The following is a 56,919-nucleotide window of genomic DNA, read 5'->3' as shown; positions in this document are numbered from 1 at the left end:
CCGGGGGGGGGGGGGGCAGGTGCGTGGTCCGGGAGGGGTTGGGGGCTTCGGTGGGGGTCGTATGAGTGTGGGGGTGCAGGACTTCGGGGGCTGGGGGGAGTTGGTCGGGGCGGCTGTCGTGGGGGGCGGGCGGCGGGGCGTCGACGAGGGGGCACTGCTCGATGCCGCCGCCGCGGCCACCGTGCGGAGGCGGGCCGGGGTCGTGCCCGGTCCCGCGCGGCGGCTGCCCGAGCCCGCCGCGCACGATCCGCGGCCCCGGCTGCCCGGCGCCGCCCGGCGGCGGCTCGCCGCGCTGCTCGCGGACCGCTCGGGGACCGGCGGCGGCAGCCGGCGCGGGCCCACGCCCGACCTCGCCGAGCTGATACCGGAGTGGCTGCGGCACGCCGTCGAGTGCGGCTACCAGGCGCCGCCCGAGTTGCTGCCCGCCCTGCTCGACGCCGCCCGGGCCCGCATCGACCTGCGGCCCCACGCGCTGGCCCTCGCCGGGCCGCGCGGGCTGTGGCTGGCCGAGCGGGCACCGCAGTGGGCGCCGCTGCTGCGAGACGGCGCGGCCGGGCCCGCGTTGCCCGACCCGCGCGACGCGCGTGCCGTCCGGGCGCTGTGGGAGGAGGGGCCGCGGACCGGCGGGCCCGGGACCAGCCAGGTGCGCGGTGCGCTCTTCGCCGAGGTGCGGCGGGCCGACCCCGCGGGTGCCGTCGCGTTGCTGACCACGACGTGGTCCGCCGAGAAGGCCGAGGACCGGCTCGCGTTCGTGGAGCTGCTGCGCACGGGGCTGTCCCTCGCCGACGAGCCGTTCCTGGAGGACGCCCTGGCCGATCGCAGTCGCGGCGTACGGGCCGCGGCGGCCGAACTCCTCGCCGGGCTCGCCGGCTCCGCGCTGGCCGGGCGGATGGCCGCGCGGGTGCGGTCGCTGGTGATGCTCGACCGCAGCGAGGAGCCGCCGGTCGTCGCGGTCGAGGCGCCGTACGAGTGCGACGCCGCCATGCAGCGCGACGGGATCGTCGCCACGCCGCCGGCGGGTATGGGCGAGCGGTCGTGGTGGTTCGGGCAGTTGGTCGCGGCGGCACCGCTGGCGGTGTGGACGGAGGTCTTCGACGACCGGACGCCGGAGGAGGTCATCGCGCTGCCCGTCGCCGACGGCTGGCGGCCCGACCTGCTCGCCGCCTGGAGCCGCGCCGCCGCCCGGCAGCACGACGCCGCCTGGGCCCGCGCCCTCCTCGGCACCGCCCCGACCTCGCCGCCGAACGAGCCGCCCCCCTTCACCGCGGGACCGCCCTCCCCCGCGCGCATCCCCGCACCCGGCAGCACGACCGGCGGCGGCGAGCACGTTCCCGGGCGGGATCCCGCGCGGCTGCTCACCGCGCTGCCCGAGGCGGAACGGGCCGCGTGGGTCGCGGAGTTCATCTCGGCGCACGGGCTGTCGGAGGCGTTCCGCCTCCTCGGCGCCTGCGCCGTGCCGTGGCCCGAAGAGCTGGGCCGGGCCGTGGTCGACGCCCTGGAGATCGCGCGGGACGGCGGCAGTTACCCGTGGAGCTTCAGCGGCGTGATGGGCCTCGCGGAGCGCTGCCTCGACCCCTCGTACGCCGTGCGCCTCGAACCCCTGGCCGCGATGCACGAGGAGGCGGAGGAGAGTTCGCCGGGCGCCGCCGGGTACTGGTCGGAGGCGTTCCAGCGGCTGGTCGCCACGTTGCGCATACGTGCCGCGATGCGCGACGAGCTGACCACCCCCGCCGCCCTGCGGCCCTGAGGGATCCGGGCGCGTACGCGCCACGCCCGGCGGCGCCCGCCTGAGTTCCGTCGCAGGCCGCCACCGGGCTCAGGCCGTGAGGGCGTACGCCCTCACGCGCCCGCCGGCTCGCGGACGTGCGTCCGCACCCACTCGACCACCTCGGTCGTGGCCGCGCCCGGCGTGAAGATCTCCGCGACGCCCAGGCCCTTCAACTGCGGGATGTCGTCCTCCGGGATGATCCCGCCGCCGAACAGCTTGATGTCCAGCGCGTCCCGCTCCCGCAGCAGTTCCACGACCTTCCCGAAGAGCGTCATGTGCGCCCCGGAGAGAATGGAGAGGCCGATCGCCTCGGCGTCCTCCTGGATCGCGGTGTCGACGATCTGCTCCGGGGTCTGGTGCAGGCCCGTGTAGATGACCTCCATGCCGGCGTCGCGCAGCGCCCGCGCGATGACCTTGGCCCCGCGGTCGTGGCCGTCGAGTCCCGGCTTTGCCACCACCACGCGGATCGGACCGGTGCCACTCATCGCTGCCTCCATCGCGCCGTCCCGCGCGTTCGTGAGTCCTTCGAGGGTGTGAACGAACGTTATCCCCAGGATCGCGCACCCCGGCCGACCGCAACATCCGGCGAGGGGGAAATCACACGGGCGGCCACCGGCAAATCGGACAGCCGTGGCCCCGGTCTTACCCTCGGGTACTCGAAAAATCGGGCAAGTGCCCCGAACGCGCCCCGGCGAAACCAAGGAAAGATTGTCGAGCCGAGGGACGCCCGGTACAGTCGCGGCAGTCTCCTGCTCCCGAGGCGAAAGAGAAGTGGTGAACGACCGTCCCCCGCCGGGCTTCCCCACCCCGGCCTCTCCCGCTGGCGACGCCTCCGCATTCGGAAGCCTTGACGGCTACGGGTACGGCTACGACACCTCCGGCCACGGCGGCGGTTCCGGTGAAGAGCCTCTCCATCACGGCTATCAGAGCTACGACCAGAGCTATGACGGCTACGACGCGAGCCCCACGGGTGCGTACGCGACCACCGGTTACGAGGCAGGCGGCTATCTGACGCCCGACGCCGCGCCGTCGTGGGACACGGGCCCGCAGTCCGCCGACTTCGGCGCGAACGGCCTGTACGCCACGGCCGATCCCTACGCCACCGACGCCCACGCCTCCGGCGGCTACGACGTCTCCGCGCTCTGGACGGAAGCCGCCACCGACACCCCGGCGGCCGGGGTTCCGACCGGCGCCATCCCGCGGCAGGCGGGCCCGGCCGACGACTACGACTACGGCTACCCCTCGGCGAGCGACCCGGCCGCGCAGTGGAACACCACCGGCGAGTGGTCCGGCTGGGACACCGGCGCGCAGTACGACGGCGCACAGCACGAGGCCGCGGCGTACGACGGCACGCAGTACGACGGCACGCACTACGACGCCGTCCCGCACCAAGTCCCGCAGCACCCGGGCACGCAGTACGACTCCGCCGCCGGCTGGGACACCGGCCACTACGACACCGCGGCGTACGCGGAGGCGGCCACGGACACGACCGGGTACCCGGACGCCACGGTGTACGCCGAAGCCACCGCGTACCCCGAGTCGTTCACCGACACCACCGCCGCCACCGGCGCGTACGACGAGCACGCGGCCTACGCCCAGGACCCCGCGAACGCCGGGCACGCGGACCCCGAGGCGACCTCCGCCTGGGACTTCGCCGCCCTCGCCCAGCACGACGGCATCGACGGTCCTGGCGGGTTCGACCACCCCGGCATGCCCGACGCGCCCGAGAGCCCCGCGGCGCTCGACGCCGACCCCGCCCCGGGCGCCGCACGCAAGCCGGTCGGCGTCCCCGTCGGCCGCGCCGTACGCGCCCGCCGCCGCTGTCCCAAGCGCTCCGCGCTCCTCACCGTGGCCGTGCCGTCCATCGCCGTCGTCGGCGTGGCCGGTGTCGCCGCCGCGAGCGTCACCGGCACCGGTGGCGCCGAGGACGACGGCAAGACGACCCAGGCGGCCCCGGACACGGCCTCGGCGAAGACCTCCAAGGCCAACGCCGCGCTGGACACGCAGCTTCGCGGCGTCACCGAGGACGCCGACGACTTCGCCGACCGAGCCAGCCGCACCCAGGAGCGCATCGACCTCAAGGAGAAGCAGGAGGCCGAGCGGAAGCGGGAGGCGGAGGAGGCGGCGCGCAAGGAGGCGTTGCGCCCGAAGTTCGCGGTCCCGGTCGACAGCCCCGGGCTCAGCGCGTACTACGGCCAGGCCGGCGTCAACTGGATGTCCGTGCACACCGGCATCGACTTCCCCGTCTCGTACGGCAGCGAGGTCAAGGCCGCCACCGACGGCACGGTCACCACCCGCTACGACTACTCGTACGGGAACATGCTCGTCCTCACCGCCGCCGACGGCACCGAGACGTGGTACGCCCACCTCGACAGCTACGCGATCACCACCGGCCCCGTACAAGCGGGCGACGTCGTCGCCTACTCGGGCAACTCCGGCAACTCCACCGGACCGCACCTGCACTTCGAGGTGCACCCCGGCGGCGGCTCCGCCATCGACCCGCTCGCCTGGCTGCAGGAGAAGGGTCTCGACCCGCAGTAGGCCGCGCCGCGCACGGCGGACCGGCTCAGCGCACCGACAACCGCGGCCCCGCCCGCTGCCGGGCCCGCCTCACAGCTTCTCCACCGGCGCGTACCGCAGCAGCAGCTTCTTCGTCCGTCCTCCGTCGCCGAAGTCGATCGTCGCCTGCGCGTTCGCCCCCGAGCCCGACACCTCGACCACCGTCCCCATCCCGAACTGGTCGTGGGTGACCCGGTCCCCCACCGACAGCGCGATCACCGGCCGTTCCGTCGCCCGCCCGGTGGCGAAGCCCGAAGGGCCCTGCCGCGTACGGGCCGAGGACGTGGACGACGCCAGCGCCGCCGCCGCGGACTCCATCGGCGACCGCCCCCCGCCGCCGCCCCGGGTGGCCGAGGAGCCCGTGCGCCGCCACTCCAGATAGGCCGGCGGGATCTCGTCCAGGAAGCGCGACGGCGGGTTGTACGACGGCTGGCCCCACGAACTGCGCATCACCGAGCGCGTCAGATACAGCCGCTCCCGCGCGCGCGTGATGCCGACGTACGCCAGCCGGCGCTCCTCCTCCAGTTCCTTGACGTCGCCGAGGGCCCGCATGTGCGGGAAGACGCCGTCCTCCATGCCGCTGAGGAACACCACCGGGAACTCCAGGCCCTTGGCGGTGTGCAGGGTCATCAGCGTGATGACACCGGAGCCGTCCGTCTCCTCCTCCGGGATCTCGTCGCTGTCGGCGACCAGCGCGACGCGCTCCAGGAAGTCGGCGAGCGTCCCCGGCCCCTCCTCGCCGCGCTCCTGCTCGAACTCCAGGGCCACGGCGGCCAGCTCCTGCAGGTTCTCGATACGGGTCTCGTCCTGCGGGTCGGTCGACGCCTGCAACTCGGCGAGATAGCCCGTCTGCTCCAGCACCGCTTCGAGCACCGTGGCGGGCCCGGCGCCGGACTCGACGACCGTGCGCAGCTCCTCCATCAGCGTGTTGAACCGCTTGACGGCGTTGACCGAGCGGGACGCCATCCCGTACGCCTCGTCCACGCGCACCAGCGCCTGCGGGAAGGAGATCCGCTCGCGCTGCGCCAGCGCCTCGATCATCGCCTCGGCGCGGTCGCCGATGCCGCGCTTGGGCACGTTCATGATGCGGCGCAGTGGTACGGAGTCCTCGGGGTTGGCGAGCACGCGCAGGTACGCGAGGACGTCGCGGACCTCCCGGCGCTCGTAGAAGCGGACGCCGCCGACGACCTTGTAGGGCAGGCCGACGCGGATGAAGACCTCCTCGAAGACACGGGACTGCGCGTTCGTCCGGTAGAAGACGGCGACGTCGCCCGCGCGGGCGTCGCCGGCGTCGGAGAGCCGGTCGATCTCGTCGGCGACGAACTGCGCCTCGTCGTGCTCGGTGTCGGCGACGTAGCCGACGATGGGGGAACCGGCGCCCGCGTCGGTCCACAGGTTCTTGGGGCGGCGGGAGGCGTTGCGCTCGATGACGGCGTTGGCGGCGTTGAGGATCGTCTGCGTGGAGCGGTAGTTCTGCTCCAGCAGGATCGTGCGCGCCTCGGGGTAGTCCTCTTCGAACTGCAGGATGTTGCGGATGGTGGCACCGCGGAAGGCGTAGATCGACTGGTCGGCGTCGCCGACGACGCACAGCTCCGCCGGTCCTTCCGGGCCCGGCGTACGGCCCGCGCCGCCGTCCTCCGCGCCGTCGCCCTCCGCCGGCTCCGCGGCCTCCGCCGCCTCGGCCGCGACGGGCGGGCCGACCAGCTCGCGCACCAGCATGTACTGCGCCCGGTTGGTGTCCTGGTACTCGTCGACCAGCACGTGCCGGAACCGGCGGCGGTAGTGCTCGGCGACGTCCGGGAACGCCTGCAGCAGGTTCACCGTCGTCATGATCAGATCGTCGAAGTCCAGCGCGTTGGCCTCGCGCAGCCGCGACTGGTACAGCGCGTACGCCTCGGCGAGCGTCTTCTCGTAGCCGTCGACGGCCTGGGCGGCCCAGCTCTCCTCGTCGATCAGCTCGTTCTTCAGGCTGGAGACCTTGGCGCTGAGCGCCTTCGGCGGATAGCGCTTCGGGTCGAGGTCCAGGTCCCGGCAGACCAGCGCCATCAGCCGGCGCGAGTCGGCGGCGTCATAGATCGAGAACGAGGACGTGAAGCCCAGCTTCTTCGACTCGCGGCGCAGGATGCGCACACAGGCGCTGTGGAAGGTGGAGACCCACATCGCGTTCGCGCGCGCGCCGACGAGCTCCTCGACGCGCTCCTTCATCTCCCCGGCCGCCTTGTTCGTGAACGTGATGGCGAGGATCTGGCCGGGGTGGGCCCGCCGCTCGGCGAGCAGGTACGCGATCCGGTGGGTCAGCACCCGGGTCTTGCCGGAGCCGGCGCCGGCGACGATCAGCAGGGGCGAGCCGGCGTGCTCCACGGCGGCACGCTGCTGCTCGTTCAGCCCGGTGAGCAGCGCTTCCGGGTCCGTGACGGGGCGGGGCGCGCCATCGCGGTAGTACGGCGCGGGGGTGCTCGCGGCGAAGGCGAGATGACTGTCGTCGAAGAGGCTGCTCATCGTCCACAGAGTCTAGGGCGCCCCACCGACAGCCCACTCCCGTAGCCCTCTTTTCCGCCCCCGCCGGGCCACCCGGCGGGCACTCGCACCGCCCGACCGGGATGTCCCCCTTGGACGGAACTGCTCCTCGGATCACGAAACGGTTTCGGGCATATCGAACATCAGACTTCACAGCAGTCCCACCGAGTGGCTACCGTGCACGGCACTGCCCGGACGGAAGGAGTGGCCTGCCTTGGCTTCCCACCGAAAGCCGCGGACCCGGATCCTTGAGTCGCCGGCGGGGCGCCGTACCGCCGTCGGCGTCGGTTCCGCGGCGCTGGCCTCAGCGACGCTTCTCACCCAGGAAGCCGGCGCGACCCCGGCCGAGCGGTCGATCGAGGACGTACAGAAGGAAGTCGACCACCTCTACCACGAGGCGGAGCGGGCCACCGAGCGCTACAACGGCGCCAAGGAGCGCACCGCGCAGCAGCGCACCCGGGTCGAGCAGCAGCTCGACGAGGTGGCCAAGGAGACCGCGCGGCTCAACGAGTCGCGGCGTGAGCTGGGCCAGCTCGCCGCCGCCCAGTACCGCACCGGCGGCATCACGCCCACCGCGACGTTCATGCTCGCGCCCGACCCGCAGACCTACTTCGACCAGGCGCACCTCATGGAGCGGCTGACGAACCGCGAGAAGGAGGCGGTCGACCAGTTCCAGGTGCGCCAGGCCAAGGCCGCCGAGAAGCGGACGGAGGCGCAGGAGAGCCTGCGCAACCTCACCGATTCGCAGGAGCAGCTCCAGGAGTCCAAGAAGGACGTCCAGACCAAGCTCTCCGACGCGCGCAAGGTGCTGGACCGGCTCACCGAGGAGGAGAAGGAGCGCCTCGCCGAGCTGGAGCGCAAGCGCGAGGAGGAGGCGCGGCGCAAGGCCGAGGAGGCCGCGCGCCAGGCGGAGTTGGAGCGGCAGCAGCAGGCCGAGCAGGAGCGCCGCGAGCAGGAGCAGCGCGAGCAGGAGCAGCAGGAGCAGCAGCAGGAAGAGGAGCAGCAGGAGGAGCCGCCGCCCGCCGATCCCGGCCCCTCGAAGTCGGAGCAGGTGCTGGCGTTCGCCGAGGCCCAGTTGGGCAAGCCGTACGTGTGGGGGGCCACGGGCCCCGACTCGTACGACTGCTCCGGCCTGACCCAGGCCGCCTGGCGGGAGGCGGGCATCTCACTGCCGCGTACGACCTACGACCAGGTCAACGCCGGCACGCAGGTCGCCAAGGCGGATCTGCAGCCCGGCGACCTGGTCTTCTTCTACGACGACATCAGCCACGTCGGGATCTACGTGGGCAACGGACAGATGATCCACGCTTCCAAGCCGGGCGACGACGTCAAGTACGAGTCGATCGACTACATGCCGTTCCACAGCGGGGTGCGCCCGGCCTGAAGGCGTGGGTTGCGGGGCGTCGGGGGGCGGACGTACGGGCCGGCCTCAGGTCCAGGTCGTGGCGATGACGACGTTGGCCATGGTCAGGAGTCCGATGGCGGCGAAGTAGGGCTTCGGGACGCGCTCTTCCTTCCGCTTGATGAAGACCATGACGAGGATCCCTATCAGGATGAGGCTCTTGACGCCGAGCTTCGTCTGATCGAGCTCCACGTCGTCTGCCTCGTTGAGAGAGACGAGGATGAATCCGGTCACCAGCATGACCAGCGCGCCGTGCACCATCCCGGGCAAGACGCGCACGTCGCCTGTGCGCAACGACTTCAACTGGGTGAGATAGCCGCCCAGCAGCGCGGCGATACCGATGATGTGCGAGGCGACGAAGAGGTTGATGAGTACATCCATGAGACGCGAGCGTAGCGGTCCGTAACAGCTCGCGCCCATGGGGGTGACCACTTCCGGAACATCGGTCACGGACGTCAACCCGCAGATCAGTTGACCGTGTTCACCTGATCGCAATGCGTCACGGCCAGACAGGTCCGGTAAGTCTCCTTCATCCCCTCCTCCCGCGCCGGGCCCTCGGCTTAGCGTCTCCGCTCAGGTGGTCGGCATCTCACCGCCGCCCGCGTCACCGGCGCGGCAGCCGGCCACCCCCGCCGAGAGCCGGCGGCGGCCCGAGCCCCCGTGCGGGCCGCCGCCGGACCGCAAGGAAGGGGTGAACGCCCTCGTGGCGTCCCACAGTAGGACCAGGGTCCGTACCGCCGGGGCGATCGCCCTCGTCGGCGCCGCCACCGCCACCGCACTCGGCGGCTTCGCGTACGCCGACCCGCAGCCGACGCCGGCGGAGGTCAGGGCCAGGGTCGACCGGCTGCACCACGAGGCCGAGCAGACCGTCGAGGAGTACAACGGCGTCAAGGAGAAGGCGGACCGTGCCGAACGAGCCCTGGACGACCTCCGCGACGAGGCCGCCCGCAAGACCGCGCGGCTCGACGACGCCCGCAACGCCCTCGGCTACTTCGCCACCGCCCAGTACCGCAACGGCACCGCCGATCCCACCGTGCAGCTCGTCCTCTCCGCCGAGCCGGAGGACTACCTGCGCCAGGCCGCGCTGCTCGAACGCGTCGGCAACCGGCAGGCCACCGCGCTCGAAGGCGTCGGGCGGCAGTTGCGGGAGGTGGAGCAGGTGCGCGCGGAGGCGGGCGACCGGCTGGCGGAGCTGAAGGACGCGCGGGCGGAGCTGAAGCGGCACAAGAGCGCGATCGAGGACAAGCTCACCGAGGCCCGCAGACTGCTCGACACCCTCACCGCCGAGCAGCGCGAGGCCGTCCTCGGCGCCGACGGGCACGGCGGCGCGGCGGGCGACCGCGCGGCGCGCGGCGCCCCGCGCGGGCCGGTGCGGGCGCCGAACGCCCGCGCCGCGCGCGCCGTCTCGTACGCCCAGGGCGCGGTCGGCAGTCCGTACGTCTGGGGCGCCGTCGGCCCGGCCGCCTTCGACTGCTCGGGACTCACCCAGGCCGCCTGGGGCGCCGCGGGCGTCTCCCTGCCCCGTACGACCTACACCCAGGCCGCGGCGGGCAGCACCGTCCCGCGCTCCGCGCTGGCGCCCGGGGACCTGGTCTTCTACTACTCCGGCCTCAGCCACGTGGGCATCTACGCCGGCGGCGGCCAGATCATCCACGCGCCGCGCCCGGGCGCGACCGTGCGCTATGCCCCGGTGGACTCGATGCCGTTCGTGACGGCGGTACGTCCCGCCTGAGGACGCGGGGGCGCGGGGGCGCGGGGGCGCGGGGGCGCGGGGGCGCGGGGGCGGTCCGTCAGACCAGGCGGCGGGCCGTCGCCCAGCGCGTCAGCTCGTGCCGGTTCGACAACTGGAGCTTGCGCAGCACCGCCGAGACATGCGATTCGACGGTCTTCACGGAGATGTAGAGCTGCTTCGCGACTTCCTTGTACGCGTACCCCCGCGCGATCAGCCGCAGCACCTCGCGCTCCCGCTGCGTCAGCCGGTCCAGGTCCTCGTCCACCGGCGGCGCGTCCGTCGACGCGAAGGCGTCGAGGACGAAGCCGGCGAGCCGCGGCGAGAAGACCGCGTCGCCCTCCGAGACCCGGAAGATCGCGTCGACGAGGTCCGTGCCGGTGATGGTCTTCGTCACGTACCCGCGCGCGCCGCCGCGGATGACGCCGATGACGTCCTCGGCCGCGTCCGACACCGACAGCGCGAGGAAGCGCACCGGCGCCTCGCCGCTCGGCGACTCCCCCATCAGCCCCGAGCAGCGGCGCAGCACCTCGACGCCGCCGCCGCCCGGCAGGTGCACGTCGAGCAGCACGACCTCGGGGCGGGTGGCGGTGATGACCGTCACGGCCTGCTCCACGTCCGCCGCCTCGCCGACGACCTCGACGCCGGTCTCGTCGGTCACCCCGATCTCCGCCTGCACCCCGGCCCGGAACATGCGGTGGTCGTCGACGAGCACGACCCGTACCCGACGGCCTTCCTCCGGGCCCGCGCCGCTCGCCTGGATCCCGCCCGCTGCGTCGTCCGTCATCGTCCGCTCCTCACTGCGCCCACCGCGTACGCACTCACTCGGCGCGCTCCATCTCCAGCTCCACCTCGGTGCCCCCGCCCGCCGGCGTGCGCAGCCGGGCGGTGCCGCCGTTGCGCTCCATCCTGCCGATGATGGACTCGCGTACGCCCATTCTGTCGGCCTGGACCGCGTCGGGGTCGAAGCCGGGACCGCGGTCCTTCACCGAGATGAAGACCTGCCGCCCCTCGACCTCCGCGAAGACCTGCACCGGCCCCGCCTCGCCACCGTACTTGGCCGCGTTGACCATCGCCTCACGCGCCGCCTGCAACTGCGCGCTCAGCCCGTCGTCCAGCGGGCAGTCGCCGACGCACACCACCTCCACCGGCACCCCGTGGTGGTCCTCCACCTCCGCCGCCGTCCTGCGCACCCCCTCGGCGAGGGTCCCGGGCCCCGCCCCGTCCTCCTCGTCCTTGCCGGTCCCCTCCGGCTTGTACAGCCAGGTGCGCAGCTCCCGCTCCTGCGCACGGGCCAGCTTGCGCACCTCGCCGGCGTTGTCGGCGTTGCGCTGGATGAGCGTGAGGGTGTGCAGCACGGAGTCGTGCACGTGGGCGGCGACCTCGGCGCGCTCCTGCGCCCGGATGCGCATCAGCCGCTCCTCGGACAGGTCCTGCACCATCCGTACGAGCCAGGGCCCCGCCAGCAGCGCCACGCCGACCAGCACCGCGAGCGACGCCTGCACCACCGCGCCGATGTGCCGCGTGGAGCCCTGCATGACGAAGATCGCGCTGACCCCCGCGCCGACGAGCAGCACCCCGGCGGCGCCGCGCGCCAGCGGCAGGAACTTCTTCCGCCGCGTGACCGCCGCCCACTTCGCCCGCCGCGCGTTGTCCGCCTGCCGCCACACCAGGGCCACGCCGGCGCCGATGAGCAGCAGGGGCCACACGAAGGCGTTGGAGCGGCCCAGGTCCAGGCTGCCGGCGAAGATGCCGGCGCCGATGAGCAGGGCGAGGAGGGCGAGGAGTTGTCCCTTGTCGGGTTTGCGGAGCCGCTTGCGCCCGTCGGCGTCGACGTCCGCGAGCGGCTTCTCGGCCCTGCCGCCCTGGCCGAGCGGGACGACGAACCAGAAGACCGCGTACAGCAGCACGCCCAGGCCGTTCGCCATGAGCAGCCCGAGGAAGACGATCCGCACCCACGACACCGGCAGCCCCAGGTGTCCGGCGAGCCCGCGCGCGACGCCGCCGAGCCAGCGCCCGTCGGCGCTGCGGTACAGCCGCCGGACGGGCCGCTCGTACGGGTCGTACGGGCCGCCGGGCGGGGCGGCGCCCTCGGTGGGGGGCGCGGCGGCGGGGGCGGTCATGCCATGCATCGTCACACGGCCGGGGCGGCTCTGGCATCAGGGTTGGCCCCCCATCGGTCCCCGGAGGATTTCAGGGTGGGCTCGGGGTAGTCCCGCCTCCCGCGCCGCGGCGGCGTCCGCCACCATGGACCCATGACGGACACGAGCCCCGGCGCGGGCCGCGGCGCGGACGCGGGCGCAGGCCCGGGCGCGGACGCGGATGCGCGCGACGCGGCGGACGGCCGCGCCGCGGCGGAGGCCCGTATGCGTACGGCACGCACGGGGGTACGGGACCGGGGCGGCGACACCGCCGGGGACCCGGCGCCCGGGCCGCCCGACGGGTCCCCGGCCCGGCCGCGGCTGCGGCGCAGCCGCCGGTACAAGGTCATGGGCGGCGTCTGCGGCGGCCTCGGCCAGTACTTCGGCATGGACCCCGTCATCTTCCGCGTCGTCCTCGGCGTGCTCACCGCCACCGGCGGCCTCGGCCTCGTCGCGTACGGCTTCGCCTGGCTGCTGATGCCGCTGGACGGCGAGGACGACAGCGAGGGCCGCCGGCTGCTGTCCGGCCGGGTCGAGGGCTCGGCGCTGACCGCCCTGCTGTTCGCCATCGTCGGCTGCGGCCTGTTCCTGTCCGTGCTGAACTCCACGGACACCCACTTCTTCGCCGCCCTGCTGCTCCTCTGCCTCGGCGGCGCCGCCTACTGGTCGCACCACCGCCGCGAGGCCGAGGAGCTGGCCGCCGACGGCGTCCCCGTGGACGACGCCACCGCCCACGCCGTGGCCGACGCCCCGCCGGAGACCGCGCCGCCGCCCGTGCCGTACTCCCCGTCCTGGTGGCGCGACCCGCTCACCAAGGACGGCGACTTCCCGCCCTACCTGTGGGGCCCCGACGACGGCGAGGACGAGGAGGACGCGGCCGCGGGCGGCCCGCCCGGCGCCGGCTTCCGCCCGCAGACGGCACCGTCGGGCAACGGCCGGGACGAGCACGAGGCGGCCGGCATCGGCGGCTGGACGTTCCTCGCCGCCGCCGGTACCTGCGCCGTCGTCATCGCCGCCACCTGGGGCGCGGAGCCGCTGGGCACCACCCTGGCGTACGGCCTCGGCGGCGCGCTCGCCGTCTTCGGCGCGGGCTTCACGCTCAGCGCCTGGATCGGCCGCACCGGCGGCGGCACCGCCTTCTGGGCGCTGCTGACGACCGGCCTGCTGGCCGGCGCGCTGTGGCTGCCGGACACCGTCACGGCGGACTGGGGCGAGCGGAACTGGCGCCCGGCGGCGGTCACGGACGTACGCGACCGGTACGAGCTGGGCAGCGGCGAGGCCCGGCTCGACCTCACCCGGCTCGATCTCGGCAGGGACCGGCGGGTCGAGACCGCGGCCCAGGTGGGCCTGGGCCGGCTCACGGTGCGGGTCCCCGGCGACGTACGGGTGGAGCTGCGCTCCCAGGTCGACATCGGCGACATGCAGCTCCCGCCCACGACGCGCAGCGAGGACCCGGGCGACGGCGACATCGACGTCTCCCCCGGGCAGAAGCGCAGCACGGTGCTGGAGCCCACGACGGGCGGGCCCGGAGGGCCAGGGGGGACGATGGTGCTGGACCTGACGGTCTCGATCGGTCAGCTGGAGGTCCAGCGTGCGGCGTCATAGGTTCGAGCCCGCGAAGCTCGTCGCCGGGCTCGTGCTGCTCTGCGGCGCGGCGTTCGCCCTGCTCGACGCGGCCGACGCGCTGCGGCAGCCGGACTGGATGCCGCTGGCCGTGGTGCCGCCGGGGCTCGCGCTGGCCGCCCTGGTCGCCGCCGTCGGCTACGCCGCGCGCCGTGCCCGCCGGCGGGCACGGGAGGCCCGCGCGGCGGCGGCGCGGGACGGAGACGCGGACGTGAGTGCGGACGTGGGCGCGGACCTGCGCGGACTGCCGATGGACGAGCTGCGTGAGACGTACGACGCACGCTTCGGCGCCCGGGACGCGGGTGGCCCGGGCGCGGACGGCCCCGGCACCGGCGGGGCTTCGGGGGACGCGGACAGGGACGGGGCCGGGGACGGCGGGCGGCGCGGGCCCGGGAACCGGGCGTAGCGGCGAGGACGGCGGGTGCCTGAACCGGCGAGGACGCCGAAGTGTCCGCGCTAGGCGAAGAGTTGCTGGCCCTTGCGGCGGCGGCGGACGGCGAGCACCGAGTCCAGCGACCAGTACGGCGCGCCCGCCAGGATCAGCGGGATCCACGCCACCATGTACGGCAGGTCCTGGCCGTAGTAGTACGGGTCCGCCGACCAGCTCATCGTGAACCACAGCGTCATCGAGAGCAGCGCCCCGCCGGCCGCCGCCGGCCGCGCCCACAGCCCGGCGAGCGTGCCGAGCCCCACCGCGATCTCGCCGAGCGAGATGGCGATCCCGAACTCCGTCGGCGCCTGCTGCGCCAGGTCCACCAGCGCCGGGATGGCGACATCGGGCAGGGTGTCCAGGATGTCGTGCAGCGAGCCGGGGCCGCTGGAGTCGAGGAACGCATCGTCGGTGAGCTTGTCGAAGCCGGCGTAGACGAACGTGATGCCGAGGAAGATCCGCAGCGGCAGCAGCGCGAACCGGGCGGCGGCGGCCCGGAGTCCGCCGGGCGGCTCTCCCTGGGGCAGCCTCCCGAGAACCGTGGTGCCGGACGCTTGGTCCTGTGCCATGTGTTGTCCGCCTCTCCTGCCGTGACCGTGCCGGTGATCGCCCCGGCGCCGATCCTTCATGTGTGGGAGGGGATACGTAAAGCGTTTCGTGAACGCTCAACCGGATCGGGTCGTTCGCGTCCGCTTCAGTCGACGATGTCGAGCAGGTACGGGGCGGACTCCGCGCCTCCGGCGGTGACGACCCGCAACTCCGTGCGGCCCGGCTCCACGTCCACCGGCACCGGGACGGTCAGCCGGGTGGCCGCGGGGTTGGCGAAGCCGCCGGGCACGGGGACCAGCGGTACGTGCACGTGGACCGCGCCGATCCGCACCACCACCCGCGCCAGCAGCTCCGGCGACTCGGCGCCCGGCGGCACGAAGCCGGTGCCGCGGACCTCGATGTCGTCGCCGGTACGGATCGCGGTGTGCAGGTCGCCGGGCTCGCGGACCCGGACGACGGAGAGCACGGCGGGGCGCCCGCCGTCGACGAGCCGGGCGGCCAGGTGCACCGCCGCGCTCACCGCGACCAGGGCGGCGACGCCCCAGGGCAGCCCCGGCAACTGCTCGGGCCGGCGGCCGAGCTGCACCAGGGCGAAGAGCAGGGCGGCGGCGGAGACGACGACGTACTGGACGTCCACGGCGGCGGCGCGGCCGGCGTCGTCGGTGAGCAGGTCGGCGGCGCGGGGGCGGACGGCACGGGTCTTGGTCAGGCCGCCGCTGCGCAGCCGGTACGCGACGACGGCGCGCGCGCCGAGGGCGGCGGCCCAGGCGGCGGCGAGGGCGACGACGAGCCCGGCGGCGCCGCCTGTGCCGGCGCCGGTGGCGGACCAGCCGAGGCCGTCGAGCAGCCGGTCGCGGGCGGCGGCGCCGTCGGCGAGGGCCAGCGCGAGGGCGAGGTGCAGCAGCGCGTACCCGGCGAGCAGCGTCCAGGCGCCGGCCACGGCGCGGCCGGTCGACAGCCGGCCGTCCTCGCCGACGACGGGGGCGAGGAGCCCGCCGCGGGCGCGGTTCAGCCACGCGGCACCGGCCAGCAGCCCGGCGGTCAGCACGGCGGCGAGCACGGCCGCGGTACGGGCCCGGGTCCAGCCGGGGCCGAGGGCGGTGAGCCCGACGACGAGGAGGAGGGCGAGCAGGCCGGCGCCGACGACGTACAGGCTGCGCCGCCACAGCGACGCCGGCCACGTCCCGCCCGCGGCGGCGCCGCGCTCGGCGAGGGTGTCGGCGGAGCGCGTCAGCTCGTCGGAGACCCACTGGCGGGAGGCGCCGGGCGAGTAGGCGACGCCGGCGGGTACGCCTTCGCCGGCGGCGAAGCCGTCGCGGCGCCGGGCGAACTCGACGGCGGGGTCGGGGGGGTCGGAGGGTTCGGGGGCGGAGCCGGGATCGGCGCCGGGGGCGGTGGCGCCGGAGGCGGCAGCCGCGGCCCCGGGCGCGGGCGTCGCAGCCGCAGCAGACGCGGGCGTCGCGGCACCGGACCCGGCAGAGGTGGCACCGGACCCGGCCGTTTCGCTGCCGGAGGGGTGCGGGGCGCGGGTGCCCACCGGTACCCGCGGGGCACCGCCGGACCGCGGGTCACCGGCCGTATCGCTCTCCCCGCCCGACCGCGTACCGCCGGATTCCCCCGATCCGCCACCGGACCCCGTACCGCCCGCGGCGCCCGCCGCGGGCGGCCCCGTGTCGTCGCCCCCCGCGTCCACCGCCACCTCGTGCCCCCTTGACCGCAAGCCGTCCATGTGATGAGAGCGAATTCTGCCCTACCGGCCGTCCGCCGGAGTCGCCGGGCCGCTCACTCCCACTCGATCGTCCCCGGCGGCTTCGACGTGACGTCGAGAACCACGCGGTTGACGTCCGGCACCTCGTTCGTGATCCGCGTCGAGATCCGCGCCAGCACGTCGTACGGGAGCCGCGACCAGTCCGCCGTCATCGCGTCCTCCGACGACACCGGCCGCAGCACCACCGGGTGCCCGTACGTGCGCCCGTCGCCCTGCACGCCCACCGACCGCACGTCGGCGAGAAGCACCACCGGGCACTGCCAGATGTCGCGGTCGAGCCCCGCGGCCGTCAGCTCCTCGCGGGCGATGGCGTCCGCCTCGCGCAGCAGGTCGAGCCGGTCCTTCGTGACCTCGCCGACGATCCGGATGCCGAGCCCCGGGCCGGGGAACGGCTGGCGCTGCACCATCGCCTCGGGCAGCCCCAGCTCCTTGCCGACCATCCGGACCTCGTCCTTGAACAGCCGCCGCAGCGGCTCGACCAGCTCGAAGTCCAGGTCCTCCGGCAGCCCGCCGACGTTGTGGTGGGACTTGATGTTCGCGGTGCCGGTGCCGCCGCCGGACTCCACGACGTCCGGGTAGAGCGTGCCCTGGACGAGGAACCGCACCGACGCCCCGGACCTCCCCGCCGCGGCCACGATCTCGGCCTGCGCCTGCTCGAAGACCCGGATGAACTCCCGGCCGATGATCTTCCGCTTCTGCTCGGGGTCGGACACCCCTGCCAGCGCGGTGAGGAACCGCTCCGCCGCGTCGACCACCTTGAGCTGCACGCCGGTCGCGGCCACGAAGTCCTTCTCGACCTGCTCCGACTCGCCCTTGCGCATCAGCCCGTGGTCGACGTACACGCAGGTGAGCCGGTCCCCGATGGCCCGCTGGACGAGCGCCGCGGCCACCGCCGAGTCCACCCCGCCGGACAGCGCGCAGATCGCCTGCGCGTCGCCGACCTGGGCGCGGACGGCGGCGACGGACTCCTCCACGACGTTCGCGGTCGTCCACGTGGGGGCGAGGCCGGCGCCCCGGTAGAGGAAGTGCTCCAGGACGAGCTGGCCGTGGGTGGAGTGCATGACCTCCGGGTGGTGCTGCACGCCGTACAGCTTCCGCTCGTCGTCCTCGAAGGCGGCGACGGGCACGCCCGCGGTCGACGCGGTGACCGTGAAGCCCGCGGGGGCGGCGGAGCAGGCGTCGCCGTGGGACATCCAGACGTCCTGGCGCTCGGGGGTGCCCGTGAAGAGCGTCGAGTCGGGCCGGGAGACGTTCAGCTCCGTACGCCCGTACTCGCGGCTTCCGGTGTTGTCGACCGTGCCGCCGAGGGCCTGGGCCATGAGCTGGAAGCCGTAGCACATGCCGAAGACGGGCACGCCTGCGGTGAAGATCGCCGCGTCGATGCCGGGGGCGTTCTCCGCGTACACCGAGGAGGGGCCGCCGGAGAGGATGATCGCCTTGGGGTTCTTCGCCAGGATCTCCGGCACCGGCATCGTGGACGGCACGATCTCGCTGTAGATCCGGGCCTCGCGCACGCGGCGCGCGATGAGCTGGGCGTACTGGGCACCGAAGTCCACGACGAGAACGGTGTCGGGGGTCGCTGAGGTCACTGCTGCGGCCTTCCGGCGGTGGGAGGGGGAGATACCGCCGAGTCTATCGGCTGCGGCGTCTCACCATGCGGGCCGCCTTTGGCCACCGGGGGCCCGGGGTGAATACTGGCGGCCATGCGCACGCAGAGCTTCCTCTTTACCTATGGCGACCGGCCCGTCCGGCTGCCATGGTCGTGCGCTTGAGCTGACAAGCGACTTCCCAGGCGCCCCGGGCCGGCAGGCCCGGGGCGCGCTGCGTTGTCGCCGCCGGGATGCGGGCTCGGGGGCCGTGACCCCAGGAGCGACGAGATGAACGCAACCCGGTCGAGCGACCGCGCCACGACCCCCGTGCAGGACGGCACCACCGACCGGACCGGCGCGCGCATGGACGAGGCGGCGACGGAGATCACGGATACCCGCGAACGGATCGACGACCTGGACGCCCGGATCATCGCGCTGGTCGAGGAACGGATGGCGGTCTCGGCCCGCATCCAGAAGGCCCGCATCGCCTCCGGTGGCCGCCGCGTGAACCTCTCCCGCGAAATGGAGATCCTCGCCCGCTACCGCGACCGCCTGGGCCGCCCGGGCACCACCCTGGCGATGACGCTGCTGGAACTGTGCCGCGGCCGGGTGTGACCACGGCCCGACACCGCGACCGCCCGGGTGCTCCGACGACGGGGTCGGAGCACCCGGTACGACCCGAACCGGGACCGCTCACGGCCGTCCGAAGGACCCCTTGCCCGCTCCCCCGGATTCGTCTCCCACCGGATCGACGACCACAGCCCACACCGCCTTGCCGACCCCCTCCCGCTCGACCACGCCCCACCGGGATGCGAGCGCCTCTACCAGGAGCAGCCCGTAGCCACCGGACTCGTCCGGCACCCGCCGCACCGGCCACGCACCGGAGGCGTCGTGCACCTCGATACGCACCCCGCGGTCCTGCCGTACGAAGCGGGTCTGGATTTCCCGCCCCGCCGGCACGCGGGCATGCACAACGGCGTTCGTCACCAACTCCGACACCACCGGCACAGCCGACTCCTCGATCCCGGCCATCCCCCACCCGGCCAGGGCCTTGCGCAACCGAGCTCGTGCCAGCCCCACGCACCTGGGATGCCGACGCCACTGCCACTTCATCACGTGTGTGCTCGAAGCCCCTGAATCGTCTGCCTGTGCGGCCATCTCTCGGCCTCTCGTGGAAGTTGAAGCGGACCGACACCCAGTGAACGGCTGCAGTGCGGCCGTAACCACGTCACTTCCGCGGCAGTTGTGCCGCACGTCTGCTGCATCCACTACCGTGACCAGGGAAGACGGCATGCCGGGAGGACGAGGTATGGCGGACAGACGTGATCGCTTGGCGCTGCGCATCAAGGCGTGCGGCTACAGTCAGGAACGCTTGGCGCATGCCCTGTCCGTCGACCGCACCACGGTCGGCCGCTGGGTACGCGGCGAGGCGGCCCCGCAGGGATTCCTGTGGCCGAAGCTCGCGCGGCTCCTCAAGGTGACCCCGGCGGAGTTGGAGAGCCTGTTGACACCGGGCGAGACTCCGATGGCGGCCACTAGGTCGCAGAGGGGCGGCTCGGACGACGTGATCCGGCGTGACTTCTTACAGCTCATGACCATGGCAAGCGCGATGGTCTCCATGCCCACGCCGGCCGCGGCGACGGGATCGACGGGCTACACGAACATGGGCCCGCACCTGTGGCAGGTATACGCTCTGGCGTCGTCGAAGCAGTCTGTGTACCCCTTTGTCCGTGATCACGCGGTCGAGTTATCCGGGGCGCTTCGCGCGAGTCACGGAGCGGCACACAAGCGTCTCTGCGCGGACGCGGGGGACCTCTTCCAACTTGCCGGAGAGATCATGTTCGACGGCAACCGCTACACGGATGCGGCTCACTGCTACACCCTCGCGGCCAGCGCGGCGCGGGAGGCCGGGGATCCGGACCTGTGGGCCTGTGCCCTGACACGGCACGCCTACATCGGGCTGTACGGAGGCCAGAGGTACGAGGAAACCGCTCCGCTGGTGGAGCTGGCGCGTGACGTGGCCCGGCGCGGAGATGCGCAGCTTTCCACTCGGCACTGGGTTGCCGCGGTGCAGGCCGAACTCTTCGCGGCCATAGGTGATCTCGACTCGTGCAAGCGGTCCCTGGATGAAGCCGAGGAAGTCCATTCGCTCTCCGGCCCCGTGCACAACGGCGGGTGGTTGAGGTTCGACGGCTCCCGCCTCGCCGAGGAACGTGGCACGTGCTTCACCAAACTCCAGCGACCTGATCTGGCCGAGGACGCACTCAACGCGGCGTTGAGGCAGTTGCCTCCCTCATCTCGCCGACGGGGTGGCATTCTGGCGGATCTGGCCCTGATCGGGGTGCAGCGACGTGACATCGACCACATCGTGTCGTACGCGAGCGAGGCGCTGCGGATCGCACGGCAACGCGGGTCCGGCTGGATCGGCCGCAAACTCCTCGCGCTCAGGACGGAACTCGAACCGCTGAAGCCTGACCACAGAGTGAGAGACCTGACAGAGCAGATTTCTGCGCTGAGTTTCTCAGCATGAAAGGAGATCCGTGGACACCGAGGAAGGCCGCATCTTTCGCGAGGCGTGGATCGAGGGTGTGAGGAAGCACTTTCCCGGAGAGCCGAAACCGGGGTACGTCACTCCGTGGGAGGAGACCCCGGGCTGGGAGCGGGAGTCCGCGGCGGCCGTGTGCCGTCAGGTACGGGAGTTCATCAGGCTGTCAGGCGGCAGCACGGTTCGGCTGAGCAGGGAACAGCGCGGGCGCTTCGTCGCCACCTGCTGGATTGCGCAGATCCATCACCGTATCGAGGACCCGAAGCCAGGTTATGTGGCGGACTGGTCCGAGCTTCCCGCATGGCAGCAGGAGACGGACGCGGACATCTTCGACGCGATCGAGAGGGCGACCACCCCGTAGCCGACCGCTCGACCGGGTCATGATGGCCGGGCTTCCGGATCGGGCGGTGGCTCGGCGCCGGGATACCGGGATGGGTTCAGCGGGGTGCGGCCAGTACTGCCGCCAGGCCATCTTGCAGATCCTTGACGAAAAGCTCGGGGACCTCCAGCGACGGGAAGTGTCCCCCGCTCTCGGGCAGGCTCCATCGGACGATCCGGCGGTACCGCTCCTGTGCCCAGGGGCGCGGGCACTTCTCGACGTCGCGGGGATACCCGGTGATGGCCGACGGGACGTCGACCCGGAGTCCGGGGTCGAGCGAGTTGTGGCTTTCGTAGTAGATGCGGGCCGCCGACGCGCCGGTCCGGGTCAGCCAGTACAGGGTGACGTCGTCGAGGATGCGGTCTCGGGACATCGTCTCGAACGGGCTGTCCTCGGTGTCCGACCACTCGGCGAACTTGTCGAGGATCCAGGCGAGAAGCCCGACCGGTGAGTCGACCAGCGAATAGCCGATGGTCTGCGGCCGGGTCGCCTGCTGCTTCGCGTATGCCGCGCGGTGGCGCCAGAAATCACGGGTCTCCTCGGCCCACGTGCGCTCTTCCGCCGTCAGCCCGTCCGTCGTCAGACCGGGCGGTCCCTCCGCGAAGGTCGTGTGGATGCCGAGGACGTGCGCCGGGAACCTGCCGCCGAGGACCGTGGTGATGTTGCCGCCCCAGTCGCCGCCGTGGGCCGCGAACTCGGGGTAGCCCAGCCTTCCCATCAGTTCCACCCAGGCGCCCGCGATCTTTTCTGTTCCCCACCCGGTGGTGGCCGGCCTGTCGCTGTAGCCGAAGCCCGGCAGCGACGGGACCACGACGTGGAAGGCCGGCGTGTCCGCGTCTTTCGGTTCCGCCAGCTCGTCCACCACATCGATGAACCGCACGATGCTGTCCGGCCAGCCGTGCGTCAGGATCAGGGGAACGGCATCCGCGCGCGCGGATCGCCGGTGCAGGAAGTGGATTCCCAGATCGTCGATGGTCGTACGGAACTGGCCGATCCGGTCGAGGCGTTCTTCGAACGACCGCCAGTCGTACCCGGTGCGCCAGTAGTTCACGACATCGACGAGGTCGGCGAGCGGAACGCCCTGTGCCCATCGGCCAGGGCCGGGCGCGGCCCGATGGACCGTCTCGGCCTCCGGCAGCCTCGCCGCGGTCAGTCGCGCGCGCAGATCGTCGAGGTCGGCGTCGGTCGCACGGGCTTGGAATGCCTGCACGTCGTGATGTGGACGAGGCATGAGACCTCCTGGCCATCGGAACCGGCTGTGGGGGAACCGTAACCCCGGACCTGGTGGATGGGGGAAGGGGAGAACCGACGCGGGCGTCAGCCGGGACGGCAGTCCTCCGGCTGGACCACGATGCCGCCGAAGCGGGCTTCGTTCGCCCAGTAGCGAACCCCGTCGACCAGTACCAGGCCGTCGGCCGTGACCTGCTCGCATTCTGTGTCGTCGTCCCGGTGGACCGCCATGAAGCCGCCGCTCAGGCCGGTGTTGAACATCTTGATCGGGCGGCCCGCCAGATCCGTTGCCCGGCGTGGGCATGCGTGGCACAGCGCCCTCGGGTACCGGGCGCTCCACGGCCTGGGGGTGCCGTCATGGGGGCACATGCTCATGGGGCGTCGGCCGGTGGACAGGTGCACCCCCTCCCGCAGGAGCTCGTGCGCTTGTCTACTCGTCCGAGCCGGACCTGTCCAGGCCCGCACTTCGCCACCTCCCCCCGTCGACCTGATCGACGGGGGGTCTGGCGGCTACCGCGTGCCGGCTACGCCGATCACGTGGCCCTCGGGGTCGGTGAACCGGCCGACCACCAGGGTTCCGGGGGTTCCCTCGGGGCCCATCAGGCGTCTGCCGCCGAGGCTTTCGGCCTTCTGGAGTGCGGCTTCCACGTCGGGCACGCCTACGTAGAACAGAACGCGTCCTTCGTAGCCCTCGCCGCCGCCGACGCCGCCGTTGATCCCGCCGTCCGTCGTGCTGCCGTCCACGAAGCCGTAGTCGCCCGGCTGGGAGACGGACTCGGTGGCCGCGTCGCCGACGCCGAACTCCCATCCGAACAGCTCGCCGTAGTAGCTCCGGAGCTTCGCGGGGTCACGTCCGATGACCTCGAAGTGCACCACGGGGTTTCCCATGGGACGTCCTTTCCATGCTGATTGCCGGGTCGTCGGTCATCGACTCGGGCGGGCGGCGAAAGTCATCGGTCAGGCGCGTTCCAGGAGCGCGGCGATCTCCGTGAAGCCGCGGTCGTTCGCGTGCCGGAGCGGGGTCACGCCGTCCCTGTCGGCGATGTCCGGGTCCGCGTCGGCGGCGAGGAGGAGCGCGACGATCTCCTGGTGGTCCTTGCCGCCGTCGCCGAGGATCACCGCTTCGAGGAGGGCCGTCCAGCCGAGGTCGTTGACGTGGTCGACGTCCATGTCGGTGTGCTCGGTGACCCAGCGGACGTACGCGACGTGGCCGCGTTCCGAGGCCGGGATCAGCGACGTGCCGCCGAAGCGGTTGGTGACCGTCAGGTCCGGGGTGCGGTCGCCTGACATCAGGAGGCGGGCCATCTCCGTGCCGCCGGTGACGCCGGTGACGAGCCAGGCGCTGTCGCTGCGGTCGTCCTGGGCGTCGGGGTCGGCACCGGCGGCGACGAGAGGGCGGGCGGCGGCGACGTGATCACCGAGGGCGGCGAGGAGGAGCGGGGTGCGGCGGTGGTCGTCGCGGGCCTCCGGGCGGGCGCCGGCGTCGAGGGCGGCGCGTACGGCGTCGGCGTCGCCGCGCTCGGCGGCGTCGAGCAGGTCGCGGTCCCGGGCGGGGTCGCGGGGCGGGGTGGTGTCGCGGGGGGTCGCGCTGTCGGACACGGGGCCTCCTGGGGTGGTGGACGTGGCGGCCGGTGTGCCGGAGGACGGCGGGCCCGGGTCCGGTTCGCCCGCGCCCGCGCAGCCGGCCACGGCGACGAGCGCCGCCACTACGGCGCCGGCCGCCGCCGCGCCGCCGCGCAGGCCGCGGCGGCGGGCGGACGGGTGCGGGCGGCCCGGCATCAGCGGCCCAGCGCGGCGACGCCGGCTTCCGCGTACGCCTCGTCCTGGGCGCCGCTCGGCGCGCCGGCCACGCCGATGCCCGCGATCGGGGTGTCGTTCGCCTGCACCGGGGCGCCCCCGGCCAGGAACAGGGTGCCCGGGATGTCCTTCAGGTTCGGGGCGTCGTCCAGCCGCTCGACGAGGTCGGAGGTGGGGGCGTTCCAGGAGACGGCGGTGTACGCCTTGCGCTCCGCGGACTCGTACGACTGCGGCCCCGCGCCGTCGCCGCGGACGGTGACGAGGGTGTTGCCGTTGCGGTCGACCACGGCGACCGTCACCCGCCGGCCGTCCTTCTCGGCCGCCTTCAGCGCCGCCTGGGCGGCCTCCAGCGCGGCGTCGTCGGTCAGGTGGCGGGTGGTGGTGAGGTCCTCGCCGGCGACACCGCCCGTGGCCGGCGCTGCCGCGGCCGGTGCCGCCGCCGGCTCCGCCGTCGCGGTCGCGGCGGCGCCCAGGACGCTGCCGCCGACGACGGCCGCCGCGGCGGCGCCGGTCAGGACACGGGCGCGGATCGAGAGCTTCTTCATGGTGGGCGTTCCCTCCGGTACGTACGGTACGTGGACTGCGGTCGAGCCCGGCGGCCCGCGCCTCCCGGCGCGTACCGCCTGCTCCGTACCTCCACCCTCGGCCCGCCCCGCGCCCCCGCGGGTCGGCGGTGCGGATGCCGTCGGGCGGCGGTCCGGGGGACACCGGGGTCAGCCGAACGGCTGATGCGGCGGGGTGCCCCCGCGCGGTACGAAGCGAGGATGAACGTGCCCACCGACCCCCTCGGCCCGCTCCGGGCCGATCCGGACGCGGGCCGGCTGCGCGCGGTGCTGCACGCCGCCTTCTTCCTGCTGCTCGCCGCCTCCCTCGCCCGCTATCTGCTGCGCCACCCGGGCAGCGGGCTCACCCCGTGGGTCGTGGGGCTGACGGCGGCGCTGGTCGCGGTGTACGTGAGCGGGCGCGGCGGGCTCGGCAGGCCGGCGGGGCGGGTGTGGCTGGCGGTGCTCGTGGGGGTGTGGGTGGTGCTCGTGGTGTGCGCGCCGAGCTTCGCCTGGAGCGGGGTGCCGCTCTTCTACGCCGCGCTGCGGATCCTGCCGGCCCGCGCCGCGCTGTGGCTGATCGGGGCGCTCACGGTCCTCGTGGTCGCCGCCCAGGTGCGTATCGCCAGGAACGACGGCGACCTGCCCATTCTCATCCTCGGCCCGCCCGCGGTCGCCGCCCTGGCGGCGGCGGTCTTCGTCTCCATGCAGCGGCAGTCCGCGCGGCAGCGCGCGCTGATCGAGGACCTGGTGCGTACCCGACGCGAACTCGCCGCCACCGAACGCCGCGAGGGCACCCTCGCCGAGCGGCAGCGGCTCGCCGCGGAGATCCACGACACCCTGGCGCAGGGGCTGTCCAGCCAGCGGATGCTGCTGCAGGCGGCGGAGCGCACATGGCGGACGGATCCCGACGCGGCGATGCGGCACGTCGGGATCGCCGCCGCCGTCACCGACCGCAACCTCGCCGAAGCCCGCCGCTTCGTGCACGACCTCGCCCCCGCGGACCTCGCCGGGGGCGGCGGTCTGGCGGAGGCGCTGGCGCGGCTGGCGGAGCGGGAGAGCGGGGCGGGCGGGGGTCCCGAGGTGGTGTTCCGGCAGGACGGTACGCCGCCGGAGCTGCCGGAGCGTACGCAGGCGGCGCTGCTGCGCGTCGCGCAGGGGGCGGTCGCCAACGCGCGCGAGCACGCGGGCGCCGCGCATGTGGCGCTCACCCTCAGCGACCTCGGCGACCAGGTGGTGCTGGACGTCGCCGACGACGGCCGCGGCTTCGACCCGGAGACGGTCCCGGGCCCGGGGGCGGCGCGGGGGCACGGGCTGCCCGCGATGCGGGCACGGCTGCGGCAGCTCGGCGGGGAGCTGACAGTGGAGTCGGCGCGGGGCGAGGGGACGGTGCTGTCGGCGGCTGTGCCGGCAGGGGGCGCGGTACGGGACGCGGGGCGGGACCCGGGCCCGGCGCAGGAGAGGGAAGGGACTTCGTCGTGACCGTCCGCGTCCTGCTCTGCGACGACCACGCCGTCGTCCGCGCCGGGCTGCTCGCGCTGCTGTCGAGCGCCCCGGACATCGACGTCGTCGGCGAGGCCGGCACCGGGGAGGAAGCACTCGCGACGGCGGCGAAGCTGCGCCCGGACATCGTGCTGATGGACCTGCAACTCGGCCCCGGCATGGACGGCGTGACGGCCACGCGCCGCATCGTCGCCGAACTCCCCGGCACCCGAGTGCTGGTGCTCACGACGTACGACACGGACGCGGACATCACCCGCGCGGTCGGCGCGGGCGCGACGGGCTATCTGCTGAAGGCGGAGCGGCCGGAGGAGCTGTTCTCGGCGATCCACGCGGCGGCGGAGGGCCGCACGGTGCTGTCACCGCCGGTGGCGGACCGGGTCATGGCCCAGCTCCGCACCCCGCGGCCGACGCTGACGGACCGCGAGCGCGACATCCTGGCGCAGCTCGCCCGGGGCAGCTCGAACCGCGAGATCGCGCGGGCGCTGTTCATCAGCGAGGCGACGGTGAAGACCCACCTGGGCCGGATCTACGACAAGTTGGGAGTGGACTCCCGCGCGGCCGCGGTGGCGGTCGCGAACGAGCGGCGGCTGCTGGGCTGAGCGGCGGGAAGAGGGCGTGCCACGACCGGGTGACGCCGAAGCACGGTCCGGGCGGACGGGCCGGGGCCCGGCCCGGCGAGGCGGGCGCATACGGTCCGGCTCTTGCGGCCGGAGATCCGCGGCGCGGCCGGGGCGGGAGGCGCGCGCGGCCGGTCCCGCAGGCGGCTGCACGCGCGCCGTCAGGCGTCAGTCGGTGCGCCGGCTCGCCGCGCGGGCAGACAGACCCGGCCCGGCGTGCGCCGTCGCGGACGCGCTGCCGCCGCGCGCCGCCCGGGTTGTCTGTACGCCGCGTAACCCCGCCCCGTCCTCAGGGCACCGGGTCCGGGCCCGCCCGGGGCGTGGTCGGCCGGCTGGGCGGGTCGGCGGGCGTGGGGGCGAAGAGGGGGGCCAGCTCCGACAGGTCCAGGGCCTGCAGTGCCTCCGCCAGCGTGCTGCGGGGGCGGCGGGTGCCCGCCGTGCGCAGGACGCCCGTGAGCGGTCTGGCGTCCGCGACCGCCAGTGCGGCGGCGATCGCCTCCCCGGCGTCCCGTACCTCCGCGAACTGCGCCACCCGCCCGGTGCCGCCCCGCGGTGCCCGCTCCGGCCCGGCCGGCGCCGCGCCGCCGCCTCCCGGCGACGCGCTCTGCGCCACGTCCCGTACGGTCGCCGCCACCGATGTCGCGCCCGACGCGCGCCAGGTGAACTCCGCGGTCCGCTCCCCGCCCCGGTACACCGCGATCCCCGCCGCGCCGTCCGCCGCGAACAGCGCCACCGCGGGCCAGCCCTCGCCCCGCGTCATCGCCGCCGCGGCGGCGAGCAGCAAGTCGGGCGACGGCGGTTCCCCCGCCGCCGTACGGCCCCGCGGCCACCGGCCGGGCGCCCGCCCGGGCGCACGCACCGGCGGCCGGCCGAGCTCCGGGCGCTGCCGGGTGCGCAGTTGGGCGCAGGTGCGGGCGCTGCCCGTGGCGGTCAGGCGCAGCCGCAGCCCCGCCGCGTGGGCCGCCTTGGCGACCGCGGCCGGCGGCGCCGTGCAGACGACGATCCCGGCGTACGGGACCGGTTCGGGCGCGGCGCCGGTCCCCGAGGGCCCGAAGGCCGCCCCGGGGCCCGGGGCGTTGTCCGGGCGGGGGCCGAACAGCGGGACACGCCGGGCGAGTTGCGCCCGTACCTCCTGGCGGGCCAGGAGGAAGCGGCGCCGGATGGCCTCGGCGTCGTCGCCGGGCTGCGCCCAGGGCACGCCGCGGGCGTCCGAGCCGACGGCGCGGAAGACCTCCAGCGCCTCGTCCCAGCGCCGGGCGCGGACGAGCGCGGCGGCGAGGCAGTTGCGGAAGCCCGCGGCCTCGGGGTCGCCGGGCTCGTAGTGCGCGGACAGCTCCAGCGCGCGTTCGACGGCCCAGGTGGTGGACGTGCCGGGCGTGTCGCCGTGGTCGGGCGCGCCGGACGGTGCGCTGCGTGCCCGGCACACGCCGAGCGACGCGGCCTCCAGCGGCAGCGCGTGCAGCAGCGAACCCGGCAGCGCCTCCTCCGCCGACTCCTCCGCGAAGACCATCAGCTCCTCGACGTCCGCGCCCCCGACGATGCCGAGGTAGCGCAGCGCGGCGACGTGCGCGCCGTGGTGGCCGGGCGCGCGGACGACCGCCTCGGCGAACCGGGAGACGAACGCCTCCCGCGGCGCCCGTACGGCGGTGGCGTGGTCGAGGGCGATGCGCCACGGCACGGGGTCGCCGGGCGCCTGCGCCGCGGCCAGCCGGACGAGGGGCAGCACGTCGCGCAACACCGCCCGGGGGTCGGTGGCGGGGAGGCCGCCGGCGCCGTACGGGCCCCGGTGCCGCCGCCCGCCGCCGGCACCGGCCGCTCCGGCCGCGCCGCCCGCTCCGGTACGGGGAGTCCCGCCGCCCCCCGGCGCCGGGCCCCCCGGTCCGGCGCCGGGGGGCGCCCCCGCGCCGGCCTCCGGCCCCACGCCCCGCGCCGGCCCCGTCCCCGTACCGGGCCGTCCGTGCTCCGATGCCGTGCCCGGCCGTCCGTACCCGGGCCCCGCGCCCGGCACCCCGTACCCCGGCCACGACTCCGCGTCGGCCACCCCGGCCCACGCGCCGCCCGCCCCGTCGCCGTCCCCGGCACCGGCCCCGCCAGGAGCCCCCGGGTCCGCCCACGGGCCCTGCGCCGACCCGCCGCCCCGCCGCCGTACGCCCCACCCCTCGAACCGCCGCCTGCGCGGCCCGTACTTCTCCACCCGCCACGCCAGCAGCAGCCGCTCCGCCTCGACCACCGCCGCGTCCCCGCACTCCGGGTCCCACTCCCGCCACCGCCGCAGCCACCCGTCGTCGTCGAGGGCCGCGGTCGCCAACTCCGCGACGTAGGTGTCCCGTCGCTCCCACTCCGCCGCCCGCCCGGCACCGGCGAGGAGTTCGCGGGCCGGGCGGAAGTCGCCCGCCTCGGCGGCCGGGAGGACCGCCCGGACGCGGTGGCCCGGGGCGTCCAGCAGGACGTCTTCGTCGAGGGGCAAGTCGGCGCCGACCCAGGAGTAGTGGCGCACCACGCGCGGGAACGTCACAAGGGGCCGGAGGAAGTGCATGGCACTGCATTCAAGGCCATACGAACCCCCGCGTTCCAGACTCCTACGGTGACGATCCGATATCCGAAGCGGAGTCCGGTCCATCCAGTCACAGAATGGTTTCAGCAGGAGGGACGGGCAGGGGCAAATCCGTTCTCACCGGTCACCCGGTCGGCGTCCGGGTGGCGTGACCGCCACCACACCCGGTTCGTTGAACCGGATGCGGTGACCGGATGCAGGGGACAGCAGCCCGGTCCCGGCAGGGATGCGGCCGGCTCCGGGGACGCCCGGACCGGCCGTCCCCGCGCCGGCGCCCGGATACGCGCCGCGCCCCCGGCTCCGCACGCCCCCGCCTCAGCGGAAGCGCAGCGCCTTCAGCGCCCGCAGCCCGCGGCTCATGAACGCCGCGTAGCCCTTGTCGTCGTCGTACCGCAGCGGCCCCAGCGCGAACGGCGCCAGCGGTACCACTCGTTGCTGCGCCACCGTCTGCGACTCCGTGTACTTCAGGATCCCCTCCGAGCCGTGCCGTCGGCCGACCCCGGAGTCCTTCATTCCGCCCATGGGCGCCTGCACGCTGCCGTACGCGGCCCCGTAGCCCTCGTTGATGTTCACCGTGCCCGTCTGCAGCCGGGCGGCGATCCGGCCGCCCCGGCGGCCGTCCTTCGTCCACACGCTCGCGTTCAGCCCGTACGGCGTCGCGTTGGCGCGCGCGACGGCGTCGTCCTCGTCGCGGAAGCGGTAGACCGAGACGACCGGCCCGAAGGTCTCCTCGTCGCAGACGGTCATGCCGGGCTCGACGCCGTCGAGGATCGTCGGCTCGTAGAAATACGGGCCCACATCCGGCCGCGCCCGCCCGCCGGCCAGCACCTCGGCGCCCTTGCCGACGGCCTCGTCCACGTGCCGGGTGACGGTCTCCAACTGCTGCCCGCTGACCAGCGAGCCCATGTCGGCGCCGTAGCCGAGGGTGTTGCCCAGGCGCATGGCCTTGGTCCTGGCGACGAAGCGGGCGAGGAACGCGTCGGCGATCGACTCGTGCACGTACAGCCGCTCGACGGAGATGCACAACTGCCCCGCCGACGCGAACGCCGCGCGCACCGCGCCCTCCGCAGCCTTCTGCACGTCGGCGTCGGCGAGCACCAGCATGGGGTTCTTGCCGCCCAGCTCCAGCGAGGCGCCGACGAGCCGGGCCGCGGCGCCCTGGGCGACCTCGCGTCCGGTGCGGGTGGAGCCGGTGAAGGAGACGTAGTCGGCGTGCCGGACGATCTCGGGGCCGACGACCGGTCCCGGGCCGATCACGACCTGCCACACCTCCTCCGGCAGCCCCGCCTCGATCAGCTTCCGGCGCGCCCACAGGGCGGTCAGCGGGGTCTTGGAGTCGGGCTTCATGACGAGCGCGTTGCCCGCGGCGAAGGCCGGCAGGGCGTCGCCGACGGAGAGTTCGAGCGGGTAGTTCCAGGGCGCGATCTGGCCGACGACGCCGCGCGGGTGACGCAGCTCGGTCACCTTGGTCAGCGTCGGCAGCGCGCCGGTGTGGCGCCTGGGGGCGAGGTAGGCGGGAGCCCGGCGGCCGTAGTGACGGGCGGCCAGCGCGACGGCCTGCACCTCCTCGTGCGCGTGCAGCCGCGCCTTGCCGGTCTCCAACTGCACGAGGTCGAGGACCTCGTCCTGGTCGCGCAGCAGCAGGTCGTGGAAGCGGAGCAGCACGGCGGCCCGCCGGCGTACGGGCCTGGCCGCCCAGGCGCGCTGCGCGGCGCGGGCCCGCTCGAACGCGGTCTCCACGTCCGCGGGCTCCGCCTCGGGGACGTCGGCCAGCACCTCGCCGGTCAGCGGGGACCGGACGGCGACGGTGCCGGTGCCGGCGACGCCGCGGGTCAGGCGCTCGACGAGCGCGGGCGTGACGAACTCGGCGGCGACGGCGCCGGCGGTGCGGGCGCCGTCCGAAGCGGAAGCGGTGGGGTTGCCTACGGCGGTCTCCGTCATACGGCCGAGGGTAGGACTCCGGCGGCGCCTTTGGATACCTGCCGGTAACCGAATTCCGCCAGCGATTGCTGGCTCATACGTTCGGGGCCGTACCGGCGCCGGTGGCCGGCCGGCGTCCCGGCGGCCGCCGGCCTGTACCGGCGACCGCCCCGCCCCGTCACATGTCCTGGATGTCGAGTGAGTCGACGACTTCCTCGAAGACCCGCTCGCCGTCCCGCTTGCCCTCGCCCGCGGCCGGCATCTGCACGGTCAGGTGCCAGCCGATGTTGTCGTCGTTGACGTAGAAGAACTCCCGGCTGCGCATCTCGGTCTCGTCCTCGTACCCCTCGTCGCGGGTCCAGGTCGTGACCATCTCGGCGGCGTCCTTCCCCCGGTACTCGAACTCCGTGACCGAGCCCTCGACGTCGGAGCTCAGCTCGGTGCAGCTCAGATCCTCGCCCTTGTCACACGCCAGCGTCTGGTTGGCCTCGCTCAGCGCGCTGTCCTCGTTGCCCGCGGAGCGGGTGAGCCACAGGCTGGGCGTACCGCCCGGGTCCGTGTACGTGACCGTGCCCTCGTCGACGCTGCGCTTGTAGTCCTCCGGCACCGCCAGCGACGCCTTGAGCTGTTCCGTCTCGTCGTACGTCTTCCAGCCCGCCGGCGCGTCGTCGCCGCCGCCGAACGGGTTCACCAGCGCCAGCACCAGCGCCGCCACCACGGCTATCGCCCCGCCGAGCACGCCCAGCCGCCCGCCGCGCCCCTCGGGCAGCGCCGCCGCCATCCTCCCGCCGCGGCCGCCGCCCGCGCTGTCCGCGCCGCCCGCCACCGGGGCGATCATCGTCTGCGCCGGCACCGGCCTGGCCACCGCCTCCAACTGCCGGCGCACCTCGTCCGGCGCGGGCCGCGCCGCCGGGTCCTTGCGCAGCAACTGCATCACGACCGTGCCCAGCGCCCCGGACCCGCGCGCGGGCGCCGCCGGTTCGGCGGAGAGCACGGCCTGCAGCGTCGCCGGCGCGGTCTGCCTGCGGTACGGGGACATGCCCTCCACCGCCGCGTACATCACCACGCCCAGCGACCACAGGTCCGACTCGGGCCCCGGCCGCTGGCCGAGCACCCGCTCCGGCGCGATGTACTCCGGCGACCCGACGAACGCGCCGGTCTCCGTGAGCCCCTGCTCCCCCTCGATCTGCGCGATGCCGAAGTCGGTGAGCACGACGCGGTCGTACCGGCCGAGCAGCACGTTGTCGGGCTTGACGTCGCGGTGCAGGATCCCCGCCTCGTGCGCGGCGGTCAGCGCGCCGAGCACGGCGCCGCCGATCCGCGCCACCTCGCGCGGGTCGAGGGTGCCCTCGGTGAGCTGGTCGCCGAGGGAGCGCCCGCGGACCAGCTCCATCACGATCCAGGGCCTGCCGTCCTCCATCACCACGTCGTGCACGGTGACGACGGAGGGGTGGTCGATCCGGGCGGCGGCGCGGGCCTCGCGCTGCATCCGCTCGTACGCCGTCTGCCGTGTCCGCTCGTCGAGGTCGGCGGGCAGCCGGGGCTCCTTCACGGCGACGTCGCGGTCGACGACCTCGTCGTGGGCCCGCCACACGGTGCCCATGCCGCCGACGCCGAGCCGGGCGGCGAGGCGGTAGCGCCCGCCGATCAGCCGGCCCACCGCGGGATCGGCGACGACCTGCGTGGCCGCGGCCTCCTGCGCAGCGCCGTTGGCGTTCTGCTGCGGTGGCCGCAGGCCGTAGCTCGTGGGCTCGTCCCCCACCTTGTCCCCCTCGTCCGTCATGGCACCATCAATAGCGCACTACCGCGCGGTCGCTTCCCCGGATATCAGCTCTGTAGAAAACGTGCGACATCGGCGGTCTCCGCCGTGACATCCGCCGCAGCCCGGTCGGGGCCCTCGGCGAACATGCGGACCTGCACGTTTCCCTTCCGCGGGCCGGTCCATGTACCGGCCGCGCGGCCATTTACGGTAACAGCGGCGCGAATCTGCCCGCCCCCGGGGCGGACGGCGCGGACGAAGTCAGGAGGGATGGCGGCGTCGCGGTCGCGCCAGCCGAGCCAGTAGTCGTCGTAGGCGGGGAGGAGGCGGACGTCGGGGGAGGGGTCCGGCCCGTCCGCGCCCGTCTCGCCCGTGCCCTGCTCGTCCGTGCCCTGCTCGTCCGTGCCCTGCTCGTGCGGCGCCGCCTCCGGCCATACGCGGCGGGCCGTGCCCGGCGGCAGGCCGGACCAGACGGCGAAGTCGTCGGGGGCGGCGGGGCCGTGGCCGCGCAGGTAGCGCCGTACCAGCTCGCGCACCGCGGCGTCGCCGGCCGGCTGCGGGCCGGCCGGGGGCGGCAGCCAGTCGCGCAGCGCCACGTACGTGGGCTCACCCGCGCGCAGCGGCCCGTGGCAGACCAGCCCGGCGAGCGCCGCCCTGCGGATGACGTGGATCGGCGCCTGCCCTTCGGGCTCGACGCCGACGCGCGCCAGGCGCTCGGCCAACTCGGCCCGGGTCAGCGGCCCGTGCGCGGCGACCGCGTCCACGACGACGCGCTCCGCGCGCCCGTACACGTCCTCGTCCAGCCCGAGGTCGCGGTGGCGCCGGGCGGCGCGGGAGACGAGACGGGGGCCGTAGAGGGCGAGCAGCCAGTGCACGTCGGCCGCGGGCACGAGGTGCAGCGTGCCGCGCATGAACCACCCGCGGACCAGGGTCCGCCGGTCCTCCAGCGCCTCGCGGACGGCGGTGCGGGTGAGCCCGCGCGCGCGGGCCCGCAGCCCGAGCGCCGCGGCCTCCACGTCCTGCGCCTGCACGGCGAACACACGCGCCACGACCTCCTCGGCACCGGTGCACCGCACGCCCCCGGCGACACACTGGGACCGCGCCCGCGCCAGGAACACGGCGGGGCCGGTCACGGACCCGCTCCCTCCGCGCGGCGCCGCGGGCGCGCGTCAGCGGCGTCCGCACCCGCGCCGCCACGCCCCCGGGCCCCCGGTCCGCCGCAGGTCACCGCTCCGCCTTCCGTCACCGGTCCGTCCACACCCCCCGTACCGCATAGGCCACCGCGCCCGCCGCCAGCACCGCCGCGCCGGCCGCGACGGACACCGGCGGCAGCGAGAACGCCAGCACCACGCACCCCGCAAGGCCCACCGCCGGCACCACGCGCGGAGGTCGGCCCTCCTCCCGGCCGAGCGTCCACGCCGAGGCGTTGGCGACGGCGTAGTACACCAGCACCCCGAACGACGAGAACCCGATCGCCCCGCGCACGTCCACTGTCGCAGCCACCACTGACACCACCGCGCCGACCGCCAGCTCCGCCCGGTGCGGCACCCGGAACCGCTCGTGCACCGCCGCGAGCCCGTGCGGCAGGTGGCGGTCCCTGGCCATGGCCAGCGTCGTACGGGAGATCCCGAGGATCAGTGCCAGCAGCGCCCCCAGCGCCGCCACCGCCGCCCCGACCCGCACCACCGGCTCCAGCCACTCCGCACCCGCCGCCGACACCGCGTCCGACAGCGGCGCCGTCGCGTGCGCCAGCCCGCCGGGGCCGAGGACGGCGAGGACGGCCACCGACACCGCCGCGTACACGACGAGCGTGATGCCCAGCGCCACGGGCACCGCGCGCGGGATCGTGCGCTCCGGGTCGCGGACCTCCTCGCCGAGCGTCGCGATGCGCGCGTACCCGGCGAACGCGAAGAACAGCAGACCCGCCGCCTCCAGGACCCCCCACACCGAGGCATCGCCACCCGGCCGCAGCCGGTCCGCCTCGGCGGCGCCGCCGGTCAGTGCCGCCACGACGACGGCGGCCAGCACCGCGAGCACGGCGGCGACGATCACCCGGGTGAGGAGCGCGGACTTCTGCACCCCGCGGTAGTTGACGGCCGTCAGCGCCACCACGGCGGCCACCGCGACGACGTGCTTCTGCTCCGGCCAGGCGTACGCGCCGACCGTCAGCGCCATCGCCGCGCAGGACGCCGTCTTGCCGACGACGAACGCCCACCCGGCGAGGTAGCCCCAGAACGGGCCGAGGCGTTCGCGGCCGTAGACGTAGGTGCCGCCGGAGGCCGGGTAGCGGGCGGCGAGCCGGGCCGAGGAGGTGGCGTTGCAGTACGCGACGACGGCGGCGGCGCCGAGCCCGATGAGCAGACCGGAGCCGGCGGCGCGGGCGGCGGGCGCGAGGGCGGCGAAGATCCCGGCGCCGAGCATGGCGCCGAGGCCGACGAGCACGGCGTCGCCGACGCCGAGCCGGCGGGCGAGAGGGGTGGCCTGGTCGGACATGGGCGGGAGGGTAGCGGAGAAAGGTGACGGGGAGGGGCGCACGGGTCACGACCGGGGGCGTGGCACGTACGGGACGGAGGGGACCGGCTGCTACGGCACCCGCCGCACCCTCACCCCGTCGGCCGGTAGCTCTCCGCCGCGATCCGGTGGAACCGCTCCACCTCGTCGTTCTCGCCGTCCGGTCCGATCAGCAGCACCACGTGGTAGCTGTCGTCCCAGATCATCGCCAGGTTACGCGCGTGCACCTGCCGCCCGTTGCCGTCCGTCCAGTCGAACTCGCCCTCCGCCATCACCCGCTGCCCGACCTCGATCCGCCGCAGCCCGTCGGCCTGCGCCCAGGCCGAGTCGCGGTACTCGTCCAGCTCCGGCTCGCTCTGCTGCTGGTAGGCCATCGGGTCGCTGCCGAACTCGCCGACGCCGTCGCGGCCGGGGACGACGACGAGTTCGTAGTCCCCGCCGACGTAGCTGATCCGACCGTCGCTCCCGGCGCTGCGCTGCCAGTCGTCGCGGACGGCGACCTCGAAGCCCGCGGGGTCCTCGCGGAGCACGAAGCCGTCGGGCAGTTCGGAACCCGCGCCGCTGCCCTGCCCGCCGTCCTCCGTCTTGTCGGGGGCGTCCCCGGACTCCTTCGGCCGGCTGCGCTCCCCGGCCTCGTTCGGCTCGCCGGGGTCCGCGGACGGTGCCCCCGACTCCCCCGGCTCGTCGCCGCGGCCGGCGCCGACGACACTGCGCTGGTCGCGGTTGCCGGCCTCGTCGGCCTCGGGCATGAACATCGCCGCGTACGCGATGGCGCCGGCCATGGCGACGAAGATCAGCGCGATGAGCGTACGGCCCAGGCTGCGGGGCCCGCGCGGGCCGCGGCGCGCCCGGCGTTTGTGCCGCGCGTGCACCGGCACCGGCGACTTGTTGGCGCGCCGCCGGCGCATCAGCTCGCCGCGCCTGCGCAGTATCGGCAGCCGCCGCGGATCGCCGCCGCGGCCGGTGCCGTGCTGCGGCACGGTGACCGTACGGCTGCCGATGCCGGGCTCGGGCGCGGTCCGGATCAGAGACCGCAGCCAGCCGCGCAGTTCCTCGAAGTCCGGCCGCTCCGTGGGGTCCTGACGCAGCAGCGACTCCACGACGGGGCGCAGGGCCCCGCACTCCTCGGCGTGCGCCGGGGGCTCCGAGCAGACGAGCTGCACCAGCTCGCCGACGTCCTCCTCGGGGTACGCGGAGTGCCCCTGGACGGCGCGGAAGAGCAGCGCGCCGAGCGCCCACAGGTCGGCGGCGGGGCCGACGGGGGGCGCGAGCTGCCAGTGCTCGTGGATGGGCCCGGCCTGCTCGGGCGCCCAGCGCTCGGTGACCGCGCCGACGACCTGCATCCGGGTCTGCCGCGCGCGCTCGGCGGCGAGCCGGGTGCTGGGCCCGGGGTAGCGGGTGGCCCCGCCGGCCTCGGGTCCCGGCAGCTCGTCGTGCGGCGCGGGCACGGCCTGCGCGCCGACGGGCACGGCGATGGACGCCCCGGGCCGCACCCCGGGCAGGCTGCCGCCGTAGGAGGCACCGCCGGGGAGGGGGTCGGGGAGGGACGGCCGGTCGGGCTCGGCGAACTCGGGAGGCCGGGAGCCGGGGTTGCCGTAGGCACCGGGGCCGCGGCCGCCGGTCTGCCCGGCGCCGGGGTACGCCCCGGGGCCGCCGGGCGGGCGCGAGCGGTCGGGGGCGTGGTAGCCGCCATGGCCGGAGCCGGCGCCGCCGGGCGCGGAGGCCGGGCCGGGTCCGCGGGACGCACCGGGACCGCCGTGGGCGGCGCCGGAGTGGTCGGAGGAACCGGCCCCGCCCGCGCCCCCGGACGCACCGCCGATGCCACCGCGGCCCCCGGGCGCACCCGCACCGTGATACGGGCCGGGCCCACCGCCCGCGGGCGCACCAGGGGGTGCCCCGGAGCCACCGCGCGGCGCCGCGCCTCCGGGCGGGCCCGCGCCGTACGGGCCGGGCGCACCGGGCCCACCCTGCGCACCACCGGAGCCGGGAGCGCCAGGTGCGACCGGGCCGCCCACGTGGGGCGTCGGGCCGCCGGGGGGCGCGCCCGCGCCCCGGTAGGAGCCGGGCGGGGGCGTGGCGCCGTAGGGGTCCGCGGTGCCGTACTCGTCGTAGCCGTCCTCGCCCGCGTCGTGCGGCAGGTCGTCCCAGGGGGCGCCGGCATCGGGTGAACCGGGCGCCTGCGCAACCGGGTTGGCGGCGGCGCCCTGCGCGGGCTGGTTGCCGCCGATGTCGATGCGGTCGCTGTACGCCGGACCGGCACCCGCACCCGGAGGCCGGCCGGCCTCGGGCGTACGCGCCGCCTGCCCCGGCACCGCCGGACGTCTCGCCCCCGGCGCCCCGGCACCACCGGCAAGCCGCGCCTCGGCGGCCCGCGTACCGGCCTGGTACGCGGCCATCACGCCGGCCCGCGCCGCGGGCACCTCGTCCCCGCGGCCGGCGGGGGCGGAGCCACCGCGCATCTGCCCGTCGGGCCGGGCCGGACCGGCACCGCGGGGCCCCTGGCCCCCGGCCGCCCGTCCGGCCTCCGGCATCGCCGGATTGCGATGTCCCGAGCCCCCGGGCGCGGCACCACCGGGCTGCCCGCCGGGATGACCGCCCTGCGGCCCGTTCCCGTACGGCTGTTGAGCCGGCCCCCCGGGCCCGGCGGCACCGCCGCCGGCCTGGCCGCCCGGACGGCCGCCGGGATGACCACCCTGCGTCGCACCGCCCTGCGGGCCGCCCGCGTACGGCCGTTGAGCCGGACCACCGCCCGGCACCCCGGGCCCCTGTCCGTGGCCGCCGCGCTCGCCACCGGCCGCTCCGGAAGCCGCACCGCTCTGCTGCCACGCCCCGAACGGCCAGCCGTCCGAGGCCGTCTCTCCGGGTCTCGCTCCGGCGTCCGAGCCGCCCTGCGCGCCCCATCCCGGTTCGCGCCCCTGCGACTCACCGCCCCGCGGCTCAGCCTCCGTCGCCTCCGGCCCGCCGCCCGCCCCGTACGGAGCCGAGCGCCACACCTCGTCGTCCTCGTCGTACGGCGGCGTGCCGTACGGGCCCGCACCGCCGCGCGCCTCCGCGCCGTCGCCGTACGGTCCACGGCGGTCGTCCCACCCCGGCGGTAAGACACCGCCCTCCGGCCGGCCGACCTCGCGTGGGGAGCCCTGCGCCGGCAGGAACCCCGTTGCCGGGTCGGGGAGTTGCGGCAGGCCCGGCGCGTCGTCCGGCCCCGGCCCCATGCCCGGGTCCGCCGCGCTCACGCCGGGGCGGGGACCGGGGCTGCCCGAGGGGCGCGGGGGTTCGCCGCGGCCCGGCGGCGGGGGCAGCGGGTCGTAGCCGCACAGCGCCTCTTCCGCCGCGCCGGACGCCAGGCCCGTCAGGACCACCCGGCCGTCGTCGCAGACGAGCACCGTGCGCGTCGTGATGTTGCGGTGCGTCCAGCCGTGCGCGTGCAGCGCACGCAGCGCCGTGAGGATGTCCGCCGCGACCTCCGCCCCGCGGTACGGGCTCAACGGCCGCTCCTCCAGCAGCCCTTCGAGCGTCCGCGCGGGCACCAGCTCGCTGACGATCCAGAGGCTGCCGCCCTCCTCGAAGACGTCGAAGACCTGCGCCAGCCGGGGGTGGTCCGGTATGGCCGCCGCCGCGCGGGCCGCGTCCATCGCGCGCTGCACCACCACGCTCGCCGCGCTCCGGCCCGCCCCGCCGCCGTACCCGGAGGGATCCTCGCCGCCGCCGTCCTCTATCAGCTCGGCCTCGACGACCTCCGGCAGCGGCACCTGTCCGATGAGGACGTCCTGCCCGCTGTACGTGTCGAAGGCGCGCGTGTGGATGGGTTCGGCGTCGACGGCAGCCGGTAGCCGGTAACGGTCGGCGAGCACTCGGCCCGCGTAGTCGTCCACGAACGCCTCCCCACAACCGCGCAATGAACCTGAGACCGGGCCAAATGCGGTCGGTATTCAGCCTGGTCCGGATGCGTACGGTCCGCGAGACATCACGATACGTGCTCGACGGGTGGTCTGTGCCCCGCTCGCGCGGGTTAGTCGACCGGCTTGAAGGATTCGAACGCCGTGTCGCGCAGCTCGCGGCACTCCGCGCCGTCCCACTCGTTCTCCGGGCAACTGATCATTATCGCGTAGCCATGGGTGTCGTCCACGGCGAATCCGCGGTCCAGGACCCTTATCCGCCGGCCGTCCTGTACGCGGCTGAACTGCCAGTCCGCGACCGTGGGATACCCGCGCCACTTGATCTCCTTCATCGAGATCTTGCGGTAGCCGGAGCTGGACGAACTCACGGCGCCCTCTATCTCCTGCCAGTTCGACAGCGCGCCGCCCGGGGTGTTGTTCGGCCCGGAGGTGAAGTCGATCTGCACGCGCGGGAAAGAGGACGATCCGCTGAAGATCGCGCCGCCGCCGCCCGGCGAGGTGGAGGTGCGCTGCCAGCCGTCAGGGAGGGCCACGGAGAACTTGAACTCCGGCTCGCTGAGCGTCGCGTAGCCGTCGGGTACGCCCGAGGAGTCCTTCCCGGGACCGGAGCCGTCGTCGCCCTCGTCCTCGTTCTTCCCGGATCCCGGGCCCGGGGAGTCGTCGTCCTCGTCACCGGCGGCGCCGTCGTCGTCCTGCCGCCCCTTGTCCTCCTGGGCGTCGTTCTTGCCGGAGCCGGCCTGGTCCTTGTCGTTCCGCCCTTCCTTGCCGTCCTGCGTGCCCGCGCCCGCGCTCTGCCCGCCGTCCTTGCCGGACGTACCCGAGTCGGAGTCGTCGCCGCCCAGCGCCACGGCGAGCACCGTGCCGAGGACCGCAAGCGCCACCACGGCGGCGATGACCGCCAGCGTGCGCCGGGGAAGCGCCGCCACCCGCGCCGCGAGCGCGCCGGCGCCCGCCCGCGCCCGGGCCGCCGGCGGTGCGGTGCCCGTGACCGTCGTACGGGCGGCAGGGCCCTCGGCGCCGTACGCAGGACCCTCGGCCCCGACGGACCCCGAACCGGCGGCACCCGTGCCCGAAGTCCCGGCGGAGGCCGCCCCGGACCGCGGCGGTGCCGCCGGCCGGTCGGGCGTACGGGGCTGCGCCCCGGGACGCGGCGGCGTCCCGGGCGGCGATGACCGCAGGGCCGGCGCGTCGGCCGGAGCCGCCGCCTCCGTGGAACCCGCACCGGCAGCCGCGGCACCGGCGCCCAACGCGCCCGCGGCCGTCCCGGCCCGTCCCGCCGTACGACGATTCGCCTGCGCCTGCGACGTCTCCTTGCGCGCGGCCTTCTTCCGCGCCGTCTTCCGCCGCGCCGGCGCCTCCGCGGGCCCCGCGTCCGGCACCACCGGCAGCGGCACCATCGTCGTGGGCGCCGTCGCCGCCGAGGGCTCGCCCGGCACGTCCTCCGGCGCGTCGACGACAGCACGCAGCAGCGCCCGCGCGCCCGCGTCGTCGAGCCGCTCGTCGGGGTCCTTGCGCAGCAGCCCGTAGATGGCGTCTTCCAGCGGACCGGCGTTCTTGGGCGGGTCGATGGGCTTGGTCATCACCGCGGTCAGCGTGGCGATGGCCGACCCCAGGTCGTACGGAGGATGCCCCTCCACCGCCGCGTACAGCAGCCCGCCGAGCGACCACAGGTCGGCCGGGGGGCCCGGCTTCTGGCCGCGGGCGCGCTCGGGCGAGATGTACGACGGGGCGCCGACGAGCATGCCCGTCGTCGTGATGGACGGGTCGCCCTCGACCTGCGCGATACCGAAGTCGGAGAGCACGACGCGGCCGTCGTCGGCGATGAGCACGTTCGACGGCTTCACGTCGCGGTGCAGGATGCCCTCGCGGTGGGCGGCGCGCAGCACGTCGAGCACGGCGAGGCCGACCTCGGCGGCGCGCCGGGGGGTCAGCGGGCCGTCGTCGCGGGTGAGGTCGGAGAGCGAGCGCCCCTCGATGAGCTCCATGACGATCCACGGGCGGTCGTCCTCGTCCACGACGTCGTAGACCGTGACCGCGCCGGTGTTCCTGATCCGGGCGATCGCCTTGGCCTCGCGGAGCGTTCGCGTGACGAGGCGGCGCTTCTCGTCCTCGTCCACACTGGTGGGCAGCCTCAGCTCCTTGACCGCCACCGCGCGGCCCAGCACTTCGTCCGTGGCACGCCAGACGGTGCCCATGCCGCCGCGGCCGAGCACCTCCCCGAGCCGATAGCGGCCGGCCAGCAGCCGACCCGTCGCGCCGTCCCCTTCGCGCCCCATCGATCCCCTCAGCGATTCACCCCGGCAGGACCTCCATTGTGTCTTATCGCACGGACAGCCCTGAGCGCCGGGCGAGGTTTGCCGTGATCGATCTTTCCCAGTCCGCGGCCCGATCTGCGGCGTTGACGTCGCCCAAGTCCCGCGCCGCGTTTGCTTACATGCACCTACAACCGACATGCCGTCACCGCGGCGCCGGCCCCCGCCGGACCCGCGGGAGCGCCGACGCCGGCACCTCCCGCAGGTCCACGGTCACAAGCCCACGATCTCCGGCGCCCCCAGCCGCGCCGCGTCCGCCGTCTGGTCGTCCGGCTGCCGCTGCGACTCGCGCTCCGCCTCGACCCGCTTCTCGTAGTGCGCCACCTCGCGCTCGATCTGGTCGCGGTCCCAGCCCAGCACCGGCGCCATCAACTCGGCGGCCTCGGCGGCACACCGCGTACCGCGGTCGAAGGTCTCGATGGAGATCCGGGTACGCCGCGTCATCACGTCGTCGAGGTGGCGCGCGCCCTCGTGGGAGGCCGCGTAGACGACCTCGGCGCGCAGATAGTCGTCCGCGCCCGTGAGCGGCTGGCCCAGCGCCGGGTCCTCCTCGATCAGCTCCAGCACCTCCTCCGACAGCGACCCGTAGCGGTTCAGCAGGTGCTCCACCCGCGCCACGTGCACCCCGGTACGCGCCGCCGTCCGCGCCCGCGCGTTCCACAGCGCCTGGTACCCCTCCGCGCCCAGCAGCCGCACGTCCTCCGTGACGCACGGCCCGACGCGCTGGTCGAGCCCGTGCACGGCCTCGTCGACGGCGTCCTCGGCCATCACGCGGTACGTCGTGTACTTGCCGCCCGCGACGACGACGAGCCCGGGGACCGGGTGCGCCACGGTGTGCTCGCGCGACAGCTTGCTGGTCGCGTCCGACTCGCCGGCCAGCAGCGGCCGCAGGCCCGCGTACACGCCTTCGACGTCGTCTCTCGTCAGCGGCACCGCGAGCACGGAGTTGACGTGCTCCAGCAGGTAGTCGATGTCGGCGGAGGAGGCCGCGGGGTGGGCCTTGTCGAGGTCCCAGTCGGTGTCCGTGGTGCCGATGATCCAGTGCCGGCCCCAGGGGATGACGAACAGCACGCTCTTCTCGGTGCGCAGGATGAGGCCGGTGGTGGAGTGGATGCGGTCCTTCGGTACGACGAGGTGGATGCCCTTCGACGCCCGTACGTGGAACTGCCCGCGCTCGCCGACCATCGCCTGCGTCTCGTCCGTCCACACCCCGGTGGCGTTGACGACCTGCCGCGCCCGCACCTCGAACTCCCCGCCCTGCTCCAGGTCGTGCACCCGCGCGCCCACGACGCGCTCGCCCTCGCGCAGGAAGCCCACGACCCGCGCGCGGTTGGCGACGTGCGCCCCGTACTGCGCCGCGGTGCGCACGAGCATGGCGACGTAGCGGGCGTCGTCGACCTGCGCGTCGTAGTACTGCAGCGCGCCCACGAGCGCGTCCTTGCGCAGACACGGCGCGACGCGCAGGGCGTGCGAGCGGGAGAGGTGGCGGTGCGCGGGCATGCCGCGGCCGTGTTCACGGGAGACGGACATGGCGTCGTACAGCAGCACGCCGGAGCCCGCGTACGCCCGCTCCCAGGCGCGGCGCTTGAGGGGGTAGAGGAACGGCACCGGCTTGACCAGGTGCGGCGCCAGCCGCTCGGTGAGCAGCCCGCGCTCCTTCAGCGCCTCACGGACGAGCGCGAAGTCCAGCATCTCCAGATAACGCAGCCCGCCGTGGATGAGCTTGCTCGACCGGCTCGACGTGCCCGACGCCCAGTCCCGCGCCTCGACCAGCCCGGTGGCCAGCCCGCGGGTCGCCGCGTCCAGCGCCGTGCCCGCGCCGACCACGCCGGCGCCGACGACCAGCAGGTCAAGCTCGCGCTCGGCCATCTGTGCAAGGGCCGCGCCGCGCTCGGCCGGCCCCAGTACCGCTGTCTTCACGGATGCCTCCTGTCCTGTCGCCCCGTTGCGGCAGTCCACGTGCCCAGTCCGATTCTGTCGGCCCCCGCGCCGTACAGCCACCGTGCGACGCCCCTGGGGCACACTGCGGGCCGCCGAGCAGCCACCGAGCGGCCGCCGAGCGGCCGCCGCGCCACAGGTGCGGCAAAGCGCCCAATACTGAATAACAGTCATATATGCCCGTAGCCTGACAAGAGCCTCTACCCACCCCGGGTTCGGCGCCCGGGGACCGTCGGGAAGGAACGTCCCCCAGTCATGCCCGCAGACGTCGCCGTCATCGGACTCGGCCACCACGGCCTGCCGCTCGCCCAGGCCGCGGCGGCGGCCGGCTTCTCCGTCGTCGGATACGACCCCGATCCGCGCGCCGTCGACGCCCTCGCCGCCGGCCGCCCGCCGGTCGGCGGCTCATTGACGGCCGCCGCGGTACGCAGGCTCCTGACCACCGGGTTCCGCGCCTCTGCGGACCCCGCCGACCTCGGCGGCGTCCGTACCGCCGTCATCTGCGTGCCCACCCCGCTCGCCGAGGACGGCGCGCTCGACCTCGGCCCGGTCGCCGACGCGGCACGCGAGCTGGCGCGGCACCTCAAGCCGCGCACCACCGTGCTGCTGGAGTCCGCCGCCTACCCCGGGAGCACCGAGGATCTCCTGCGCCCCCTCCTGCAACAGGGCTCCGGACTGCGCGCCGGGCGCGACTTCCATCTCGCGTACTCCCCCGGCCCCCTCGACCCGGCCGACACCGCCCCCGCGCCGAAGGTCGTCGGCGGGCTGACCCCGGCCTGCACCGAGGCGGCGGTGGCGTTCTACGGGCGGTTCGCCGAGCGGGTCGTACGGGCCCGGGGGCCGCGCGAGGCGGAGACGGTGCGGCTGCTGGAGGGCAACGTACGGCACGTGAACTTCGCGCTCGTCAACGAGCTGACCTGGTTCTGCCACGACCGGGGCATCGACCTGTGGGACGTCGTCCGCTGCGCCGAGACCCGGCCGTTCGGCACCGCCCACAGCTTCCGCCCCGGCCCCGGCGTCGGCGGCCACGGGGTGCCCGTCGACCCGGGCCGCGTCCCCGTCCGCGTACCGCATCCGGGCAGCAGGGCCGCGCCCGGCTTTCGACCACCCGCTGCGGATGGTCGACCTCGCCCGCGAGGTCAACGGCCGGATGCCGCGCTACGTCGTCCAGCGCTGCGCCCAGCTCCTCAACGAGCACGGCAAGTCCGCCCGCGGCGCCCGCGTGCTGCTCCTCGGCGTCACCTACGACCCGGACGTCGCGGACCTGGAGCGCACCCCGGCGACCGACGTCGCGGCCAGGCTGACGGAGCTGGGGGCGCGGGTGGACTTCCACGACCCGTACGTCACGGCGTGGCAGGTGCTGGGCCGGCCGGTGCCGCGGGCGGGGGCGCTCTACGACGCGGCGGCGGACGCGGACCTGACGGTGCTGCTGCAACCGCACCGGAAGTACGACCTGCAAGCGCTGGCGGTGAAGGCGCAGCTCCTCCTGGACACCCGGGGGGCGACGCCGCCGGGAGCGGCACACAGGCTGTGAGGGGCGGGCGGCCCGGAGGCGTGCGGCGGGGAACGTAAACACCGCACAGATCACCCACTCCCCCGGGTGCCGGAAACGGAGGTTTCCCGGCGGAACTGCTACCGTTCGGCCGTATGGGTGATGCGGTGATGACGACGGCCGACAGCCGTCCCCGGCTGCTGCAGGCGCTCGCCGTCGGCGCCGCCGCCACCGTGGCGGGAGCGCTGGTCCTGGGCGTGACGCAGGGCCTGGTGGGCGAACGCGGCCTGGAGCTCGGCTACTGGGCGCTGGCCCTCGGCCTCCTCGTCGGGGCCGCCGTGGGCCGCGCGGGCGCACAGGCCCGCGGCTCGGCGCTCCTGGCGATCCCCGTGGCGCTCGTCGGCGTCATCCTCACCCAGCTCGCGGCGACGGCCGTCCACCTCGGCACGGCCGACGTGGGTGCGGCGTACGACTTCTGGCGGGGCGAGGTGCTGGGGAAGAACGACATGACGTTCCTCCTCGTGGCCGCGGCGGAAGCGTTCCTGGTCAGCCAGCGAGTGTCCGAAGTTCGAAACAGCATGTCGCAGTCGCGTCACGACTCCCCTTGAGGGCTTGTTGTCGGGCACCGCTCAACTGCTAGCGTGCCGCGGGTTGTCCCACTGACCGCGCCCACCACACCAACTGTCCCCGGGCACGGCAGACCCATAACTCCGGGGGGAACCACCCATGTCCCAGCCGTACCAGCAGCAACCAGGCCCCGGCGCCCAGGGCGGCCAGCCCTACGGCGCTCCGCCGCCCTACGCGCAGCAGCCGCCGGCCAGCTCCGGCAACCCCGCCCTCGCCATCGGCGTGGCCATCGTCGCCGCGATCGTGGCGACGGCGATCTACGCCTTCATCCTCAAGTCCCTGTTCGACGAGCAGACCGGCGAAGTCACGAAGATCAGCTACGCCTCGCTCCTGGTCGGCGCGCTCATCGGCGCGGCGATCGGCAAGCTCGGCGGCAGGAACATCGGCCTCTGGATCGCCGGGGCCGTCCTCGCCATCATCGCCGTCTTCATGGGCGAGATGTACGGCTACGCCATGATCCTCAGCGAGCTGTCGGACGGCCAGCTCGGTTCCGCGACCGAGATCCTCACCGACCACTTCGGTGACATGTTCAAGGGCTGGCGAGAGGAAATGGGAGCCGTGACCTGGCTCTTCATGGCCCTGGCCCCCGTCGCCGCCTTCGGCACGGCGTCGCGCCTCGGCAAGGACTGACGCGCTCGCAGAGCGACAAGGACCGGGCCCCGCGCTGCACGCGCGGGGCCCGGTCCTTGTCGTCGCCCCACCTCAGCCGTACCGAACGAGGAACCGCATCCCTACGTGCCGACGCCTCACGACCGCCGCGGCGTCAGCCCGCCCAGCCGGCCGTGCAGCAGCAGGTAGAAGACGTACAGCGACTCCCGGCCGCCCTTCCCGCGGTCGTAGCGCCGCAGGGCGCGGCCGAGGGGGTTCCACACCCGTCCGTCCGGCATCCGTACGCCGACGGGCTGCTCGAAGTAGTCGCGCTGGTGGTCGTCGAGGTCCACCCAACTGCCGCCCCCGGCCCGGACCATGACCTCCCCGACGTACGCCCCGACCCCCCGCAGCGCCTCCGCCACCGCCCGTTCGTCGGCCCCGTGCCCCGCCCGGATCCCGGCCACGATCCGATCCGCCACGCGCAGGCTCTCCACGGAGTAGTCCAACGGCAACCGCCGCTGCCCCCGCAACCATGCGGCCACCACCCCCTCCACGTACCGGCTCATCCCAGCCGCTTCGGGTAACACATCGCTCGCACGCCCCACGGGAATCCCCTCCACGCTCGTCGGCTGTGACCTTCACATGAACAGCGCCGGGACCCCGCTTAAACGTCACACCTCCAAGGCGTGACACTTCCCACACGAGGGGTCACCACCCAGGTCTGGACAAATCCCCGACCTGCCAGCTCCGGCAATGAGCAAGGCGGCGGCGAGGAGCGGGACTTGGGGCATTCCGGCGACAGGTCCGACCGGGCATGAAATGTCCGCAGACTTGCGGGCGTTCGGTGAGGGGCGTTAATCAATGCGGACGGCCGGATCGCCCGCGCCGCAGAGGAGTTCGCCGATGTGCTGGAGTCGGGCACGCCCCCGGGCGTACGAGGACCGGAAGGCCGGGGCCGCCCTTGGCGGTTCGTGAGCGCACCCCCCGGCCCCGCGGGACTGCCCTCCCGCCGGGGCCGGGGTGGTGCTCAGCCAGGAGACGTGGGCGGTCAGCGGGAGCGGGCCACCGTCACCTCGACGCGCTGGAACTCCTTCAGCTCCGAGTAGCCCGTCGTCGCCATCGCCCGGCGCAGCGCGCCGAAGAAGTTCATCGATCCGTCCGGCGTGTGCGACGGGCCCAGCAGGACTTCCTCCGTCGTGCCGACCGTGCCCAGGTTCATCACCTTCCCCCGCGGCACGTCCTCGTGGACCGCTTCCATCCCCCAGTGGTGCCCCCGCCCCGGCGCGTCCGTCGCGCGGGCCAGCGGCGAGCCCATCATCACCGCGTCCGCCCCGCACGCCACCGCCTTCGGCAGGTCGCCGGACCAGCCGACGCCGCCGTCCGCGATCACGTGCACGTACCGGCCGCCGGACTCGTCCATGTAGTCCCGGCGCGCCGCGGCGACATCCGCCACCGCCGTCGCCATCGGCACCTGGATGCCCAGCACGTTGCGCGTCGTGTGGGCCGCGCCGCCGCCGAAGCCGACGAGCACGCCGGCCGCGCCCGTACGCATCAGGTGCAGCGCCGCCGTGTACGTCGCGCAGCCGCCGACGATCACCGGCACGTCCAGCTCGTAGATGAACTGCTTGAGGTTCAGCGGCTCCGCCGCCGACGAGACGTGCTCGGCGGAGACCGTCGTGCCGCGGATGACGAAGATGTCCACCCCCGCGTCCACGACCGCCTTGGAGAACTGCGCCGTACGCTGCGGCGACAGCGCCGCCGCCGTGACCACGCCCGACTCGCGGACCTCCGCGAGCCGCCGGCCGATCAGCTCCTCCTTGATCGGCTCGTCGTAGATCTCCTGCATCCGCCGCGTCGCGTCGCCCTCGTCCAGCCCGGCGATCTCGGCGAGCAGCGGCTCCGGGTTCTCGTAACGGGTCCACAGGCCTTCGAGGTTGAGCACCCCGAGGCCGCCGAAGCGCCCGATCCTTATGGCCGCCTCCGGCGAGACGACGGAGTCCATCGGGGCGGCGAGGAAGGGCAGCTCGAAGCGGTAGGCGTCGATCTGCCAGGCGATCGAGACCTCCTTCGGGTCCCGGGTACGCCGGCTCGGCACGATGGCGATGTCGTCGAACGCGTACGCCTTGCGCCCGCGCTTGCCCCGGCCGATCTCGATCTCAGTCACGGATGCTGCCCTTTCCAGACGGTTGCCGCCCCAGTATCCCCCGGTCGGTCCGGTCAGCCCTTGCGGGAGTAGTTCGGGGCCTCGGTCGTCATCTGGATGTCGTGCGGGTGGCTCTCCTTCAGGCCCGCGGAGGTGATGCGGACGAAGCGGCCGCGGTCCTTCATCTCCGGGACGGTGCGCCCGCCGACGTAGAACATCGACTGCTTCAGCCCGCCGATGAGCTGGTGCACGACGGAGGCGAGGGGGCCGCGGTACGGGACCTGGCCCTCGATGCCCTCGGCGATGAGCTGGTCGTCGCTCTTGACCTCTTCCTGGAAGTAGCGGTCCTTGGAGTACGACTTGTTGCCGCCGCGCGACTGCATCGCGCCCAGCGAGCCCATCCCGCGGTACGACTTGAACTGCTTGCCGTTGATGAACAGCAGCTCGCCCGGCGACTCCTCGCAGCCCGCCAGCAGGCTGCCGAGCATCACGGTGTCCGCGCCGGCGACCAGCGCCTTGGCGATGTCACCGCTGTACTGCAGGCCGCCGTCGCCGATGACCGGCACGCCCGCGTCCCGGGCCGCGAGCGCGGCCTCGTAGATCGCGGTGACCTGCGGGACGCCGACGCCGGCGACCACGCGGGTCGTACAGATGGAGCCCGGTCCCACGCCGACCTTGATGCCGTCGACGCCCGCGTCGACGAGCGCCTGGGCGGCGTCGCGGGTGGCGACGTTGCCGGCGACGACGTCGACCGCCGCGTTCGACTTGATCTTCGCGGCCATGTCGGCGACGAGCCGCGAGTGGCCGTGCGCGGTGTCCACGACGATGAAGTCGGCGCCGGCCTCGACCAGCGCCTGCGCCCGCTCGTACGCGTCACCCGCGACGCCGACGGCGGCGCCGACGATCAGCCGGCCCTCCCCGTCCTTGGCGGCGTTCGGGTACTTCTCGGCCTTGACGAAGTCCTTGACCGTGATGAGGCCCTTGAGCACGTCCCGGTCGTCGACCAGCGGCAGCTTCTCGATCTTGTGCCGGCGCAGCAGCTCCATGGCCTCCGCACCGGAGATCCCGACCCGGCCGGTGACCAGGGGCATCGGCGTCATGATCGAACGCACCTCGACGCTGCGGTCGGGCTCGAAGGCCATGTCGCGGTTGGTGACGATGCCGACGAGCTTGCCCTCCCCGTCGGTCACCGGTACGCCGCTGATCCGGAACCGGCCGCAGAGCGCGTCCGCCTCGGCGAGCGTGGCGTCCGGGCGGATGGTGATCGGGTCGGCGACCATGCCGGACTCGGAGCGCTTGACCTGGTCGACCTTCTTGGCCTGGTCCTCGATGGAGAGGTTGCGGTGCAGCACGCCGACGCCGCCCTGGCGGGCCATGGCGATGGCCATGCGGGACTCGGTGACCCGGTCCATGGCGGCGGAGAGGAGCGGAATGTTCACCTTGACGTTCCGCGACACGTGGCTGGCGGTGTCGATCTCGCCCGGGGCCATGTCGGCGGCGCCGGGCAGCAGCAGCACGTCGTCGAAGGTGAGTCCGATGGTGGCGAACTTGTCAGGGACGTCGGCGGCGCGCTCTGTCATGACACCCTTCCGGTGGGTCTTGCCCGATGGGACTGACCATGGTAACGGCGCGCCGGAGAGTCACGTAACGGGGCTGGTGGCCGGTGTACGGAGGTACGAAGTCCGGGGCCGGCAGGACCTTCGGACAGGGTCGCGTACTCACTCTCCGTACGCCGTACACGCCCGTGCCGTACGCCCTGCGATCACGGCCCGTACGCCCCCGCGCCACGGCCCGTGCGGCCCGCCCCTACTGCCGCGCCAGCGCCCGCAGCCTGCTCAGCGCCCGGTGCTGCGCCACCCGCACCGCGCCCGGCGTCATCCCGAGCATCCGGCCCGTCTCCTCCGCGCTGAAACCCGCCGCCACCCGCAGCAGCAGCAGCTCCCGCTGGTTCGCCGGCAGGCTCGCCAGGAGCTGCTTCGCCCACTCCGCGTCGCTGCTGAGCAGCGCCTGCTCCTCGGGACCCAGCGAGTCGTCCGGCCGCTCCGGCATCTCGTCGGACGGCACCGCGGTGGAGCCGGGGCCGCGCATCGCGGCGCGCTGGAGGTCCGCGACCTTGTGCGCGGCGATGGCGAAGACGAACGCCTCGAAGGGGCGGCCGGTGTCGCGGTAACGCGGGAGCGCGCAGAGCACCGCGATGCAGACCTCCTGCGCGAGGTCGTCGACGAAGTGCCGTGCGTCGCCGGGCAACCGGTGCAGCCGCGTGCGAACATAGCGGAGCGCCAAGGGGTGCACGTGGGCCAGCAGGTCGTGCGTCGCTCGCTCGTCCCCCTCGGCCGCGAGCTGCACGAGTCCCCTGATCTCGACGGGCCTTTCGGCCGTCTGGGAAACAGTGGTCTCGTTGCCGCGCATCCGTCCATGGTGCCTCGCCCCCGAACGTTCCGCGGTATCGCGGCCGTCGTTGTAGACCGAAGCGTTATGCGCAACCGCGCGGACGGTCACCACACGCACCCTCCCTTCGCTGCCCCCGTGCGGGATTCGGCTGTGCCCGATGCGCCTCGTTCCGGAGAACCCATGCCTCAAGCATGCGCCTTCGCGCGCGAAACCGGATCGCCCCGTGGCCCGCGGCCCCGTTCCGCGGGCCCGCCGCCGGCTACGGGGCGGGTGTGCCGGCCCGGGGCCCAGGGCCCCGGCGCGGCGGATGCGCAGCAGGTCAGCGTACGAGACCCCAGCGGAAACCGAGCGCCACGGCGTGTGCCCGGTCGGAGGCGCCGAGCTTTTTGAAAAGCCTGCGCGCGTGCGTCTTCACGGTGTCCTCGGAGAGGAACAGCTCGCGGCCGATCTCGGCGTTGGACCGCCCGTGGCTCATGCCTTCGAGCACCTGGATCTCGCGGGCCGTGAGCGTCGGCGCGGCCCCCATCTCGGTGGAGCGCAGCCGCCGCGGCGCGAGCCGCCACGTCGGGTCGGCGAGGGCCTGCGTGACGGTGGCCCGCAGCTCGGCGCGGGAGGCGTCCTTGTGCAGGTAGCCGCGGGCGCCGGCGGCGACGGCGAGGGCCACGCCGTCGAGGTCCTCGGCCACGGTCAGCATGATGATCCGTGCCCCCGGGTCGGCCGAGAGCAGCCGGCGCACGGTCTCGACGCCGCCGAGTCCTGGCATCCGTACATCCATCAGGATCAGGTCCGAACGATCGGCACCCCAGCGGCGCAGTACTTCCTCGCCGTTAGCCGCCGTCGTCACGCGCTCGACGCCGGGCACGGTCGCAACCGCACGGCGCAGCGCCTCTCGGGCGAGTGGGGAGTCGTCGCAAACGAGGACGGAAGTCATGGCCGCCCTCCGGAGCTGATGCGCGTCACCTTGAGCCTCCAGGGCTGGTACGTATCGTCACCTTCGGCGGTCGACCGCGCGTCGGGCGCGCCCGGGACGAACGCGCTCGCAGTCAACCGCTTCCGCACTCTCAACGACGGTCACCCGAAAGAGTTACGGGGGCTCCTGGCACCTGTTGCAACGGCTGTCGCCACGGGGACCGGGGCCACACTTATCGCCACTCTACGTGAGGAAGCGGTCACCGAGAAGCAGTCACCGTGCCGCGCCGCGTCGTGACCCGAATGCACCCATTCGAGCCGTTCTGATCAGCTATTTTCCATTTTCCCTATGAGTACTATTTACATCCGGTAAGCCCGGAGAGGTAGTGTCACGACCGTTAAGGGTCTTCCATGGCGCTCCCAAGGTGATACAAAATGGCTGATTTCTCCCGGCTGCCGGGCCCGAACGCCGATCTGTGGGACTGGCAGCTCATCGCAGCGTGCCGCGGTGTCGACAGCTCGCTGTTCTTTCACCCGGAGGGGGAGCGGGGCGCCGCCCGCAGCGCACGGGAGGCATCCGCCAAAGAGGTGTGCATGCGCTGTCCCGTGCGCGCGGAGTGCGCGGCGCACGCGCTGACGGTTCGTGAGCCGTACGGCGTGTGGGGCGGACTGACGGAGGACGAGCGCGAGGGGTTGCTGGGCCGCGCCCGGCACCGGACGCCGACACCGGGGGCGTCGTCTCCGGGGGCGTCGTCCCCGGCGCCGACGGCGGCACCTGCTCCGGAACCGGCACCGACTCCTCACAACTGAGGCGGGGCGCTTCGGGCTTCGCCGGATCCGGTGGGGGTGCGGAGGTCCGGCGGCTGCGGTGCGCGGAAGAGCCGTGACGGGCAGCCCGCCCGTCCCGTGGTCTTACGTGTCCTGCATGTCCTACGTGTCCTGTGCGTCCTTCGCGGCGGTCGCGAGGCGGTCGAGCATCGCCGCCACCGCCGGCACCCGGGCCAGGTCCGGCAGCGTCAGCGCGACCACCTCCCGCCGCGCCGCCGGCGTCAGCGGCACGGTGACGACCCCCCGCGGCGGCACCGCGCGCACCGCGAGCCCGGGCAGCACCGCGACGCCCAGACCGGCGCGCACGAGGCCCACGACGGCGGGGTAGTCGTCGGTCGCGAAGTCGATACGGGGCGCGAAGCCGGCCCGTTCGCACAGCTCCACCAGGTGCCGGCGGCACCGCGGGCAGCCCGCGATCACGGGCTCCGCGGCCAGCTCCGCCAGCTCCACCCGGCCCGCCGCCGCGGCGGGGTGGCCCTCCGGGACGAGGCACAGCAGCCGGTCGGCGAGCAGCGGCCGCAGGACGAGGCCGTCCCAGCCGTCGACGGGATCGCCGACGGCACCGGCGTCCAAGGCGCCGGAATCGGCATCGGCACCGCGTTCCGTCACGGCTTCGCCTGCCCGCGGATAGTGGAAGGCCAGCGCGATCTCGCACTCCCCCTCCCGCAGCATCTCCACCGAGCGCGGCGGCTCCGCGTCCACCAGAGAGACGCGCGTCCCGGGGTACGCCGCCCGCATCGCCGCCAGCGCGCCCGGCACGATCGTGGAGCTGCCGCTCGGGAACGACACCAGCCGCACCCGCCCCGCCCGCAGCCCCGCGAGGGCCGCGACCTCGTCCTCCGCCGCGGCCAGCCCGGCGAGGATGCCGCCCGCGTGCCGTACGAGCGCCTCGCCCGCCTCCGTCAGCCGCAGCTCGCGCCCGGCGCGGACGAGCAGCGGCGTGGCCGCCGTCTGCTCCAGCGCCTTCATCTGCTGGCTGACGGCGGGCTGGGTCAGGCCGAGTTCGCGGGCGGCGGCCGAGAACGAGCCGGTCGCGGCGACGGCCCGGAGAACGCGCAGGTGGCGGGCGTCGAACATGCCTCCACCCTAGGGGAGTCGCGCGCTCGGCCCGGCAGGATCGGAAAGCTCGTTGAGCGTTGTCGGAGGCGGCGGTTACCGTCGGGGGATGCAGGTGCTCTCCGTGAACCTCGCCCGGCCGCAGACCGCGCCCGGCATCACCGACGCCCCCGGCTTCGTCACCGGCATCGACAAGCGCCCGGCGGACGGCCCGGTGCGCGTCGAGGAGCCGGGCCCCAAGGGCGTCGGCGGCAGCGCGCTCACCGGCGACGTCATCGGGGACCTGCGCCACCACGGGGGCACGTACCAGGCGGTGTACGCGTTCGCGCGCGAAGACCTCGACATCTGGGGTGCGGAGCTGGGCCGCGAGCTGCCGAACGGCGTCTTCGGCGAGAACCTGACCACCTCCGGCCTCGACGTCTGCGGCGCGCGCATCGGCGAGCGCTGGCGGATCGGCCCCGATCTGCTGCTGGAGGTCACCAGCTCGCGCATCCCCTGCCGCACGTTCGCCGGCTGGCTCGGCGAGCAGGGCTGGGTCAAGCGCTTCACCCAGGCGGCCCGGCCGGGCGCGTACCTGCGGGTGATCGAGCCGGGCGAGATCCGGGCCGGGGACGGGATCCGCGTCGCGCACCGCCCGGACCACGAGGTGACGGCCGCCTTCTGGTTCCGCGCGAACACCCTGGAGCGGGAGTTGCTGCCCCGCCTCCTCGCGGCCGCGGACGCGCTGCATCCGGAGTCCCTGGAGAAGGCCCGTAAGGCGGTGGCCCGCGCGTCCTGAGCGGGGAGGTTCTCCGGGCCGACCCGGAGAGCGGGCTCAGGGTCCCCTCCGGGATGTACCCGTGCGATTCCCGATGCCGGCCCGGCCCATGTGTCAGAAAACTCTGACACATGAAAAAGACGAGTGGACCGAGACCGCGGCTCACGCGGGTGCTCCTGGGGCTGACCGCAGTGGCGGCCACGATCGTGACCGTGGCCGTCGGTGCCGGAGCGTGGTTCTACGCCACCGCGGACGTCTCCACCGTCGGCAAGGTCGACTTCGCCAACGAGCTGCGGATACCGCCGCTGGAGGAAGGCGAGGTGGACGCGGACGGCACCCGGGTCTTCCGGCTGGGCATGCGCGCGGGCGAGACGGAGTTCAGGCCCGGCCGGGCCACGCCGACCTGGGGATTCACGAGCCCTGCCACGGCCGCCGACACGCGGTGGCCCGGGACGTACCTCGGGCCGACGCTGCGCGCCGAGCGCGGCGAGAAGGTCCGCGTCGAGGTCGGCAACGGGCTCGACGAGCCGTCCACCGTCCACTGGCACGGCATGCACCTGCCCGCCGCCATGGACGGCGGCCCGCACCAGAGGGTCGCGGCCGGCGGCGAGTGGCGGCCCCACTGGACCGTCGACCAGCCCGCGGCCACCCTCTGGTACCACCCGCACCCGCACGGCCGGACCGAGCGGCACGTCCAGCGCGGGCTCGCCGGGATGTTCCTCGTCGACGACGCGCAGGCGCGCGGGCTCGGGCTCCCCGACGAGTACGGCGTGAACGACGTGCCCGTCGTCGTCCAGGACGTGCGCTTCGACGGCGACCGGTTCGACCACGGCCACCGGATGATGGCGAACACCGGCTTCCTCGGCGACGAGACGATGGTCAACGGCACCCTCGCCCCGTACCAGGAGGTACGCGACGAGGTCGTGCGGCTGCGGCTGCTCAACGCCTCCACCGCGCGCGTCTACGACTTCGGCTTCGCCGACGACCGCGCCTTCGACCTCGTCGGCACCGACGGCGGCCTGCTCGGTGCCCCGTACCGCACCGACCGCGTGCTGCTCTCCCCCGGCGAACGCGCCGAGATCCTGGTACGGGTGCGGCCGGGCGAGCGGACCGTCCTGCGCAGCAGCCCGCCGGGCGGCGGCGACTTCTGGCAGTCCCGCTTCGCCGGCGGCGACGACTCCTTCGACGTACTGGAACTGCGCGCCGCCGACACCCTGCGCCCCGCGCCCGCCGTGCCGGCCCGGTTCGGCGACGTCGAGCTGCCCGACCCGGCCGACGCCTCCCGCGAACGCCACTTCGACCTGCGCACGAGCGGCATCAACGGACAGCCGATGGCGAGGGACCGCATCGACGCCACCGTCGAGCGCGGCGCGACGGAGATCTGGACCGTGCGCAACCGCGACGGCGTCACCCACAACTTCCACGTCCACGACGTGCAGTTCCGCGTGCTGGAGGTGGACGGCGAACCGCCGCCGCCGGAGCTGCGCGGGCGGAAGGACACGGTGTACGTACCGAACGGGCGGGAGGTGAAGCTCGTCCTGCGCTTCGACGGGCCGCCCGACCCGGACGTGCCGTACATGTACCACTGCCATCTGCTGTCGCACGAGGACGGCGGGATGATGGGCCAGTTCGCGGTCGTGAACCCCGGTGAGAAGGCCGGCCGTCCCCCTGGCGGGGGCGACGGACATGCCGGGCACTGATCGCGCCCGCTAGCGTGCGGACATGACGACTGCGCTGATTACGGGATCGACGGCCGGCCTGGGCGCCGCGTTCGCGCGCCGGCTGGCCGCTTCGGGGTACGACCTGGTGCTCGTCGCCAGAACGGCGGAGCGGCTGCACGAACAGGCCGCGGAGCTGCACGAGCGGCACGGCGTGGAGGCGTCGGTGCTGCCCGCGGACCTGGCGACGGAGGAGGGCATCGCGGCGGTGGAGAAGCGCCTCGGCGACGCGGGACAGCCGGTGGACCTGCTGGTCAACAACGCGGGGTTCGGGCTGAAGGGGCGCTTCCTCCAGGTGACGCTCGCCGACGAGCTGACGATGCTGAAGGTGCACTGCGAGGCGGTGCTGCGGCTGACGACGGCCGCGGCGGCGGCGATGCGGGAGCGGTCGCGGGGTGCCGTGGTCAACGTCGCGTCGGTGGCGGCGTTCGTGCCGCGCGGGACGTACGGGGCGAGCAAGTCGTGGGTCGTGCAGTTCACGCAGGGCGTGGCGCGGGACCTGGCGGGCAGCGGGGTGCGGCTGATGGTGCTGTGCCCGGGGTTCGTCCGGACGGAGTTCCACGAGCGGGCGGGGATGGGGACGGACAACATCCCGGGGTGGATGTGGCTGGACGCGGACAGGGTGGTGGCGGAGGGGCTACGGGACTTGGGGCGGGGGCGTACGGTGTCGATCCCGGATCCGCGGTACAAGGCGCTGATGGGGGCGACGAAGCTGGTGCCCCGCGGGCTGCTGGGGCGGGTGTCCACGGGGGCGGGCCGCAAGTACGGCCCGCGGTAGCGAGGTCGGGGGTGTTCCCCGGCCCCGCCCCTTCCCGGAACTCGGGGGCTC

44 protein-coding genes and 2 pseudogenes are annotated in these 56,919 nt (G+C 74.4%); 18 read left to right on the top strand and 28 right to left on the bottom strand.

Annotated features, from left to right (window positions below; translation table 11 throughout):
* Nucleotides 1-61: 61 nt before the first annotated feature.
* Nucleotides 62-1,747 carry a DUF5691 domain-containing protein gene (locus ABGA99_RS33980; protein WP_347584138.1) on the top strand — a complete coding sequence of 562 codons (1,686 nt, stop codon included), beginning with the start codon at nt 62-64 and terminating at the stop codon, nt 1,745-1,747.
* Nucleotides 1,748-1,839: 92 nt separating this feature from the next.
* On the opposite strand, the gene ABGA99_RS33975 is transcribed toward ABGA99_RS33980, so the two are convergent.
* Nucleotides 1,840-2,253 carry a cobalamin B12-binding domain-containing protein gene (locus tag ABGA99_RS33975; RefSeq protein WP_347581084.1) on the bottom strand — a complete coding sequence of 138 codons (414 nt, stop codon included), beginning with the start codon at nt 2,251-2,253 and terminating at the stop codon, nt 1,840-1,842.
* 289 nt (nt 2,254-2,542) lie between these two features.
* Between ABGA99_RS33975 and ABGA99_RS33970 the strand changes: the two genes are divergently transcribed.
* Nucleotides 2,543-4,309 (top strand): peptidoglycan DD-metalloendopeptidase family protein, encoded by a 1,767-nt coding sequence (locus ABGA99_RS33970; protein ID WP_347584137.1) that lies wholly within the window; start codon nt 2,543-2,545, stop codon nt 4,307-4,309.
* Between the two features lie 69 nt (nt 4,310-4,378).
* Here the strand turns inward: ABGA99_RS33970 and pcrA are convergent, their stop codons facing one another.
* On the bottom strand, nt 4,379-6,826 hold the full coding sequence (gene pcrA, locus ABGA99_RS33965; protein ID WP_347584136.1) for a DNA helicase PcrA: 2,448 nt from the start codon (nt 6,824-6,826) through the stop codon (nt 4,379-4,381).
* Nucleotides 6,827-7,058: 232 nt separating this feature from the next.
* On the opposite strand from pcrA, the gene ABGA99_RS33960 reads away from it, so the two are divergent.
* Complete coding sequence (locus tag ABGA99_RS33960) at nt 7,059-8,228, top strand: NlpC/P60 family protein (protein ID WP_347581081.1); 1,170 nt, start codon at nt 7,059-7,061, stop codon at nt 8,226-8,228.
* Between the two features lie 45 nt (nt 8,229-8,273).
* On the opposite strand, the gene ABGA99_RS33955 is transcribed toward ABGA99_RS33960, so the two are convergent.
* Complete coding sequence (locus tag ABGA99_RS33955; protein WP_347581080.1) at nt 8,274-8,627, bottom strand: hypothetical protein; 354 nt, start codon at nt 8,625-8,627, stop codon at nt 8,274-8,276.
* A gap of 310 nt (nt 8,628-8,937) precedes the next feature.
* Between ABGA99_RS33955 and ABGA99_RS33950 the strand changes: the two genes are divergently transcribed.
* Nucleotides 8,938-9,978: an NlpC/P60 family protein gene (locus ABGA99_RS33950; protein WP_347581079.1), complete on the top strand. Its 1,041-nt coding sequence runs from the start codon at nt 8,938-8,940 to the stop codon at nt 9,976-9,978.
* Between the two features lie 58 nt (nt 9,979-10,036).
* On the opposite strand, the gene ABGA99_RS33945 is transcribed toward ABGA99_RS33950, so the two are convergent.
* Together ABGA99_RS33945 and ABGA99_RS33940 are read right to left on the bottom strand one after the other, a co-directional pair.
* Entirely contained in the window at nt 10,037-10,762 is a 726-nt protein-coding gene (locus ABGA99_RS33945; protein ID WP_347581078.1) for a response regulator transcription factor, read from the bottom strand.
* Between the two features lie 34 nt (nt 10,763-10,796).
* The gene (locus tag ABGA99_RS33940; RefSeq protein WP_347581077.1) at nt 10,797-12,098 is read right to left on the bottom strand and encodes a PspC domain-containing protein; all 1,302 of its coding nucleotides are present in this window, start codon (nt 12,096-12,098) and stop codon (nt 10,797-10,799) included.
* Nucleotides 12,099-12,230: 132 nt separating this feature from the next.
* On the opposite strand from ABGA99_RS33940, the gene ABGA99_RS33935 reads away from it, so the two are divergent.
* Both ABGA99_RS33935 and ABGA99_RS33930 read left to right on the top strand, forming a co-directional pair.
* Entirely contained in the window at nt 12,231-13,721 is a 1,491-nt protein-coding gene (locus ABGA99_RS33935) for a PspC domain-containing protein (protein ID WP_347581076.1), read from the top strand.
* Entirely contained in the window at nt 13,708-14,145 is a 438-nt protein-coding gene (locus ABGA99_RS33930) for a hypothetical protein (protein WP_347581075.1), read from the top strand. The genes ABGA99_RS33935 and ABGA99_RS33930 overlap by 14 nt, the downstream gene beginning before the upstream one ends.
* 50 nt (nt 14,146-14,195) lie before the next feature.
* Here ABGA99_RS33930 and ABGA99_RS33925 read toward each other — a convergent pair whose 3' ends face one another.
* From ABGA99_RS33925 to guaA, 3 genes are all read right to left on the bottom strand, one after another.
* Nucleotides 14,196-14,738: a DoxX family protein gene (locus ABGA99_RS33925; RefSeq protein WP_347581074.1), complete on the bottom strand. Its 543-nt coding sequence runs from the start codon at nt 14,736-14,738 to the stop codon at nt 14,196-14,198.
* Nucleotides 14,739-14,863: 125 nt separating this feature from the next.
* Complete coding sequence (locus tag ABGA99_RS33920) at nt 14,864-16,255, bottom strand: hypothetical protein (RefSeq protein WP_347581103.1); 1,392 nt, start codon at nt 16,253-16,255, stop codon at nt 14,864-14,866.
* 245 nt (nt 16,256-16,500) lie between these two features.
* Entirely contained in the window at nt 16,501-18,075 is a 1,575-nt protein-coding gene (gene guaA, locus ABGA99_RS33915) for a glutamine-hydrolyzing GMP synthase (RefSeq protein ID WP_347581073.1), read from the bottom strand.
* 288 nt (nt 18,076-18,363) lie between these two features.
* On the opposite strand from guaA, the gene ABGA99_RS33910 reads away from it, so the two are divergent.
* On the top strand, nt 18,364-18,690 hold the full coding sequence (locus ABGA99_RS33910) for a chorismate mutase (protein WP_347581072.1): 327 nt from the start codon (nt 18,364-18,366) through the stop codon (nt 18,688-18,690).
* A 78-nt stretch (nt 18,691-18,768) separates the two neighbouring features.
* Here ABGA99_RS33910 and ABGA99_RS33905 read toward each other — a convergent pair whose 3' ends face one another.
* Nucleotides 18,769-19,233, bottom strand: a complete 465-nt coding sequence (locus ABGA99_RS33905; RefSeq protein ID WP_347581071.1) for an ATP-binding protein — start codon at nt 19,231-19,233, stop codon at nt 18,769-18,771.
* A gap of 172 nt (nt 19,234-19,405) precedes the next feature.
* Here ABGA99_RS33905 and ABGA99_RS33900 point away from each other — a divergent pair, with 172 nt between their 5' ends.
* On the top strand, nt 19,406-20,605 hold the full coding sequence (locus ABGA99_RS33900) for a helix-turn-helix transcriptional regulator (RefSeq protein WP_347584135.1): 1,200 nt from the start codon (nt 19,406-19,408) through the stop codon (nt 20,603-20,605).
* Nucleotides 20,606-20,615: 10 nt separating this feature from the next.
* Entirely contained in the window at nt 20,616-20,981 is a 366-nt protein-coding gene (locus tag ABGA99_RS33895; RefSeq protein ID WP_347581069.1) for a hypothetical protein, read from the top strand.
* A gap of 76 nt (nt 20,982-21,057) precedes the next feature.
* Here the strand turns inward: ABGA99_RS33895 and ABGA99_RS33890 are convergent, their stop codons facing one another.
* The 5 genes from ABGA99_RS33890 to ABGA99_RS33870 form a co-directional block, all read right to left on the bottom strand.
* Nucleotides 21,058-22,230, bottom strand: coding sequence for an epoxide hydrolase family protein (locus tag ABGA99_RS33890; RefSeq protein WP_347584134.1), 1,173 nt, complete (start codon nt 22,228-22,230; stop codon nt 21,058-21,060).
* Nucleotides 22,231-22,316: 86 nt separating this feature from the next.
* On the bottom strand, nt 22,317-22,490 hold the full coding sequence (locus tag ABGA99_RS33885) for a hypothetical protein (RefSeq protein ID WP_347581067.1): 174 nt from the start codon (nt 22,488-22,490) through the stop codon (nt 22,317-22,319).
* A gap of 249 nt (nt 22,491-22,739) precedes the next feature.
* Nucleotides 22,740-23,117: a VOC family protein gene (locus tag ABGA99_RS33880; protein ID WP_347581066.1), complete on the bottom strand. Its 378-nt coding sequence runs from the start codon at nt 23,115-23,117 to the stop codon at nt 22,740-22,742.
* Between the two features lie 69 nt (nt 23,118-23,186).
* Nucleotides 23,187-23,765 carry an ankyrin repeat domain-containing protein gene (locus ABGA99_RS33875; protein ID WP_347581102.1) on the bottom strand — a complete coding sequence of 193 codons (579 nt, stop codon included), beginning with the start codon at nt 23,763-23,765 and terminating at the stop codon, nt 23,187-23,189.
* Between the two features lie 242 nt (nt 23,766-24,007).
* Nucleotides 24,008-24,571 (bottom strand): heme-binding protein, encoded by a 564-nt coding sequence (locus ABGA99_RS33870; RefSeq protein WP_347584133.1) that lies wholly within the window; start codon nt 24,569-24,571, stop codon nt 24,008-24,010.
* 219 nt (nt 24,572-24,790) lie between these two features.
* Between ABGA99_RS33870 and ABGA99_RS33865 the strand changes: the two genes are divergently transcribed.
* Entirely contained in the window at nt 24,791-26,050 is a 1,260-nt protein-coding gene (locus ABGA99_RS33865) for a sensor histidine kinase (protein ID WP_347584132.1), read from the top strand.
* Entirely contained in the window at nt 26,047-26,670 is a 624-nt protein-coding gene (locus tag ABGA99_RS33860) for a response regulator transcription factor (protein ID WP_347581063.1), read from the top strand. The genes ABGA99_RS33865 and ABGA99_RS33860 overlap by 4 nt, the downstream gene beginning before the upstream one ends.
* Nucleotides 26,671-26,977: 307 nt before the next feature.
* Here the strand turns inward: ABGA99_RS33860 and ABGA99_RS33855 are convergent, their stop codons facing one another.
* The 8 genes from ABGA99_RS33855 to ABGA99_RS33820 all read right to left on the bottom strand — a co-directional run bounded on the left by ABGA99_RS33855 (nt 26,978) and on the right by ABGA99_RS33820 (nt 43,560).
* Nucleotides 26,978-29,224, bottom strand: a complete 2,247-nt coding sequence (locus ABGA99_RS33855; RefSeq protein ID WP_347584131.1) for a hypothetical protein — start codon at nt 29,222-29,224, stop codon at nt 26,978-26,980.
* A gap of 333 nt (nt 29,225-29,557) precedes the next feature.
* Nucleotides 29,558-31,183 (bottom strand): succinic semialdehyde dehydrogenase, encoded by a 1,626-nt coding sequence (locus ABGA99_RS33850; protein ID WP_347581061.1) that lies wholly within the window; start codon nt 31,181-31,183, stop codon nt 29,558-29,560.
* A 157-nt stretch (nt 31,184-31,340) separates the two neighbouring features.
* Nucleotides 31,341-32,945 carry a serine/threonine-protein kinase gene (locus ABGA99_RS33845; protein WP_347581060.1) on the bottom strand — a complete coding sequence of 535 codons (1,605 nt, stop codon included), beginning with the start codon at nt 32,943-32,945 and terminating at the stop codon, nt 31,341-31,343.
* A 44-nt stretch (nt 32,946-32,989) separates the two neighbouring features.
* Nucleotides 32,990-34,054, bottom strand: coding sequence for a winged helix DNA-binding domain-containing protein (locus ABGA99_RS33840; RefSeq protein ID WP_347584130.1), 1,065 nt, complete (start codon nt 34,052-34,054; stop codon nt 32,990-32,992).
* 109 nt (nt 34,055-34,163) lie between these two features.
* Entirely contained in the window at nt 34,164-35,414 is a 1,251-nt protein-coding gene (locus tag ABGA99_RS33835) for an APC family permease (RefSeq protein ID WP_347581058.1), read from the bottom strand.
* A 110-nt stretch (nt 35,415-35,524) separates the two neighbouring features.
* On the bottom strand, nt 35,525-39,304 hold the full coding sequence (locus tag ABGA99_RS33830; protein WP_347584129.1) for a protein kinase: 3,780 nt from the start codon (nt 39,302-39,304) through the stop codon (nt 35,525-35,527).
* 137 nt (nt 39,305-39,441) lie between these two features.
* Nucleotides 39,442-41,604 (bottom strand): protein kinase, encoded by a 2,163-nt coding sequence (locus ABGA99_RS33825; RefSeq protein WP_347584128.1) that lies wholly within the window; start codon nt 41,602-41,604, stop codon nt 39,442-39,444.
* A 249-nt stretch (nt 41,605-41,853) separates the two neighbouring features.
* Nucleotides 41,854-43,560, bottom strand: a complete 1,707-nt coding sequence (locus tag ABGA99_RS33820; protein ID WP_347584127.1) for a glycerol-3-phosphate dehydrogenase/oxidase — start codon at nt 43,558-43,560, stop codon at nt 41,854-41,856.
* A 273-nt stretch (nt 43,561-43,833) separates the two neighbouring features.
* On the opposite strand from ABGA99_RS33820, the pseudogene ABGA99_RS33815 reads away from it, so the two are divergent.
* From ABGA99_RS33815 to ABGA99_RS33805, 3 genes and pseudogenes are all read left to right on the top strand, one after another.
* Nucleotides 43,834-45,112: pseudogene (locus ABGA99_RS33815) on the top strand (nucleotide sugar dehydrogenase).
* A gap of 113 nt (nt 45,113-45,225) precedes the next feature.
* Complete coding sequence (locus ABGA99_RS33810; protein ID WP_347581053.1) at nt 45,226-45,678, top strand: hypothetical protein; 453 nt, start codon at nt 45,226-45,228, stop codon at nt 45,676-45,678.
* A gap of 118 nt (nt 45,679-45,796) precedes the next feature.
* The gene (locus ABGA99_RS33805; RefSeq protein ID WP_347581052.1) at nt 45,797-46,327 is read left to right on the top strand and encodes a hypothetical protein; all 531 of its coding nucleotides are present in this window, start codon (nt 45,797-45,799) and stop codon (nt 46,325-46,327) included.
* A gap of 116 nt (nt 46,328-46,443) precedes the next feature.
* On the opposite strand, the gene ABGA99_RS33800 is transcribed toward ABGA99_RS33805, so the two are convergent.
* The 5 genes and pseudogenes from ABGA99_RS33800 to ABGA99_RS33780 form a co-directional block, all read right to left on the bottom strand.
* Entirely contained in the window at nt 46,444-46,854 is a 411-nt protein-coding gene (locus tag ABGA99_RS33800) for a hypothetical protein (RefSeq protein WP_347581051.1), read from the bottom strand.
* Between the two features lie 482 nt (nt 46,855-47,336).
* Complete coding sequence (locus ABGA99_RS33795; RefSeq protein ID WP_347581050.1) at nt 47,337-48,452, bottom strand: GuaB3 family IMP dehydrogenase-related protein; 1,116 nt, start codon at nt 48,450-48,452, stop codon at nt 47,337-47,339.
* 53 nt (nt 48,453-48,505) lie between these two features.
* Nucleotides 48,506-50,011, bottom strand: coding sequence for an IMP dehydrogenase (guaB, locus tag ABGA99_RS33790; RefSeq protein ID WP_347584126.1), 1,506 nt, complete (start codon nt 50,009-50,011; stop codon nt 48,506-48,508).
* Between the two features lie 247 nt (nt 50,012-50,258).
* Nucleotides 50,259-50,840 (bottom strand): annotated as a pseudogene (locus ABGA99_RS33785) (sigma-70 family RNA polymerase sigma factor); the annotation flags it as partial.
* Nucleotides 50,841-51,141: 301 nt separating this feature from the next.
* The gene (locus ABGA99_RS33780; protein WP_026276081.1) at nt 51,142-51,753 is read right to left on the bottom strand and encodes a response regulator transcription factor; all 612 of its coding nucleotides are present in this window, start codon (nt 51,751-51,753) and stop codon (nt 51,142-51,144) included.
* 413 nt (nt 51,754-52,166) lie between these two features.
* Here ABGA99_RS33780 and ABGA99_RS33775 point away from each other — a divergent pair, with 413 nt between their 5' ends.
* Nucleotides 52,167-52,541 (top strand): WhiB family transcriptional regulator, encoded by a 375-nt coding sequence (locus ABGA99_RS33775; RefSeq protein ID WP_347581048.1) that lies wholly within the window; start codon nt 52,167-52,169, stop codon nt 52,539-52,541.
* 120 nt (nt 52,542-52,661) lie between these two features.
* Here the strand turns inward: ABGA99_RS33775 and ABGA99_RS33770 are convergent, their stop codons facing one another.
* On the bottom strand, nt 52,662-53,636 hold the full coding sequence (locus tag ABGA99_RS33770; protein ID WP_347584125.1) for a LysR family transcriptional regulator: 975 nt from the start codon (nt 53,634-53,636) through the stop codon (nt 52,662-52,664).
* An 88-nt stretch (nt 53,637-53,724) separates the two neighbouring features.
* On the opposite strand from ABGA99_RS33770, the gene ABGA99_RS33765 reads away from it, so the two are divergent.
* The 3 genes from ABGA99_RS33765 to ABGA99_RS33755 all read left to right on the top strand — a co-directional run bounded on the left by ABGA99_RS33765 (nt 53,725) and on the right by ABGA99_RS33755 (nt 56,868).
* Nucleotides 53,725-54,393 (top strand): MOSC domain-containing protein, encoded by a 669-nt coding sequence (locus ABGA99_RS33765; protein ID WP_347584124.1) that lies wholly within the window; start codon nt 53,725-53,727, stop codon nt 54,391-54,393.
* Between the two features lie 110 nt (nt 54,394-54,503).
* Nucleotides 54,504-56,072, top strand: a complete 1,569-nt coding sequence (locus ABGA99_RS33760) for a multicopper oxidase domain-containing protein (protein WP_347584123.1) — start codon at nt 54,504-54,506, stop codon at nt 56,070-56,072.
* A gap of 22 nt (nt 56,073-56,094) precedes the next feature.
* Complete coding sequence (locus ABGA99_RS33755; protein ID WP_347581044.1) at nt 56,095-56,868, top strand: SDR family NAD(P)-dependent oxidoreductase; 774 nt, start codon at nt 56,095-56,097, stop codon at nt 56,866-56,868.
* Nucleotides 56,869-56,919: the final 51 nt, after the last annotated feature.

Source organism: Streptomyces sp. B5E4 (assembly GCF_039871555.1).
In the GTDB taxonomy this organism is placed as follows: domain Bacteria; phylum Actinomycetota; class Actinomycetes; order Streptomycetales; family Streptomycetaceae; genus Streptomyces.
Note: the sequence above shows the minus strand (reverse complement) of the source record. Positions and strands in the feature narration are given on the sequence as shown.

Excerpts from the sequence above, each read along its gene's own strand:
- ABGA99_RS33760 (WP_347584123.1), top strand. The coding sequence starts at position 54,504 with ATGAAAAAGACGAGTGGACCGAGACCGCGGCTCACGCGGGTGCTCCTG.
- ABGA99_RS33835 (WP_347581058.1), bottom strand. The coding sequence starts at position 35,414 with ATGTCCGACCAGGCCACCCCTCTCGCCCGCCGGCTCGGCGTCGGCGAC.
- ABGA99_RS33755 (WP_347581044.1), top strand. The coding sequence starts at position 56,095 with ATGACGACTGCGCTGATTACGGGATCGACGGCCGGCCTGGGCGCCGCG.
- ABGA99_RS33945 (WP_347581078.1), bottom strand. The coding sequence starts at position 10,762 with ATGACGGACGACGCAGCGGGCGGGATCCAGGCGAGCGGCGCGGGCCCG.
- ABGA99_RS33905 (WP_347581071.1), bottom strand. The coding sequence starts at position 19,233 with ATGGCCGCACAGGCAGACGATTCAGGGGCTTCGAGCACACACGTGATG.
- ABGA99_RS33885 (WP_347581067.1), bottom strand. The coding sequence starts at position 22,490 with ATGTTCAACACCGGCCTGAGCGGCGGCTTCATGGCGGTCCACCGGGAC.
- ABGA99_RS33925 (WP_347581074.1), bottom strand. The coding sequence starts at position 14,738 with ATGGCACAGGACCAAGCGTCCGGCACCACGGTTCTCGGGAGGCTGCCC.
- ABGA99_RS33955 (WP_347581080.1), bottom strand. The coding sequence starts at position 8,627 with ATGGATGTACTCATCAACCTCTTCGTCGCCTCGCACATCATCGGTATC.
- ABGA99_RS33880 (WP_347581066.1), bottom strand. The coding sequence starts at position 23,117 with ATGGGAAACCCCGTGGTGCACTTCGAGGTCATCGGACGTGACCCCGCG.
- ABGA99_RS33975 (WP_347581084.1), bottom strand. The coding sequence starts at position 2,253 with ATGAGTGGCACCGGTCCGATCCGCGTGGTGGTGGCAAAGCCGGGACTC.
- guaB (WP_347584126.1), bottom strand. The coding sequence starts at position 50,011 with ATGACAGAGCGCGCCGCCGACGTCCCTGACAAGTTCGCCACCATCGGA.
- ABGA99_RS33800 (WP_347581051.1), bottom strand. The coding sequence starts at position 46,854 with ATGAGCCGGTACGTGGAGGGGGTGGTGGCCGCATGGTTGCGGGGGCAG.
- ABGA99_RS33935 (WP_347581076.1), top strand. The coding sequence starts at position 12,231 with ATGACGGACACGAGCCCCGGCGCGGGCCGCGGCGCGGACGCGGGCGCA.
- ABGA99_RS33825 (WP_347584128.1), bottom strand. The coding sequence starts at position 41,604 with ATGGGGCGCGAAGGGGACGGCGCGACGGGTCGGCTGCTGGCCGGCCGC.
- ABGA99_RS33765 (WP_347584124.1), top strand. The coding sequence starts at position 53,725 with ATGCAGGTGCTCTCCGTGAACCTCGCCCGGCCGCAGACCGCGCCCGGC.
- ABGA99_RS33775 (WP_347581048.1), top strand. The coding sequence starts at position 52,167 with ATGGCTGATTTCTCCCGGCTGCCGGGCCCGAACGCCGATCTGTGGGAC.
- ABGA99_RS33810 (WP_347581053.1), top strand. The coding sequence starts at position 45,226 with ATGGGTGATGCGGTGATGACGACGGCCGACAGCCGTCCCCGGCTGCTG.
- ABGA99_RS33805 (WP_347581052.1), top strand. The coding sequence starts at position 45,797 with ATGTCCCAGCCGTACCAGCAGCAACCAGGCCCCGGCGCCCAGGGCGGC.
- ABGA99_RS33870 (WP_347584133.1), bottom strand. The coding sequence starts at position 24,571 with ATGAAGAAGCTCTCGATCCGCGCCCGTGTCCTGACCGGCGCCGCCGCG.
- ABGA99_RS33850 (WP_347581061.1), bottom strand. The coding sequence starts at position 31,183 with ATGACGGAGACCGCCGTAGGCAACCCCACCGCTTCCGCTTCGGACGGC.
- ABGA99_RS33770 (WP_347584125.1), bottom strand. The coding sequence starts at position 53,636 with ATGTTCGACGCCCGCCACCTGCGCGTTCTCCGGGCCGTCGCCGCGACC.
- ABGA99_RS33845 (WP_347581060.1), bottom strand. The coding sequence starts at position 32,945 with ATGACGGACGAGGGGGACAAGGTGGGGGACGAGCCCACGAGCTACGGC.
- ABGA99_RS33855 (WP_347584131.1), bottom strand. The coding sequence starts at position 29,224 with ATGCACTTCCTCCGGCCCCTTGTGACGTTCCCGCGCGTGGTGCGCCAC.
- pcrA (WP_347584136.1), bottom strand. The coding sequence starts at position 6,826 with ATGAGCAGCCTCTTCGACGACAGTCATCTCGCCTTCGCCGCGAGCACC.
- ABGA99_RS33910 (WP_347581072.1), top strand. The coding sequence starts at position 18,364 with ATGAACGCAACCCGGTCGAGCGACCGCGCCACGACCCCCGTGCAGGAC.
- ABGA99_RS33865 (WP_347584132.1), top strand. The coding sequence starts at position 24,791 with ATGAACGTGCCCACCGACCCCCTCGGCCCGCTCCGGGCCGATCCGGAC.
- ABGA99_RS33940 (WP_347581077.1), bottom strand. The coding sequence starts at position 12,098 with ATGACCGCCCCCGCCGCCGCGCCCCCCACCGAGGGCGCCGCCCCGCCC.
- ABGA99_RS33890 (WP_347584134.1), bottom strand. The coding sequence starts at position 22,230 with ATGCCTCGTCCACATCACGACGTGCAGGCATTCCAAGCCCGTGCGACC.
- ABGA99_RS33780 (WP_026276081.1), bottom strand. The coding sequence starts at position 51,753 with ATGACTTCCGTCCTCGTTTGCGACGACTCCCCACTCGCCCGAGAGGCG.
- ABGA99_RS33980 (WP_347584138.1), top strand. The coding sequence starts at position 62 with ATGAGTGTGGGGGTGCAGGACTTCGGGGGCTGGGGGGAGTTGGTCGGG.